Below are 57,671 nucleotides of genomic sequence, written 5' to 3'. Positions count from 1 at the left end.
CTGCGTGACTTCAGCAGCAATGGCCTCCGAAAGCCTGCTGTTTTCCAGTGCCAGACCCGTTTGAGCCGCCACGGTCCGCAGCAGGTTCCTGTCGCCGGTCGAGTACGGTTCTTCGGATTTCTTCGGCCCAAGGCTGATGAAGCCGAGCAATTCCTTCTTGGTGGCCAGCGGCAACAGGAGCTTCGTCCCAAGCTGCTGCAGTTCCCTTACGCTTTGATCCCCTTTCCGTCCGTCGACTGCAACGGGTTCGCGCGTGCGCTGCATCTCGACCACTGTCGCCGCATCCGATGGCAGGGCGATCTCAGGCAAGACATCATACCCGGCTGAATACGCCGGGCGGAAAATCAGTCCGTCCTGCAGCATCACCAGGATGCGCTCCACGTGCAGCGACTCCGCCAGTTTCCGCGTTACGGTTTCCATGAGTGCATTCTTGTCCAGGATGGTCCGGACCTGTTCACTCAAATCTCCCAGAATGCGCTCCGCGTCGTAGGCTTCGCGGAAAAACTTGCGGTCCACCCACCGCCGGAGACGCTCGGCCAGATCGCGAAGCCTCAGCACCAGCACGATGCTGAACCCGAGGAATCCCACTTTCTGCATTCTCGAGACGTGCGGGCCTTCCATCAGGCTGATCGAAATGATGATGATCGCAATGATCAGGCAGGCAGTGATGATCCGGATTCCGCCCCGCGCGAGCGCGTACTGCACGCCTTGCCGGATGACCACGCGTACATCGAGCGCACGCTGCACCACGATGACGTACGCCAGCGTAACCGGGAACAGGAACATGAATGCCAGCGCCAGGCCCAGCAAAGTGCCACCGGTATTTCCCGGCGACCGACGAAACACGACCGCGTCGATGATGAAAAGCACGAACATCGGGCTCATCGCCAGGCTGCAGCCAAAGTAGAGCACTCGGAGCCGCCGGCGCGCGTCTGGGGGCTGTGACGCATCCCGGTACTTGTCCCTGAGCCCGATGAAGAAGAACGACATCACTACCATCAGCACGACGAAGGAGATCGAATCCGGCAAGGTCACGGAGCCGAGCAGGTTGTCTGTCGCTGCGAAAGCCACTCCGTACCCGATCGTCGTGATCGAACTCCAAATCATGAGCGCGGCAGTCGAGGCAGTCAGCGTCCATTTCACCCACGGCCATCGCTGATCGAATCGCCAGCGATCGGGGAAGTACATGCCGAAAAGCATCATGCACAATGCCCACAGATAACTGGATATTTCGCTGAATGCTTCCGTTACCACACCCCAGGATCCCCAACCGAGCGGATCGAGCAGGTTGGAGTGCGCCAGTTGGCTCATGCCCACCAGAATCCCCATCACCATCCAGGCGCGTGCATCGCAAATCCGAACGGCGGCGACCCAGAATCCCACCGTCAGGCAAAACCACGGAAGTGCGATCCAGACCACGACGGCGTAGAGCAAGGCCAGATGCGAGCCCTCCTGCCCGATCGGTTTGAGTATTACCCGATGTTCCGAAACTTCCCCGGCGCGCTCCACGACTATGGTCAGCGCATCACCCGGTTTCTTGCTGCGAATTAATGTGGGCAAACCCTTCAAGCCCGAGGGCGCAAAGCCATCGATCGTCACCACCCGATCGCCCTTGCGCAATCCGGCATCGGAGGCTGATGGAGTAATCTCCGTGATTGTAGGCCAGGGGCGGCCGAGAGATATTGGGATTCGGGGATAATCGTTCGCCAGATCGCGGACTACGTCCACCGTGAATGTGACCTGCGCGAGCAGTGCGAGCGCAAATACAATCGCCAGGCAAAGGTAGAGCCCGAAGCCAGTCTTTTCGCGAGCCGGGTCGTCACGCATGTTTCCCTCATCCTGATCACAGTCCAGTGACTACCTAGACCGCGCCGCCAATCGGTTCATGTGAAGACTATAACCCGATCGAGGTGGAGTATCGTATCTACAAAATACAAGATCGAACTGGGATTCTTCATTTTGCAGAAGCGGCACCCTGTCTCCGCGCGCCGGCCTGTGTGGCTACACAGGATGATCACCACGCTGCGCTGTACTCGTTTGGGATCACGCCTTGAGGATTTTCTTTTGCCGCACCACTACGAAGATCACAAAAGGTTTCAGTACAATCGGGACAACAAAACCGGTCACTGTCGCTGATGGCATAACTCGTGCGAAGTTCAGCTGTTTCCGTAGTCCCACCGGAATGCCGGAATAGTTTCAACCAAGCGAATGCAGTCTACGAAGTCGAAAACGGTTCAAGCTTCCTCGGAAAGCCGTACGAGCCGAACGCCGTCATCAAGAACGACATCGAATATATTCTGATGGAGCGAAAGCCGGGAGGGTACCGAACGCCGAGTGTTGAAACGCGCATATTAAGCGTGATATCGACCGAAAACTATCAGGTGTGGTTCCGACAAATATGGGACGGGCTCACCGGTGCTTCGCAAGAGGTACGGCCGGGCGCCGTTTGACGGGGAAGGAGCGTATCGGTATGGGGGCCGATGGTCGAGCCCGGGGATCCGCCTCAGCTCCGCGTCCGAGCATCAGTCTCTCGCTCTACTTCTGGCTCACCTACCTCTTGTTGCAGGGCAGATTAGCATCCCCGGTCAGTCATTTGAGCACACGCACACCTATTTGCAGACCCTCAACTTGCAGAGCCTGCTGCATGGCTTGAGCAAAAGCTGAGTCCAGCCACGCTCCCCACCGTGGTTGTTCAAAGCAGTAGTCATCTACTTAATCAGCGGGTTTACCACCACGATGCCATCGTATTCGTGGCCGGAGATCAGGTCTTCGCTCCATACCGCTTTCGCCTTGGCCTTCCTTGCCGCGGCAAGAATCAAAGCATCCCAATGAGACAGGTTCCACTTCTCCTTCCACCGGAGCCCTTCGATGAAGAGGAAACGGTCGTTGTCGATCACACCCCACTCGAGGTAGTTGGTCACCGTCTCACGGGCAACTGGTGCGGCAATCTTCTTCCGGATGAGATTCACATAGAATTCCTGCAGAACCTGGACGCTGATGCTCGGTAGGAGATCACGGTGCCAAAGGGCGGATATCTTGTCCCTGGCGATTTGGTGTTTCTCGCCGGCGTCGATGTCGTATGCGTACACGAGGATGTTGGTGTCGACAAAGATCTGATCAACGCCCATGGGCATCTTCCCTCGATAGAGGCGTGCCGCCCAGATGCAAGCCCTTGCGCATTCGAAGGAGAGCGCTGGCCCGGGCACTCTGATTGCGATCCGTTTCGGAGGTGGCGCGGGTGACAAGACCTGCCACCCATTCCGACAGGGACTGGTCCTGTTCGACCGCGGCGTGTCTTGCCTTGCGCAAGACAGCATCATCCAGGCGCAATGTGACGTTCTTGCTCATGAGATCCTCCCTTGCACATAAAAAGTATAGCACAATAATTGTGCACTCGGCAGGTCGCCGCCGAATGCCCTATGGCGCCCGGCGGGCAAGGAAACTTCAGGCTTCATCCGGCGGCCGGGGCCTGCTGGAAGCGTTGGCTTGAACACCCTTTTTCCCCAGGTTTTGGTGTCCCAGACCATAGCCGTGTTGTTGGTCCCTCCGCAGGCAACAAGTTTGCCGTCGGTCGAAAAACGGATGGACATGATGGTGATGTAATTGCCTCCGGGGACCGCCGGCTTCCCTATCGTTGCGCCGCGGCCTCCGGGCCATTCCGCCGAGTTTCCCAACAGGACCTTGATCCTTTTGCCCGTCTTGACATCCCACACGATCAAGCCGTCATCAGCCCCGCTGATGAGAATCGAGCCGTCGGGCGAGAAGGAGATGCTGCGTACCGGACCCTGATGCCCGTCAAGCGTTCTTACGCTCTTTCGGTTTTTCACATCCCATAAAGTGATTTTCGAGTCATCCCCGCCACTCGCAAGGAGCGCATTCGGGCCCGCCGCGAAGGTCACTGCATTTACCTTCTTCTTGCGCGCCTCCAAGGATTGCACCGAGGCGCCTGTACCCACGCTCCATAAATTCACCGTCATGTCATTTGCGCTGCTTGCCAACATCGTGCCATCGCGGGAAAACGCCAGTGAGCGCACCGCCCCGCCGTGGCCCTTCCATTGCCGGACTACCGCACGTTTTGTCACATCCCAGATGACGATCGTCCCATCCGTTTCGCCGAACGCCAGCATTTCTCCGCCCGGTGACGCCGCGAGGGCGCCTGCCCGACGATCGAGGCCCGTCGATGGAATCCTTCTCAGGCTGCCGTTATCCTCCAAAGCAAAAACCGAATTCCCATCCCCTCCGGCCACGGCGACAGTCCGGCCGTTCTCCGATATGGCTATACAGTCTTCGAAAGACGCAAACCGGTCCCTTCGCAGCTCATTTCCCGTTGCCATGTTCCAGAAATAGGCTACGCCGTCATCGTTGACGCCCATAAGCACGCCGGGCTCGCCGGGGAAGAATGACACGGCCAGGATTCTATGTATGCTGAACGACTGCCGAGCCTTTTGCATTTCCTGGTTCAGCAGTGCAGCGCCGGCCGGAAGGCACTGGGGACCCGCAGCCGCGATGCTGGCCTTGACTTCGGCAGACTGCAGGTCCCGAAATGACCACGTGCCGCCGGCCATTGAGGCCAGAGCATTTTGTTTCGGGAGGAGCAGGTTTACGGTAGTGTCGCTCGGGAGATCCATTCTCTGCTCGACTTTCCCGTTCGCCGGGTTCCAGATCGTAACAGCGCGGAGGGCCTGCATTCCCTGCGCTGGCATAGCGGACGGAAAGTCGCTCAACTGCATCCGTGCCTGCGATGGAATCGAGGGAATCGCCGCAAGCCTTCCATTGGCCAGAAACACGAGGGACATCCCGTTAGCTGGGAAGTTTTGGATTCTTCGCACATCCTTCCTCTTGGCAAGGTCGTAAATCCCAATTACATCGGCACCGATCCCGCGACCAGCACGACCAAATTGACTGGCGCAATATGCTAACATCCTTCCGTCGTCGGAAAATGCCAGAGCTGCGATGCTGAAGGGAGAGCCCCAATAGTCTGCCAAACCTGCAATCTTGTGAGCGACGGAAGGGGCGGCGGTAGAATACATCCAGATCTCATCCTTGCGTCCATTGCCAAGCGACAAGACGAAAGCTTCGCCGTCGGGAGTGAACTCGGCGAGGCGATACATGACCGTTGGCGCCTGGTCTCCGGTCAACAGGGGAGTCAGTTTGCCGGCAACCACATCCCAGAGAAACAATCCGTCGAGTTGGGGAAGATAGTACCGCCCGGCCAGAACGGGGTCAGTGTTTGTTACCACTGCAAACAACGTTCCCGCGGACGTGAACGCCATTTCCATGACGTTTGTGACTCTGACGTCTGGGACTTTTTTCTTTACGGCGCCAGTGCGCACATCAACGATCTGAATCTCAACAGACCGAGAGGGCTCGCCGATCGGTGAATTGGCATTGGCATCTTTCGCAGCGATTGCCAGTTCGGCACCGTCGTGGGTGAAGGCGAGTGCGGTGACCCCCTCTGCGTGAATCAAGCACTTCTCCCGCCAATTCTCAAGATCCAATACTGTAACCCCATGTCTGTAAACCAGAGCTCCCAACTTGCCGTCTCGCGAAAACGTGATCTTTGAGACCAAAGGCGAATTGTCAGACCAAGGGCGTGCGCCGGGGGGAGCAAATTGGGACTTGGCGGCCTGGGGCGTTGCAGCCAGCGCCCAAATCAACATGGCCAACGTCAACGATCTGCCGACTTTCGACCTTGACAGATGCGCCATTGGCGGTCTTCGTTCCGAGCGGCGCCAGGTCAGGCCTGGGGACACAGTACTCATCACATTTGCCTGATGGATGAATAGTCAAAATAGCTTGCCGAGTCGGTGACCTCCGGCTTTCCTGGGTGCTCACTTTCAGGTTCCGATACGTGGGCCATGTTAACTTCGGGGCTTCGGCCCCAGCTAAGCAGCATTTTATAGCCAACCTGTGTTCCCGGATCCAGTTTTCTTGCTCACCTACCTCTTGTTGCAGCAGCGCCTTGTTGGGCCACCTGCATGATCAAGCCGCGGTGCGAATGGCAACGCTCAAGGCCATCGCCACGTTCCCGGACGCATGCATCAGCCACGGTCCAATGATCGAACCGGACTTGATCCGCACCCAGCCAAAAAAGCATAACGGCGAACACGAGGGGCAGCGGCCCCCACATTTCCGGCGCTACAAGCAGTATCAAGCAGTGTGGGAGAAAAAAGATAACCGCCTGCCAAAAGTTCGCCCATGCGATCGGAAGCCGCCGCGAGAGGCGCCCGGCGATCAACCCGCGAAACAGGATTTCCTCGGTCAAGCCCGTCTGCACGGCTCCGTATAGGATCGCCGCCACGATGGCGCGCATGGTGAGGCCGAGTCCCGCAAACTCGCGATACATTGACCCTCGACGCGTCAATGGCTCCGGCGGCGGTGGCCAGCTCACGCCAATGATGACTCCCACCACTGCGAACGCAATGCTATAGGCTAGATATCGGCCGGGGCAACGTTGCAGGCCGGCTCTTTTCAGAGTGTCGGAGAACGAACGATAGTATTGCCGCCTCTGGTAAATGAAATATCCGAGGAATGGCAGACCAGCCAGTATTATGAACTGGATCACCGCCGTTGTCGCGGAATCGACGATTAATTTGGAGTTCATAGTCCTTTGTGCCCATGCCGATTCACTAATTGGCCCAACGCCAACGCTCAGCGGTCCGCACTTTTTGCGGATCCGCTGGAGCGTTTGGTTAGAGGTCGCGAGTAACGTTCCGCATAAGCATCGAGAAGTCGACGAATCATCCTTTGGTATTGCGTGTTGTATTTCCTCGCCTCACTCTTAAAGAAATCGACGCTTCGTTTGCTTAAGGAGATTGTAACCTTGATTCCTTCATCCCGCATGACCAAATCCTCAGGGCGAGGAAGGAAGTCAGGAATCACTTTCAAATCTCCCAAAGGTTCATTCGTGTACCTGATTTTCTCGTTCATAGATCACCTTCCCCTTCCGCCAATACCCGGCTCCGAAAATCCGGATTATGTCGCCACGATGCGTAAACCGGACCGTCAGAATCCCGCCTCGAACCCAGCCAAAGCAGTAGTATCGTTTCTCACTTGAACTATGGGACAGATCTTCTGCGATTACACGGTGCGGATCGGTAAAGGCAAACTGGGCACTGGCAAAAGAGATGCCATGCTTTTTCTGATTCTCCCGATCCTTCTTCGGATTCCACTCGAACTTGGTCTTTGGCACTTGATTAGACTAGCACGGATCGGGGTAAAAAGCCATACGTTAATATGGCTCTTTCTACCAGGTGACGAAGGGGGCTTAGACCTCTAACGCTCGCAGTGAGCAGCCGCGGCGAGCGCATGCGAGAGCCGGCGGTCTGCTCCAGCGCGCTGTTAGACCGTCTGTCTTGCGAGCAGGCGGCAAACAACCTGCATGACATGACGCGCGTCCTCTTCGAGGATCGAGTATGGTGGCTCGTTGAGTGTTACCGACCGATACTCCATGGTGTCACCGCTCAGCGGCTGGCGGAAGTGTGCCTCCGGGTTGCGGAGGGCCCTCGCATTCTCGAGGTTCTTGAACTCAGCTTCGCTGAGCCATCCGAGCTTTACCGCCTCGCGGAGAAGCACTGAGATGTTTGCCCGTTCTAAGTCGGATCGCCCGGCACCGTAGAGCAGCGCCGCAAGCGTGTGCTCGACGTAGGCCATGCCGAGCACGATCGCTGCAAGAAACTGACCGTACACGAAGCTGTACCGACCTTCCTCGAACAGATGCTTCGCCATCCAGCCGCCTGGGAAGGTGAGATAGTTGCCCTCCTGCATCAAACCGGCGAGCCAGTCGAGCCGCGAAAGACGATCCTCACGGCCCTCCCGGTCTTCGTTCTCCAACCAGGTCCTAGCCTCAGAACTGTGCATGCTCTCCTTCGTCAATCGGTCTAACGTCTGCGCATCAGCTGCACGCGAGGCGGTGCGCGGGTTGCCCCGCAAGCCGCGTGACGCCGCAGCGCGTCAGCTGCATGCGCTTGTTAGGCGCCACGCCGATCCCGTAAGATCCCATGGATTCGGTCGATATGATGGAACACATGGTCCGCCTGCATCTTGATCACAAACCCCACTGGAACTCGCTCGATCTCCCCGTCTCGCGTACGTACAGCCACAGAACGATTCCACGCGTCTGGCACGTTTCCCAGCAGTTGCAGGATATGGTTCCTGATGGCCTTGAACAAAGACAACGAAGCATCAACTGATCGCTGGCTGTACGCCCAACGATCTCCCCATATTTCCTGTGGTTGCGCCGAGTACCATCCCAATGAAAACTCACTCTGTTCATTGCCGATCGCCATTTTGATGCACATCTTCCAAATGTCATCCCCATCGACAACATGATGAACGGACTGTCGAATCGTCCAGCCGCCTTCCGATGGCATCGCATCCAAATCGGCGTCCCCCAAACCCCTCACAGCACGTTCGAGTAATGTCGGCCCTTCTCGATATCGGGATATCGTGCCGTCACGGTCTTCTGGTGCGTGCAAGTCGACGTTCTTCATAATAGTCCCCTGAGCGTGGCGCCTAACGTAATGGTCAGCTGCGACTGGCGCGGTCACCCATGCATTCGGACCCTACACCATCATTCTTGCGCCGGTCGTCGGCTGCACCTGATGTTACCGTTTCGAGCTTTAAGTGGTGTAACTCTTCCCCTGATCCAGTCTCGCACTCAGCACTCACTCATGCCGCAGAATCTCCATGGGATCGATTCTCGTGGCGCGGCGCGCAGGAAGGTAGGTTGCCGTCAAAGCGAGAACGGCAAGGAGCACGGCCACAAAAAGAAATGTGAGCGGATCGTAAGGCGTCACGCCGTAGAGCTGGCGCGTTAGAAGGCGCGAGAGGGCCAGGGCAGCCGGCAATCCCAAGGCCAATGAGATGGCGCACAAGAAAACGCCTTCACGCAGAATCATGCGCAGAATATCCCGGCGGCCGGCGCCAAGCGCCAACCGGAGGCCGATGTCGCGGGTGCGGGCGGCGACGCGGTAGGTAAACACACCGTAGATCCCGATCGCCGCGAGCAGAAGCGCCAGAGCCGACATCGCGCTCAGAAGCACGGTGCCCAGGCGCGCACGCCAGGTCGCGGAAGCCAGGCGCTCGCCCATCGTCATGGCATCGTAGATGGGCAGTTCGGGATCCAAAGCGCGCACGTGCGCGCGCAGCGCGGGCACAAGCGCAAGCGGGTCGCCGGTGGTTCTCACCGCCAGCATCCCGCCCTCGGCGCTCTGCATCATCGAGAGATAGACATCTGCCATCACCGGTTTTTCCGGAACATCATACTTGACGTCGCCGACCACCCCGATGATCTCCGCCTGGTGCAGGATCATTTGCGGGTAGGCGATATGCCGGCCGATGGGATTATCGATCGGAAAGAACTGTCGGGCAGCCGTCTCATTGAGGAGCACAACCAGAGGGCTGCCGGCGCGATCCTGGTCGGTAAACGACCTTCCCTTCAGGAGCGGAATGCGAAAGAGCGTAAAGAATTCGGGTGAAACCGAATGGATCCCAGCTTCAAAGTCACCACGCACACCCGGGATCCTAATACCAGTCACTGAGAAGCCGCTATCGTTTAGAGGAATGCTGTTCGATATTGCCGCGGCCTCAGCCCTGGGAAGCGCGGCAGCGCGCCGCCTTAGCTCCTCATAAAAGGCGAGACTCTCTGCCTGCCGATAGCGTCGCGGGGTCGCGACCCGGATCGTAACGATGCCGCGGGTCTCGGCGCCCACGTCCGTCGCCAGCCGCGCCGCCAGATTCCGGGTCATCAGGCCCGCGCCGGTCAGCATGACAAGCGTGATCACGGTTTGGGCGATCACAAGCACGTTTCGCATCCGCAGGTGAGGCGGGTTCCCCGTGGTCGCGCCTCCGCTCTTGAGTACATCATTCACGTCCCAATGCACGGCGCGCCACGCAGGCAGGAATCCAAACAGAAGTCCTGTGATCAGCGAAACAAGCGTGAACAGCACTATCAGCGGCAGTTCGAAGCCGAGGGTCTCCGGACGAATCGCGCGCATGGTAGTGAACCAGACGGAAGACTCCGTTGCCGGCAGCGTACGCCCGAGCCATGACGCTCCCCAGCGCGCAAACAGCAGGCCGGCCGCGCCTCCCAGGACCGCGAGCATGACCGGTTCCACCAGCAACTGCCTCATCAAAGCGCGCCGGCTCACTCCCAGCGCCAGCCGGATCGCGATCTCGCGGCGGCGCGCCACGCTGCGGCCCAGCAGCAGGCCGGCAAGATTCAGGCACGCGATCAACAGAAGCGCCGCGGTCGCAGCCTGCAGAATCCAGAGTGCGTTCCGGACCAGCGGATCGACCAGCGCGTCCGTCATAGTCCGCGCCCCACCAGACCATGTGGTGTCGTCCATGACGCTCGGGTGCTCACGTTCCATCCGGGCCACGAGCCGACGCACCTCTTCATTTGCCTGTTGCGGGCTTACACCCGCCTTGAGACGACCGATTGCGTTCAGGTTGTGAGCATTGCGTGCAGTGGGCGCCTGCGGATAACGCATCAGATAAGCTGCCATAGGCACCCAGACATCCGTGACGCCGCTCTCGCCGAGGAATCCCGCCGGCAGCACACCCACGATCGTAAAGGGCGTTTCGTCCAGACGCACGGTGCGCCCCACCGCTCCTGGGTCCCCGCCGAAGTCGCGGTGCCAGAGTCCGTCGGATATGAGCATTACGGGGCGCTGCCATTTGAGGGTGTCCTCGTCGTCCGAAAAAAGCCGTCCACGGGCAGCATCCGCGCCAATGATCCGGAAGTAGCGCGCCGAGACAATGGCTCCCGTCAACCGTTCCGGACGCTCGATCCCGCCGAGGGTCATGTCCCGCGACTGCCAGGCGGCTACGGATTCGAAGCTCTGAGTCCACTGGCGCAGTTCTTCGAGCTTCGGATAAGACCAAGACATCGGGATTGTGCCGCGCCGCTGTTCAGTCATGATCAGGTGAATGTCCATCAGACGGTCGGGGTCGCGGTAGCGGACAGGGCGCAAAACCACGTGGTAAACCATCGTGAAGATGGCCATATTTGCGCCGAGTCCCAAGGCCAGAGTCAGGACCGTTACGACTGCAAACAGCGGGCCGCGGTGCATGAGCCGCAGCGCAAAAGACACATCACGTCCCAGCGCTTCGATCCAGGACCAGCGCCACACCTGCCGGCTGGTTTCCTTCAGAAGCGCAGCATTTCCGAACCGGCGCACGGCGGCCTGTCGGGCGTCTTCAGCATCCATGCCGTCCTCGCGATTTTCCGCGGCCTGCAGCTCGACGTGGAAGCGCATTTCCTCCTCGAGCTCGCGATCAAACCTCTCCAGGTGCAACAGGACCGACATCCTCCGCAAGAATTCGCGCAGCCTTTCCATGAGCGGCTCCTCTCAGGCGGGTTCGATCACACGCACGATGGCCTGCAGCACCCGCGTGAAGTCGGAAATCTCGGCGGCCAGCTGTTTGCGGCCCGCCGCGGTAAGGCGATACACACGCGCCCGGCGCTTCGGCCCCGCCGCCACCCACTCAGCCGTGACCCACCCTTTCAGGAGCATCCGCTGCAGGGCCGGGTAGAGCGAGCCTTCCTCGACCTTGAGCACGTCCGCGGACGTGCATTTGATATGCTGGGCGATCGCGTATCCGTGCAGCGGACCGCGCGCCAGAGTCTTGAGGATCAGCATGTAAAGCGTGCCGGGATGGATTTCGGTCCGGGCTGACTTTGATTCTCTTTGCATAGCCATACTATGTATATTAGAAGCAGAACACTTCGAATGTCAACAAAGAAGTGGCAGGTCAGCTGCCGTCCGCGCTGAAGGATAGGTAAAATTGGCTGCCTTTTGCGGCGGTTCCTTCGCGGGTTGCGCCGCTTCAGTCCACTTGTCCAGCTTCCGATAAAAGACAATTGAACTTCGGGGCTTCGGCCCCAGCTAAGCAGCATTTTATAGCCAACCTGTGTTCCCGGATCCAGTTTTCTGGCTCACCTACCTCTTGGTGCAGGGCAGATTAGCATCCCCGGTCAGTCATTTGAGCACACGCACACCTATTTGCAGATCAAAACGGCAGTAGAATTAGCTGTTCTATAATCGCAGTGATCGAAATCTGGAGCCTTGTGTGATTGACCTGCTGATCCAACTTTTTTGGGAAATACTGCCACGACTGATCAGAGGCCTGTTCAGGAAGGTCCGATCCGTGTATCGGTCATCAATGGGAAAGGAGCCAATGCCTCCTCCGAAGTCGACGATGAAGCCACACTCCCGCTCGCACTGAGTTGGCGTTCCGCATTGTTCATGAAACGGATTTGGACTCTGATGAAAAGCGCAGGGTAGGACGCCGAAGAACGCCGGCTCCCGCACACTGACAAATGCTCTTTCTGCCGCGTCCGAAGGCAGCGTTCTTCCGCGTCCGCCAAAATAATGAAGCAATGTCCGCTACCGATGTTTGGATTTTCCTACTGACGCTTGAGAAGGTGCGATTTTACCGCGTCAAATTCCGGTGAATTCATTAGATAGGGGAGCTTGTCAGGAAGGCTTTGCTGCCCCACCATTGCTGACCGGAGGCGATCCTGAATTTTCAACTGCAGCGGTGGCAGCTTCTGCGGCGCCAGCTTCTCGAGTACCGTGATGTACGCAGCGGGATCATAGCCGGTGTTCCAGAGATACTGGATCGCCAGCTGATCGGCCTCTTTTTCGTGCGTTGATTTGATCCCCTCCAATTCGAGATTTATCCCCGGCAATTCGAGATTTCGCTGGCGTTCCAGCCTGGACCAGTGCCATGCCGTTGCTACCCCCGGGATTGCCGGGAGTTGAAGTATCTGTGCCTCTGACAGCTCTCGCATCACATGGCGTGCGGCGACGTGAGCGATTGCGTTCGATAGTACGGCGGCAAGCTCGGCCTCGTGGGAGGCCCCAACAATCAGGCCGGTGTTCACAAAAATGTGTCCTGCCGGAAGGACTGTAAAGTCGGCCTGCTCGGAATCGATAATTTTGAATTCGACGGCGGATTTTGCGTCCGAGTGCTGAACGAGTTTGCCGCCAAGGCGAGTCACGTAATCGGCGACAAGTGTGTCGTTGAGCAACTTTACTGTTGTTTCGAATTGCTTTGACAGTTCCGCTCCCAAGGCATTCTCACGCTCCGAACTGACAGGGAACACTCCCCAAATATTCGGGGTGAGATCGCGCTTGCCGATGTTCTGGATATCGGGGTGATATCGTTTTATCTGAGCCACGGTCGAAGATGCAAAAAGCAGAAAGCCGAGCAAATACACTCTATGGCGGCGCTCAGGGCGAATTCGCATAGTCTTCTCCTCGAACGTTTAGAAATGTCTCATGTTTTGAGATGCATCTCCTCAGAACATGGTTCATCCGGGGTGGTTAAACGCTTTCTCAGACATGTGGATTCTGGTGCCCTATCCTTGCCTTCGAATTCGGATGCGGGTCAAGGTTAAGCGCATCGCTGAAGTGTTGAATGAAGGCGACGGCGCCGCAGCGAGCCTGACGGTTCGAGGCAGACATGCCCGCCCTGCGGCGGATCGAGGCAAAGATGGTGCGTACAAAAATCTGCAATACGTCTCTCATCAGGGATGAGTCGTAAGCGAGACGATAGCGCAGGGCAAACGGGAGAGAAAGCACCCACTGCCCGACCGGCACTTCGGGAAAAACGTGATCCACCAGATGCGCCGCCGCATCTGCCATGCGTCGCCCCCCACACGATGGACAAAAGCCCCTGCGCTTGCAGGAATAAGGGACAATCCGATCCAGTCTGCAGGCATCGCAGTGAACCCGCAAAAAACCTCGGGCCAAAATACCGCAGTCAAGAAATGCGCGCAGTTACTGTTCCACGAAGCGCGGCACCACCCGGTCGCGCTGCCCTTGCCGGGCCAGAAAGGTTTCCAGATGGCCCGAAACAACGCCGTAAAGAACCGTCGCTTCGGGATTGCGGGGGACATAGGTTTCAAGATTCTCGCAGACGGTGAATGCCGCTTCAGCGATCATGAAAGGGCAATTCCCCGGCAGATTTTTCTCCGGGGGATGGACGACAGAAAATGGAATGGGTAGACTACTCCCATGAATCAGGCTCCTGCGACCGGCAGGCCGCTACCTATCCAACTATCCGGCACATGATTTGAGCGGAAATTTCAATGTGCGCTCGCCGATGCCGATCGTTTTGGCGCTGAAGCTTGGCCCGGTCCGGCATCTTTGTGGACACCAATTCGGACCAGTCACAACAGCGTGATTCAGAGGTTGCGCTGCAAAGTGATGGATACCATATGGACACCACGGGCGGAATCATGGTATCCTACGGTTCCGCTAACTCTTTGAAAACAAACTATGTGCGCCCATAGCTCAGATGGATAGAGCATCTGCCTTCTAAGCAGAGGGTCGCAGGTTCGAGTCCTGCTGGGCGTACCAATATTTTCAATAACTTAGGCGGGTCCAAATCCCCTCAAGGCATGCTCCATGACCAATCCCATATCCGACAGTTCCTCCGTGGCCACCATAGCCCAGGAACATGCTAAGGCTCCGCAATGGGAGAGCGTCTTGCTGACGAGGAGCAACGGTTCCGCTGGTGCGGTTCAAGCGTGCTTACTTCTTTCCGGCGGGGACGAGGCGCTTGAGTTCCTCGAACCAGTTGAGGACCAGCTTCAGATGTGTCGTCGGTGGGATTTCCGGATTCTGGATCAGCACCAGCCGGCCATCCGGCATGACGTCATAGGCTAGCTCGTATGGGCCGTCGGTGATCATTTGCGGCTTCCCGGGAATGATTGTCGAGCCGATCTCCAGAGGCACCGCCATGACTTTGTTGCCCTGCCGGTAAAACAGCTCGCGACCGTCGCGCGACCAGCGCGGGTAGGTTCCGCCGCCGGTGGATATCTGCACCCTTCCCCCCTTGTTGGGGAAGGCCGTCACATAGATCTCGGATCTCCCCGGTTTATTTTCATCCGATTCATAAGCCAGCCATGGGCCGGCCGGCGAAAATCGTGCATTAGTTTCGTCTGCGGGGGTTTTCAAGAAAGCAACCGGATTGGGATCACCGCCAACCGTAAGGTACACAACATCAGTGCGTGTCCCTATGCTCCACTTATCGAACGCTACATGCCTGCCATCTCTTGACCAGGAAGGTAAGCGGATCATGCCAGCCGCAGACTGATCCTTGAGCGCAGCAGTAAATAACCTGGCTTCCTTGCCGCTGAAGTCTGCCGCCACAGAGATCAAGCCCGGGGGAAGGACGGTGGCAAACGTGACCCATGCATTGTCGGGAGTCCAAGCGGGCTGAAGAGCATCGCCGAAAACGTTACTCAACTTAGTCGGCATCTTGCGGCGGATATCATAGAGCCAGATAGCCTCATTTGCATTGGCCATTTCAAGCGCAAGTCTGGTTCCGTCGGAGCTGGCGCTGACGAAATTCGGATGTTCGTTTGATTCGTAAAGCGTTTCGACATTGCCCCGGCGATCCACCAGAACGATCCTGGAGGGAAGGGGATCCTTAATTGCCGGCACATAGACCAGTGATCCATTGGATGAGAAGTCGAAGTGTGCAGCGCCGACACCGGATGACATGGAAACGTCATTCACAATCACGACGGATTCACCCGTAACCTTGAGGCTGCCAAGGTCGAATGGCGCAGCCCAAATGGAACCAAACCGCGCGTAGACAAGGTGGCCCGTCGGCGCATATCGCGGGCATCGGCCGCCTCGGAGTACTACCTTCCATTGCCTCGTTTTAAGTGAGAGCACTGCGATCAGTGCATCGTCGTGCGACGTGACGTCGCCTGGAAGAATGGTGAAGAGTATCTCCTTGCCCCCTGGCAGCATCGCCGGAAACCTGTGGCTCTTCTCTTTCTGCTCGGTGTTTGGCTGGGTCAGCATTTCCCATGCGCCGGGAATGGCAGAAGCCTGAGCGAGACCCGTGAAGAACAATGGAGGAAAGATGATGGTATCATCGACTGTCCAGAGCGCACTGCGCAGTTGCTGCACAGCTGTGATCGCCTGGGATGCATTGCTGCTGAGGTCCATTTTCCGAATCATGCCTCCGGCCCAGAATCCAAGCCAACGGTTGTCAGGTGAAAAGAATGGGCATTTCCCTCCCTCGGTGCCTGGGATCGGCCTGGGCGTTTCTTCGTCGACACCCCTTATAAAGAGTTGCTCTGTGCCTGCGTGGAGGCCCTCGAAAACGATCTTGGTGCCATCGGGAGAGATGGCAACTAAGGGGTAATTCCCGGGTTTAGCAACTGCGTCCCCAGGGGCGAGATTTATCGCCGCGCGCACGATATGATCCGGCGCCCGCGCGGCTGCGCCTGTGAACAGCTGCATCACCAGGATCGCGCCCAACGCGCCCAATACCAGCAAAGCAGCACCCATCGACACCTTGCGCAACCAAGCCGGCTTTGGCGGCAATTCAACCACATCCGCCTGGCCTCTGGTTTCCTTGATCCACTTGAGCTCCACAGCCAAGTCGTGCGCCGATTGGCGGCGCTGGTCAGGAGATTTGGCGAGGCACTGATGAATCAGGCGGTCGAGCGCCGCAGGCGCCGTCGGCTGAAGCGACATGACCGGCGCCGGATCGTGCTCCAGAATGGCGGCGATCAGGCTCGCCTGGCTCTTTCCCTCAAAAGCCCGTTTGCCCGTGACCATCTCGTAAAGCATCGCACCGAGCGCGAAGATGTCGGTGCGGGCGTCGGTCTCGCCGGCTTCCAGCTGTTCCGGCGCCATGTACTGGAATGTTCCCAGCACCGTCCCTTCCGCCGTGATCGGCGCCTCGGCCGTCGGCAGCATCGTTGCCGCCGTCCCACCGGCCGCCGGGGCCGCCTTGGCAAGCCCGAAATCAAGGAGCTTGGCGCCCGCCTTCGTCAGCATGACGTTGCCCGGCTTGAGATCGCGATGCACGATGCCCTTCCGGTGAGCTGCGTCGAGTGCCTCGGCGATCTCGATGGCATGCCGGAGCGCCTGATCGAGCGGCAGTGGCCCGCGCTTCAGGCGCTCGGCCAGGGTCTCCCCCTCCAGGTACTGCATGACGAGGAAGTGGACGCCTTCGTGTTCGCCTACGTCGTGCAGCGCACAGATGTGCGGGTGGTCGAGGCTGGAGATGACCTTGGCCTCTCGGTCGAAACGTTCTCGGAATTTCCGATCGCCGGCCAGGTCCGGCGCAAGCAGTTTGATGGCAACTTCGCGGTTGAGCCGCGTGTCGAGGGCGCGGTAGACCACGCCCATGCCTCCTTCGCCCAGTTTCTGGAGAATCCTGTAATGCGAAACGGTCTGGCCGATCTCGGGCATGTGGGCCTCAGGTACGGCACGTCAGGTGTGATACTTCGGGTGGGGTCATTATAAGGGATTGTGCTCCTGCGCGAAAGGGAGATGGCAGCCCCTCGTCTGCGGTCACATGCGCGGCGTCGGTGTGTGAGATCCCATGTCGAACAGTCCAGCCAAAGGCGCATGAGGATTCAGGAATTGAGGTGCGCGTCGCCGTTCAAGGTAGCGGTGTCGAATTGTCGTATCACGTGGCGTGGCGAACCGGAAGCATGTTTGCCTCCTCTAGTGTGACCCCAAAAAATAAAAAAATTATGGGAATCGCCCCAGCTACCCAACAGAAGCGGAGGCCGCCAGTACCGACTGCCAGAAGTGTGCCAAAATCCTGCGTCCTGGGCATCGTCATGAGTTATGATGACGTCAAGGGATCCGAGAGACGGTGGAAGTTGATATAATCACCCCCTCTCGCAAGCTGAGCCATCCCTCGGAGCCGAAAGCCCAAGCATAAAAATCCAGCTAACTTCGGCTATCCCCAACGGGCCATGAAGAAAGTCGCGAGAGGCACAGCAAGACTACGCCTGAGCGCTCGCCACCTTGGCCGCTGGTTTCTGATGTAGTACTGCCCACGCCAGGGCAATCGGGATCAGTATCAGCGTGAGGAAGTAAAAGTCGCTACCGGGCAAAATCAGTTTCGGCGCGAAGATGCCGACGAGCGCCGAAATCGTAACGGGCAAAAACCCCACGATGACCCCAGCCAGCATCATGTTGAGGCCGTAGTCGAAGCGCTCCTGCGAGGTGGCCTTCGCGTAAGTTTGAATCATGGCGATCGTTGCCCAGCCGAAGTACACCACAATAAAGAGCCCCACCAAGATGTTGCTGACCTGGTTCAGGCCGCTCGTCGCCCGCGGCTGGACGATGATGAGGAGCAACAAATAGAGTGCGATAAGAACAGCGGGTCCGTAAATGATCTTGAGAGCGTGCTTCTTGTTGAGGAACGCCTTTGGCTTCGGGAAGTCCAGCATGAAGTGGAGGAGAAAACCAAAGCCGAGAACGACAAGCACAATCTGAATCGAACCCGCCAGCGTCCGCACGAAGTAGAAGGTCAAACAGTGATCCAATCGCAATCGCCGCCTTGATTGCACTGATGGTCGTGGGCATCCTGATTGGAGGGATTTCACCATCCTCGCGGTCGAGCAGAGTCGGTGATCTCCGCAAAGCCGGAGGCTTGATGCGCGAACCGCTCAGACGGTTATTGCGATCCTGTTGGCCAAATCAAAGTTCGCCTCGGGTCTGACACCCAGGAGCCAGACGCGCACGATTGAAGTTTTTGGAGACCGGATCACGTACACCTCGAAGGGACTCGATGCTGCAGGAAAACCAACTCTCTCTCAGTTCTCCGCCAACCTCGATGGAAAAGGCTACCCCCTTACAGGCGGTGCTGACTCTGACACGATCTCACTGAAGCGGATCGACCGTTTCACCCAGGAGAGCATACAAAAGAAGGCAGGCAAGGTGGTCTGGAGAAACAGACGTGTCGTATCCGCCGATGGAAAAGCGCCGCTCGTACCACCCCAGGATTGACGGCTTGCGTTCCTTCTAAGCAGAGGGTCGCAGGTTCGAGTCCTGCTGGGCGTACCACTACTCTCCCACAATTTCTCCAGCGCGCATGCCAATCAGGGCCGTGATGGGTGTCGGTTTTCAATCCCAGTTCACCCTACCTAGGAAGATTTTCTTAAAATACTGGGGATCATCCGAGTTCCGCTTCAGCGCCTAAAGCAATACTCTCGGGGCTGCATTCAACACGATGGGGCCGTTCATCAAAGAGGTGAGGGGGGATGAGCGGCCCTTATCGATAAACCGCAGACACAACCACGCAGGCCGCGGCTTCAAATCCTGCCGCATCTATTACTCCTTGCTTTATGATCTCTTGACATTCGCGGAGGGCGAGTCCAGACTTGCCCAAAAATTGGGTGAGAGGCAGCTCCTGTGACGATGCCCTGGGAGCCTTTCCAGCTCATGCCTGAGGCTGGGCGTTGCAGGGCGGCGACGGGGCTTCATCCGATTACCACACACGAGGAGGAACCATGGAGTCGTACCATCGTTGGCGTCGGAACCTGTTATTGGGTTTGCTTGGCATCGTGCTGTTGTGGAGCGCGCCGGGATCCGCGCAGCGGGGATTCCCAGGCGCCGGGGGTGGCACGCCGGAGGGCTTGCGCTTCCGCTTCATGGGACCGGCGGTAGGAAATCGCATTGCCGCAGCCTCGGGCGTTCCGGGAGACCTGAACACCTATTACGCCGGCGCGGCTTCGGGGGGCATCTGGAAATCCACGGACGGGGCCAGGACCTGGACACCCATTTTCGATGATCAGCCGGTCGCCGCGATCGGTGCCTTGGCGGTATCCTCGTCCGATCACAATGTCGTCTGGGCCGGAACGGGAGAAGCCTGGGCCATTCGCGACAGCGACATGATGGGAGACGGGGTCTATAAGTCCACCGATGCCGGAAAGACCTGGACGCACATGGGTCTCGATGAGACCGGGCGCATCGGCCGCATCATCATCCACCCCACCAATCCCGACATCGTCTTTGTCGCCGCGCTCGGCCGTGTCACCGGCCCGCAGCAGGAACGCGGCGTCTATCGCACCACCGACGGCGGCAAGAACTGGCAGCGGGTGCTCTTCGCCGATCCGAACACCGGCTGCTCCGGCCTCGCTATGGATCCCAACAATCCCCAGGTGCTGGTCGCCGGGATGTGGCAGGTGGAGATGCATACCTACGCCATGTTCAGCGGCGGCCCGGGCAGCGGCGTCTACATCTCGCGCGACGGCGGTTCCAAATGGAGCCGCATCGAGGGTCACGGCCTGCCCAAGCCTCCGGTCGGCAAGATCGACGTGGCGATCGCGGCCAAGGACTCCAGGCGCATGTATGCGCTGATTCAGACCGCCGACCAGGGTTCCCTCTGGCGCTCCGATGACGGGGGCGAGAACTGGGCCGTCGGCAGCTGGCAGCGCGCGCTGATCGGGCGCGCCGGCTACTACATCCGCATCGCGGTTTCTCCTGCCAATCCGGATGAAGTGCTGATCTCCAACAGCAGTTTCTGGCTTTCAACGGACGGCGGCAAATCCTTCGGATCGGGGCGCGGCATCGGCGGCGGCGACAACCATGACATCTGGATCGACCCCACCAATGCCGACCGCATCATCGTCACCCACGACGGCGGCATGAACGTCACCAACGATCACGGCAAGACCAGCACGCGTGTAAGCCTTCCGATCGGGCAGATGTATCACGTAGCCGTGGACAACGACGTTCCCTACCGGATTTACAGCAACATGCAGGATGACGGCACCATGCGCGGCCTCAGCACAACGCCGGAAGCCGCTCCGACTCCGCCGGGCGGCGCGGGGGGAGGCGGCGGTGGTGGAGGAATGGGCGGTGGCGGCGGCCGCGGCGGCGCCGGCGGTGGAGTCTGGGATCACGGCCTCGGTGGTTGCGAATCCGGCTTCACGCTTCCGGACCTTACCAACACCAACATCATCTGGGCTTCCTGCTACGGCAACGAAGTGACCATCTATGATTACCGGACCAAACTGGCCCGTTCCGTGAGCCCATGGATGCACACGCTCGATTCGGAGCCGAATAAGCTCAAGTATCGCGCGCACTGGACTCCGCCTCTGGCCATCGATCCGTTCGACCACAACACGGTCTACTTCGGCGCCCAGGTCATCTTCAAGACCTCCAATCAAGGCACAACCTGGTCCGTCATCAGCCCGGATCTCTCCACCCAGAACCCCAAGTACATCGTCTCCTCGGGAGGAATCGTGGGAGACAATCTCGGCCAGTTCTACGGCGAGGTCGTGTTCGCGATCGCGCCTTCGCAGATCCAGAAGGGGTTGATCTGGGCCGGCACCAACGACGGCAAAGTCTGGAACACGAGGGATGGCGGCGGGCGGTGGAATGACGTCACGCAAAACATCAAAGGCCTGCCCCCCATGGGCACGATCTCCAAGATCGAACCGTCGCACTTTGACGCCGCCACGGCCTACATCGCGGTCGATTTTCACCTGATGGACAATCGCGATCCCTGGCTCTACAAGACAACCGACTTCGGCCAGACCTGGACAAAGGTCACCGGCAATCTTCCCAAGGGACACCCGCTCGACTATGCCCGCGTGATCGCCGAGAATCCCAACCGCAAAGGGATGCTGTTCGCCGGCACCGGTCACGCGCTCTACTATTCACTGGATGACGGCGCCAATTGGAAACAGTTCAAGGAGGGGCTGCCGCCGGCTTCGGTCTCCTGGATCGTGGTGCAGAAACAGGCCCACGATCTCGTGGTTTCCACCTACGGCCGCGGACTCTACATTCTGGAAGACATCACACCGCTCGAGCAGGGGGCGATGGAGGGGGCCGTCTCCGCGCCGGCCGTGCAGTTCGTCGCTCCTCGTCCTGCCTACCGGCAGGGGCGCGGTGGTCGCGCGCAACTCAGTTACGTGTTGAAGGCCGCGCCGGGCAATGCGCCGCAGCTCGAAATCCTCGATGCGGCTGGAAATGTCATCCGCAGGATCCCGCAGGCCGCGGGGCGCCCGGGGCTGAACCGCGTGTTCTGGGATCTGCGCTACGAAGAGGGTGCGCGGTTGATTGCGCTCAGGACGACGCCTCCGGAAAACCCGCACATCTGGGAAGAGCCGCGGTTCCAGGGTGCGCAGACACGGCCGATCACGCACTGGGGCGTGGGCCAGGTTCCGGGTCCGACCGCCGCTCCGGGGAAATACAGCGTGCGCCTGACCGTGGACGGCCAGTCCTACACCCAGCCTCTCCAGATTCTGCTGCCGCCTGACGCCCACGGCACGGAAGCCGAAGTTCAGGAGGCGGTCAAGCTGCAGCTGCGCGTTCGCGACGACATCAGCGCGGTCGCCGACATGACCAACACCATCGAGTGGCTGCGCCGGCAGATCGAGAACGCGCGCAAGTCGCTCGCGGGCCAGAGCGGAAAGGACGCTCTGATCAAAAACCTGGACGCGTTCGACAAGAAGATGCAGGACATCGAGTACACGCATTTTATTTCGAGGTCGGAAGCGCTCAGCGACGACAAGTACTACGTCGAGCAGTACAAGCTCTACCTCAACCTGATCTGGACCTATCAGGTGATCGGCCCCGGCGGCGGCGATGTCGCCGGCATCGCGGACTACGGCCCGACGGACCAGGCCAAGGCGCTGGTGACCGACTTCGAAAAGCAGATTCAGACTGCGAAGGGACTGTATACCGCCCTGATCGAGAAGGAGCTGCCTGCTTTCAACAAGTCGATTGAAGGAAGCGGAATCCCGCAGCTTCAGACGACGGGAGCCCCCCCGCCGACCCCCACGGGCCGCGGCCGGGGTGGAAATCCGCCGATGCAGATTGCCGGCGTTCCCCCAACCTCGATCCGGACCGGCCGGTGACAATTCGAGCCCGGAACGCCTCAGCCAAGCACTGATTTCCATCGGGGTTTGCGCGCGGCGATCGGTGTGTTGTTGAGTCGGCGGGATACCAAAATTAGGCTGCGGGCAGGGCGCAGAAAATGTTATGATTTCGGCTGATTGCGCACCCGGTTTCGCAGCCACTGTCCGGGTGTGCAAGGGGTTGTTTTAGAGTTCAGCGGATTTTCTGGTGAGCGTAGCTCAGCTGGTAGAGCTCTGGATTGTGGCTCCAGCGGCCGGGGGTTCGAATCCCCTCGCTCACCCCATACATTCGCACCCGTAGCTCAGTTGGATAGAGCGTCGGACTTCGAATCCTTCAATCAAATCCCTGCAAACTCAATAAATAATTGAGATTGCAGGGACTTTCTATTTTTCGCTACGTTGGTTATTGTTTGTTAAACAGGGCTGTTTCTGGTATCGGCAGGCACAGTCACGGGCACAGTCAGGCGGGGGGGGGTGGGTGCGACCCTTGGCCATGGTGGGGGTCGAAATATGGGACCCGATGCCTCCCGCCGTTTCTGCACGAAAAATTGGCCCTATTCCCCGCTTGTGATGGAAGCGGAATCCCAAATAGCCATTCGACTGTCAGTCTTCATTGCTGAAACGCCCATTGATCCAACCGCGAACCTCGGCGTCCAGCCACCCGACCGCCACGTCGCCAATCCGCCGACTCCTCGGGAACTTACCATGACGCTGTAGACGCCAGAGGGTGGATCGGCTGAGACCCGTCAGCTCGATCACCTTTTTCGCCCGAAGGATGCATCCCTCGGGTCCAGGAGTTTGGTTTCGCGGCATGTGATGGGATCGGTCCTCGGTGCTATGCGGCTGGCTTCTCACGGTCTTGACAAGAACAACGACGGGTTCGACCTCCTCCCATTCGGCGAGCCTGACCCACAGTCGAGCCTTCAGGGTTTCAAGCTCTCCGAGCAGCACTGGAATCTCCGATTTCGGGATGCGTGCCACTTGCCGGGTCGAACCGAGAACATCAATCAGCTTCATCGGAATCCTCGTGTCATACGGCGCGAACACCTACCAATCCGGCGCCCGCGGTTTTGCATCGCTGAGAGCCACTTCTGGCTTACAACCGGGCAGGTTCTGAAAGTAATCCAGGGCAGGTTCTGAAAGTAATCCAGGGTACGTCCTCGCACTCCAGGACGACCCAGGCTAACTCCTTTTCCTGCGTCGAGGTTCCGTATATTCTTCCCGGCATGGAGCACGCTGCAACCTATAGATGACAACGCACCTCTAGCTAAAATTCCCAGAATTTTTCGCCGGCTAATTTGCCGGCGAGAGTGTATAGTATCCCGTTATGGAAGGAATACTGCCAATGCAGGACTTTCCACTCCGCGGTAATACTGATGAAAGGCGGCTGCGCGAGGCCGGTTTTCGGTGGGGCGAAAAAGGCACGCACACCAGCCGGACGATCATGCTCGACGAGCTTCGGGCGGTGCTTGTCAATTGCCCGCCCAACGCCGCGCGTGACGAATATCTCTCGGCGATCCACGAAAACAACTGTCTGGGCAAGCGCACCGCAGCGACGCGGAAGCTCTCCAGTCAGCGGCTCTCTGAGCTGTATGCCCTCGACCCGAAGGTGCCGCTGTTCCGGGTCTTGCGACGATGCTGGTATGCGGACCGTGATGGGCAATCAGTCCTCGCGTTGCTGCTGGCCCTCGCACGCGACCCGTTGTTGAGGATCAGTGCACCACCTGTGCTGCGGATGCGGCCCGGCGAAGAACTTGCAAGACAGCAGATCACCGACGCACTCAGCCGAGCTGTCGGCAACCGCTTCAAGGAGAGCACCCTCGACAAGGTCGTACGGAACGCCGCCTCTTCCTGGACGCAATCGGGACACCTCAGAGGGCGCAGCCGCAAAGTTCGGCAAAGCGTCACCCCAACGGCAATAACGACGGCATATGCCCTCCTGCTGGGCTACCTCACGGGCACGCGCGGCGTAGCACTCTTTGAGTCACTATGGGCTCAGGTGCTCGACGCTCCAGTCGGCGAACTAATAAACCACGCCACAGACGCCCGAAGACTGGGTTTCCTGGACATGAGCCAGTCGGGCGGTGTGATCGAAGTATCTTTCTCGCGGCTCCTGGTGCAAGACGAAAGGCGGTAGACCCATGGGAAGGATCGACGAACTGGCGACTAGATATCGCAGCCACATCGCCGCACCGTGGCAAAGAAACCTCGCCGGCGACCAGAAGACGATCTTCGTGGTCTATCCCAAAACCGATGAGCGGAAGCTGCGGGCGCGGATGGAACTTTTCGAGATGGCCACTACCTCAGCCGGGCACCGATGGCGGCTGCTTGACTTGACCGACACCTTCGCGCGGTGGATGGCGAACACCGACTATCGCGATGTTTACTTCGAGGAACCGGAAACGCTGGTGATGAAGCTCCGGAGCGACTTCGTGCAGTACGCGGCCGGCCGGCTCCGAGAAGTGCTCATGGCCGAAGGAGCGGACGAAGACACCGTGGTCGCCGTCCAGGGCGTCGCGTGCCTGTTCGGCTTCACCCGTGTTTCGCTGGTGCTCAAGGAAGTGGTCAAAGACATCCATGGCCGGCTGGTGGTCTTCTTCCCCGGCGAGTATGAAGACAACAACTACAGACTCTTGGACGCAAGGGATGGCTGGAACTATCTGGCCGTGCCGATCACGCTCCATAACGGGGTAAACGACTAATGAAAAACCGAGAACTCTTCCAACGTGATCCCGCTGTATCCAAGCTGCTGAACGACGGTGTGGCTGCCGTGCGCGAGGCCGCAAGCGACAAGGAAATTGAGACCCTCCGGTATGAGCTTGAGCACTTCGTATGCGAGGGCCAGTATGAGGACGGCTTGATCCGCATTCTGGAGTCCTTCCTCGGCAACGTCAACTCGACGACGCAGCCGGCGGCATGGGTGAGCGGCTTCTACGGCAGCGGTAAATCACATCTGCTGAAGATGTTTCGCCATCTATGGGTGGATACACCTTTCACGGACGGTGCGACCACCCGCGGCCTTGCCCGGCTTCCGGAGGCGGTGCAAGACCTTTTGCGCGAACTTGATACGCTGGGTAAACGCAGCGGCGGCCTGCACGCCGCGGCTGGAACACTGCCTTCGGGCGGCGGAGAGAGCGTCCGCCTGGCCGTGTTGAGCATCATCCTCACGTCCAAGGGACTGCCCGAGGCGCTGCCGCAGGCGCAGTTCTGTATGTGGCTCCAGAAGAACGCCATCCTCGACCGGGTGAAGGCCGCGGTTGAAGCGGCAGGTAAGGAGTTCTTCGACGAACTCCACGACCTGTACGTCAGCCCCATCCTCGCCAAGGCCGTCCTCGACGCCGATCCCGACTTCGCCTCCGATCTCAAGCAAGCCCGCGCTGCGCTGCGGGCGCAGTTCCCCGTGGTCGAAGACATCTCCACCAATGAGTTCATCCGCCTTGTTCGCGAGGTGCTGTCGGTCGATGGGCAAATCCCCTGTACCGTGATCGTGCTGGACGAAATCCAGCTTTTCATCGGTAATGATCCCGGCCGCTCGACCGACGTGCAGGAAGTTGCCGAGGCCCTCTGCAAGCAGCTTGACAGTCGCGCGCTGCTAATCGGCGCGGGCCAGACGGCACTGGCCGGCAATATCCCGCAGCTCCAGCGCCTCACCGGTCGGTTCACCATTCCAGTGGAACTCTCCGACTCCGACGTGGAGACGGTCACCCGCCGCGTTGTGCTGGCCAAGAAGGCTGATAAGCGCAAGGTCATTGAAGGCACCCTCGACACCCATGCCGGCGAGATCGACCGCCAGCTTGCGGGTTCGCGCATCGCCGCGTGCGCGGAAGACCGCAACATCATCGTGGACGACTACCCGCTGCTACCGGTCCGTCGGCGTTTCTGGGAGCATACACTCCGCGCGGTGGACGTACCTGGCACGGCCAGCCAGCTTCGCACGCAACTCAAGATCGTGCACGAGGCCGTCCGCCAGACGGCTGAGGCTGCGCTCGGCACCGTGGTCCCAGCGGACTTCATCTTCAGCCAGCTTCACCCTGACCTGCTCCGCAGCGGCATCCTGCTCCGCGAAATCGACGAGACGATACGCGGCCTCGACGACAAGACCGACGACGGCCGGCTCGCCCAGCGGCTTTGTGGCCTGATTTTCCTGACCCGCAAGCTCCCGCGCGAGGCCGTGGCCGATATCGGCGTCCGAGCAACACCGGAGATGCTGGCCGACCTGCTGGTGTCCGACCTGTCTAGCGACGGCACGCAGCTTCGCAAGGATATCCCGCGCATCCTCAAGAAGCTGGTGGACGCTGGAACCCTCATCAAACTGGATGAGGAATACAGCCTGCAGACGCGCGAGAGCAGTGAGTGGGAGCGCGAGTACCGCAACCGCCAGACCCGCCTCAATAGCGACCTGACCATGCTGTCCGGCAAGCGCGGTTCGCTCATCAGCGCCGCGTGCGGCGAAGCTCTCAAGGGCATCAAGCTAACACAGGGCAAGTGCAAGGAGCCGCGGAAACTGCTGGTCCATTTCGGCACTGAAGCCCCGCCGCCCGGTGGCAGCGACATACCCATCTGGGTTCGCGATGGTTGGGGTGAAAAGGAAAGCACTGTAATCAACGATGCGCGTGCGGCCGGGTGTGACAGTGGAATCATCTACGTTTACATCCCAAAGGCCAGCGCCGACGATTTACAGAAAACCATGGTCGAGTACGAGGCCGCCAAGTCCACGCTGGACTCCAAGGGCACGCCCACCACGCCCGAAGGCCGCGAAGCCCGCGACGCCATGGCCACACGGATGGCCACTGCCGAAACTGCCCGCAACCAAATTATTCAGGATGTGATCGATCGCGCGAAGGTCCTCCAGGGCGGAGGCGGGGAGCGGTTTGAACTGAAGCTCGTGGCCAAGGTCGAAGCTGCGGCGCAGATATCGCTCGATCGGCTGTTCCCCAGTTTCAAGAATGCCGACGACAACCGTTGGGCCAACGTCATCAACCGCGCCAAGAATGGCGACGAAGCGGCCTTAACCGCCGTGGACTGGACCGACTCGCCCGAAAAGCATCCAGTCTGTGCAGCCGTTCTCTCCGAGGTCGCCTCGGGCAAGCGCGGCAAGGAAGTCCGTGATGCCTTCGAGGCCAGCCCCTATGGCTGGTCGCGCGATGCCGTGGACGCGGCGCTTATCACGTTACACACCACCAGCCACCTCCGCGCTACCCACAAGGGCATGACGCTCTCACAGGGCCAGCTTGACCAGGCGAAGATTTCTGTGACCGACTTCCGCACTGAGACAGCCACGCTCAACGCTCGCGAGAAGATGAAGCTCCGCAAGCTCTTCCACGACGCCGGCGTGGACTGCAAGCCCAACGAGGAGACCGCCAAGGCCCACGTCTTTCTAGCACACCTGGCTGAACTGGCCGATCACGCTGGCGGCGAGCCACCCATGCCGGCTCGGCCTGCCACGGCCCACATCGACACGCTCCTCGGCTTCGGTGGAGCTGAACAACTGGCCGAAATCCTCAAGCAGCACGACGCGCTTGCCCAGCAGGCAAAGGACTGGGGCAAACTGGCCGAACTCGCCGGCAAGCGCAAGCCGGCCTGGGAGACGCTCTACACTCTGCTCAAGCACGCCGATGCCATGCCCGGAGCCGACGAACTCCGCAAACAGGCCGACGCGGTAAATTCCGAGCGCCGGCTGCTCGACGCGAGCGACCCAGTGCCTGACATCCGCAAGGCGGCGGTCGATGCGCTCCGCGCCGCCGTCACTGCGGCTCATGCTGAGTACAAAAAGACCTACAACGAGGAGATGACCGACCTGACCATCAGCGACAACTGGAAGAAGCTCAGGGCCGACCAGCATAAACAGATACTCGCCGACGAAGGCATCGATAGCTCGCCGGTCCTGGCCGTCGGCTCCGAGGCCGACCTGACCCGCACAATGGAGCAGACCGCGCTACCGGCGTGGAAGACGCGGACCGACGCGCTGCCCCAGCAGTTTGCCCGCGCTGCGATGGCCGCGGCTAAGTTACTGGAACCCAAGATTCAGCGCGTTCATCTGTCCAGCGGAACACTCAAGACCGAGCAGGAAGTCAAGGGATGGCTGGCCGGCGCAGAGGAAGACCTCCTGGCCAAGCTCAAGAACGGTCCGATCGTGATTTCCTAAACGATTCAAGGAGATAGAACCATGGGCGGCTTCGGCAACTTTGGTCTCGGACAACACCCTTTTGGTCTTCGCCCTTTGGCGACGACGAAACCCAAAGTGTTCGTGAGCTACCACCATCAGCGTGATCAGGGATACTACGACCTGTTCACGAGGCTCTTCGCGGACGGCTACGACATAATTACCGACACGTCGATCGAGCGGCGTTTCGGCAGCGATGACGTGAACTACCAACAGCAGGTCATTCGCGAGCAGCACATCACCGGCAGCTCGGTTACGATTGTCCTGTGTGGGGCGGAGACGTGGAAACGTCGGTGGGTTGATTGGGAAATCCACATGACACTTAACAAGCAGCACGCACTCCTTGGCATCTCTCTTCCGACAAATCCGAGGGACATCAACGGCAAAGTGACCGTGCCTGACCGCCTGCACGCGAACATCGTGACCGACTATGCCCATTTCATCGACTGGACAGAAGATCCAAACCTGATGCGAATCGCAATTGATGCGGCAAAGAACAAAGCACGTCAGATCCGAAACATCGACAACTCCGCGCCGCGGATGGAGAGGAGCCGATCATGACTTTTGTCATTGCTCAGGCCGCCACAACGGCACCGGTTACCACTACCCAATCAGCGGGTTCGCTCGTTGATCCCACCGAACTGAGCCTACTTCACTGGAAAGGCTGGGGCTTTGAGATACGAGTAGGCGTCCTCTGGCTGTTGCTGGCGGTCGTGGTTGTAGTAGCCGTCTGGTGGTTTATTCCGTGGATTCGGCGCAAATGGCTTAAGGGCTATCGGACCAGGGCAGTGAAGCTGACCTTCAAAGGAGTTGAGTGGGAAATCTGCCCCGACACCGAGACCCGGCGCATCGCCTATCAAGCATGGGTGGAGATCAAAAGCCGCAAGGTCGGTCTGCCCTTTGAAGAGGAACTCGATGTAATCGTCGAGATCTATGACTCCTGGTATCAGCTATTCGGCGTTCTGCGCGATCTAGCGAAGGGCATCCCCGCGGACCAACTTCTGGAGTGTGAAGACACCCGCAACGTGGTGACATTGCTGATGAAAGCACTCAACGAGGGTCTCAGGCCACATCTCACGAGATGGCAGGCCAGGTTGCGCCGCTGGTATGACGCCGAACTTGCGAAGGACGAGAACAGAGGCGTGTCTCCACAGGACATCCAGCGGCGGTATCCCCAATACGATGAACTGGTGGCGGATCTTCGCAAGGTGAATGAGGATTTTGTCAGGTTCGCCGATTCATTGGAAAAGGTTGTGAAGGATGGGAAGTGATGATTCTGATGCGGCATACAGGAGAGGGCTGAGGAACAATGGCTACGTTATCCACCGATCTGCGCAATAAGCTGGAGCGCGCGGTCATCGAGGCCCGTGACGCAGCCGAGTTCGGCGCTCGCGCCGCGCTGGAAAACCTCGCCGTCCAGCACCACGAGCCGTATGCGCACATGAAGCCAGCGCAGCGCGAGCTGCGCAACCACCTCCGTGCGCGGGCGCGGCAGCTCGGGGACCTGCAGGACGCGTCTGGCCGGCTCGCTATCGAGCACTTGGCCGGCGAGTGTGCTTACGAGCACTGGCATCGGATGCTCTTCGCCCGGTTCCTAGCAGAGAACGGCTTGCTAATCGAGCCGGAGGTAAACATGGCCATCAGCTTGGCCGAGGCCGAGGAACTTGCAAAAGAAGATAGTGTGGACACATGGGTCTTCGCATCCCGCTGCGCCCAACGGATGCTTCCGCAAATCTTCCGGCCGGACGACCCGCTGCTTCAGGTGTCCTTCGCAACCGAGCACATGCTCAAGCTCGAAAAGCTGCTGACCTCGTTGCCGCAGGCGGTATTTACAGCACCCGATGCTCTGGGGTGGGTCTACCAGTTCTGGCAGAGCAAGAAGAAGGATGAGATCAACCGCTCTGGGGTCAAGATTGGCGCGGATGAGATATCGGCGGTAACGCAACTCTTTACCGAACCGTATATGGTCGAGTTCCTGCTTCACAACACTCTTGGCGCGTGGTGGGCCGGAAAGAATCTCACCGCAGCAGACGCGGAAGCCGCGGAGACAGAAAAAGACCTATGCAGGAAGTTGGCACTGCCGGGCATTGGCTGGGAATACTTGCGCTTCGTTCGTGGCCCGGATGGTGGAGGGGGGACGTGGTGTCCTGCCGCAGGCACTTTCGACGGCTGGCCAAGGACCGCGGCGGAACTGAAGGTGCTCGACCCTTGTTGCGGGTCCGGGCATTTTCTAGTTGCTGGCTTGCATCACCTCGTGCCGATTCGCATGGCTGAAGAGGGCTTTTCGGCCGCCCAAGCTGTCGATGCGGTACTCCGCGACAACCTGCACGGCCTGGAAATCGACGAACGCTGTTGCCAGATCGCCGCATTCGCACTGGCGTTTGCCGCTTGGACTTGGCCTGGGGCAGGCGGATATAGACTTTTGCCTGACTTGCACATTGCCTGCACGGGAATCGGGCCACAGGCATCCAAACTACAGTGGCTGGAGCTTGCCGAAAAAGCTGCGGCTAAAGGAAACATGCCAGCTAGACGTGACCTCTTCAGCAAAGAGGAATCATTATTATCGCGAACTGTCGCAAACACTCTGGAGTCGCTTTATGACCTGTTCTCTCAGGCTCCGACGCTGGGATCGCTGATAGACCCGAGGCGCCTCTCAAGAGATCTATACACGGCCGGCTATGAGGCGATTGTCCCGTTGCTTGCGGAGGTATTCAAAGCCGAAACGGATAACGAAACCCGCGAGCGAGCCATCGCCGCTGCCGGCATTATCAAGGCTGCCGAGCTGTTGGCCGGTGAGTATACGCTCGTCATTACGAACGTGCCATACTTAGCCCGTGGCAAACAGTGCGAGCTTCTCAGGAAGTTCTGTAGCTCCTACTATGGGTTAGGCGAAACTGACTTGGCCACCGTGTTCTTCAAACGCCTCCGAAGTTTCCTCAGCCTTCATGGCGTTCATGCGTCAGTGACGCCACTAAACTGGGTCTTCATCAGGTCGTATCGTGAGCTGAGGCGCGATCTGCTCGTCAGTTCGAGGATTCGACTGATCGCCAAGGTGGGTTCGGCCGTTCAAGCCAAGGCAAGCTGGGACGTGCTACGTGCGCTGGCAGTGATTTCAAACGAACGATCGAATCCTGTCGACAGAGTAACCAGTGTCGAAGCGCCATCCGCGGAGGAGGCGTCACGAGCGGTCGAAATGACCGTTAACCCCCCCCAGTCATCGGATACCAGCCGGCTGTTGTCTGTCCCTGATTATCGTTTAGTGTTTGGCTATGAACCGAAGGCACTTAAGCTTGGGGATGTGGCAGACTCTTTCCAAGGCATAGCAACAGCAGATTACTCGCGTTTCGGTCGGAAGTTCTGGGAGTTGGTCATACCGAGTGCTGATTGGGAGTATCAGCAAAGCACCGTTAGCCGTTCGGAGCTGTACGCCGGGCGCGAAAACATCCTTTGGTGGGAGCAGGGATCTGGGGCTTTGACTGCGAGTTCGGCTGCCAGAATCCAAGGACTTGGTGCACTAGGAAAGCAAGGCGTCGCGATAACGCAAACTCGAAGTTTGCAATCAACGCTGTTCACTGGACATCTCTATGACAACAATGTGGCGGCACTGGTTGTCAAGAACTTAGATGAACTGGCCAGTGTATGGTGTTACGCTTCATCCTCGGGATTCGTCGATGAGGTTCGAAAATACGACGAAAAACTCGGTGTAACCAATGCTACCTTCCTGAATGTCCCATACGACCGTGCAAAATGGATGCAGACCGCGGCGGACAGTTTCCCGAATGGCCTGCCCGAACCGGAGAGCGAGAACCCGACGCAGTGGCTTTTCCACGGCTGGCCGGAGGAATCGACGACCCCCCTTCAAGTAGCGGTCGCACGGCTGCTGGGTTACCGCTGGCCGGCAGAACTCGACGACAAGATGCGCCTGAGCAAGCGGACGCGGGCGCTGGTCGAGCGGTGCGAGGAACTGGCCAAGTTCGCGGACGACGACGGGATCGTCTGCGTGCCGTCGGTACGCGGCGAGGAACCCGCGGCTGAGCGGCTACTGGCGTTGCTGACCGTGGCGGGCGTCAAACCGGAGAAAGTGCGCGAACTGGCCGGCAAGGCCGACCTCGACGATTGGCTCCGCGACGGCTTCTTCGCCGAACACTGCAAGCTGTTCCAAGATCGGCCGTTCGTGTGGCACATCTGGGACGGCCGCAAGCGCGACGGCTTCCATGCCCTGGTGAACTATCACAAGCTCTGCGAAGGCGGCGGCAAGGGGCGGAAGCTGCTCGAATCGATGACCTACTCCTATCTCGGCGAGTGGATCACCCGTCAGAAGGACGGCGTCAAACGCGGCGAAGGCGGCGCGGAAGACCGCCTAGCCGCAGCACTGGAAATCCAGAAGCGGCTGGAAGCGATCCTTGCAGGCGAGCCGCCATTCGATATCTTCGTCCGCTGGAAGCCGCTGGCCGATCAACCCATCGGCTGGGAGCCTGACATCAACGACGGGGTGCGGGTGAACATCCGCCCCTTCCTGGCATCTGACCTGCCCGCTGGCCGGACCGGCGCAGGCGTGCTCCGCTGGAAGCCCAACATCAAATGGACCAAGGACCGTGGCAAGGAGCCTGAACGCCCCAAGGCCGAGTACCCGTGGTTCTGGGGCTGGGACGAGAAGACCGATGACTTCATGGGCAGCAAGACCTTCGACGGCAACCGCTGGAATGATTGCCACTACACGAACAAAACCAAACAGCAAGCCCGGGAGAAGCTCGCCGCAGAGGGTGCGGAGAACAGGAGATCTAGAACGCCATGAGCACCATCAGATACGCACGGTTCTGGAAATGTGCGCTGCAACTCAATCCCTGGGACTATGCAGCGAAATTCCGTGGCAAAGCCCACGGATTGAATGAATCCGCCTACAATGCAGAGGTGTTGCAGGTGTGTCAGTCGGAGGACATCCGCGTGGTAGGTATTGCCGACCATGGGTGCGTGGATGCACTGGGTGCGCTCCGGCGAGTTTTGGCCAGCAGCGGCATCACGGTGTTTCCCGGATTTGAGATCGCCTCTTCAGAGAAGGCTCATTTCGTATGCCTGTTTCCAGAAGACACTACTGTTCAACAACTCGAACGGTATTTGGGGAACTTGAAGCTTCTGGACCCGAAGGAGGGTGTGCGGCCGTCCTCGCTAAGTGCCGAGCAACTCTTGGAGGAGGTCCATAAGCTGGGAGGTTTAGCCTACGCCGCACACTGCACGGACGACAGCGGGATTTTGCGCCTTAAGCTGAACCATGTCTGGCAGAATCCACACCTCCAGGCCGCTCAGATTCCTGGCACCCTCGACGAGCTGAAGACCGACGAAGGGAATTCTCACCGTCAGATTCTTCTCAATAAGGATCCCAATTATCGGCGTGATCGCCCACTCGGAATTATCAACGCGCGGGATGTCGCTGAGCCCAGCGATCTTCGTATGCCGCAGACATGCTGCCTTGTGCGCATGACCCAGCCGGGCTTCGAGGCCTTTAAGCAGGCCTTCCTTGACCCCGAATCACGTGTACGACTGTTGAGTGATCGGGAAGAACGGTTCTTTTCCCGGCTGGAGGGTGTCCGGTTCACCGGTGGTTATTTATCCGGTGTAGATATCCAATGGTCGGGGCATCTGGACACCATCATTGGCGGGCGCGGAACAGGCAAGACGACGCTTCTGGAATGCATTCGCTATGCGCTGGAGCTAGAACCCATCAGTGACCGAGCGAAACGGACACACCGAGAGATTGTGAAGCAGAACCTCGGCCCCGGACGTGTCGAGATCGACATCCGCTCCTTCGCAATGCAAGGGCGCAAGTTCACCATCTCACGTCGCTATGGCGAGGCCGCGATTGTATGCGACGAATCAGGAAATACCTCTACATTCAGGCCATTGGACCTGCTTCCGAGACTGGAGATCTTCGGGCAGAACGAGATCTTTGACATTGCTCAAGACGAGGGCGGGCTGACGCTCCTTCTGCGGCGCTTTCTTTCCAGCGGGGATGCAACCGACCAGCGACCGACCGAGATACGGAACAAGTTGCGGGATAATGCGAAGCACTTAATGGACGCTCGGGGCAAACTCGCTGAGATCGAGGACCAGGTTGAACGTCTGCCAAAGTTGGAGGAGCAGGCCAAGCAGTTCCGGGACATTGGTCTCGGGGAGAAACTGGCGCTTGTTCCGAAGTTGGAGAAAGAGAAACAGCTGGCATTGCGCGTTAGGGAAGAGCAACGCAACTTGGAGGAAGCCCTCACCGGCCTGCAAGATGCCTTGCCCGATACGACTTTTCTCGGGGACGAAGCCACAAAGAGCTTGCCGCACGCTGAAGAACTCAGGGGAATTCGAGAGCTCCTCACAGCGCTACGCACCGAATTCGAAAGCCTGATTGCCGATGTCAGGCAGAAAATTAACTCCTCCAATACTGCAGTCAATGAGAGGCTGGCTGTTTTGAGCAAGGCGATTGCCGGGGATGAAGCTGCCCTGGAGAAGCAGTTTGCCGAGATTCCGGCACTTGAGGGCCGTTCCGGTCGAGAGATCGGCTCAGCGTACCAGCAAGTGCTTAAAGACATCGAACGGATTAGGCCGTTGAAGTCCGGTCGTGACACCCGACAGAAGCTGGTCGGCGCGCTGCGCAGGGAACGCGAAAACCTTTTAGCTGACCTCTCAAAGGCAGTTGCCGACATGGCCGCGGAGATTGACGTTGAACTGAAGTCGCTGCGCAAGAAGTTGGTGGGCAAACTCAAGCCGCATGTCGATCACGCTGCCAACCGCAGAGCACTGAAGGACTTCCTCTTGGCATGTGATCTGGAAGGCGTGGGTGAAAAGAGATTGCTGTGGCTTGATGAGGCGGATGATTTTTCGCCCATCAAGCTCGCGCAGACGATCCGACAAGGGCCGGAAGCACTAAAGAGCGCGGGCTGGGGGATCACGCCCGGCGTTGCAGAGGCGCTGGCGAAACTGCCGGAATCCAAGCTGCTGGAACTCGAAGCTTTGGAGTTGCCGGACATCATCCGGCTGGATCTGAACATTTCACATGGCGACAAAGAGGACTACCGCCCGATTGGGAAGCTCTCGACCGGTCAACAATGCACGGCTGTGCTTCACTTGCTCCTGCTCGACAATCGAGACCCCCTGATCGTCGATCAGCCCGAAGACAATCTGGACAACGCGTTCATTGCAGAACGCATCGTCAGTGAACTCCGAACCACAAAACTTGGCCGGCAGTTCATCTTCGCGACACACAATGCGAACATCCCGGTGTTCGGCGATGCCGAGTGGATTGGCGTACTGCAAGCGGGCGAAGACCAGGCCAGCATGCCAGATGACTTCCAGGGTGCGGTGGACGTTCCTGAGATCCGAGGGCAGGCCGCATCCATCCTGGAGGGAGGACGCGAGGCGTTCATTCAGCGCAAAGAGAAATACGGTTTCTAAAGCGGAGGTGACAGATGCTCAAAGCCGAACTCCTGGAAATCATAGCGTCGGGCGAGAGCTCAGGCGTCGAGTTTAAGCGGGACGACGTGCGCCCCGAACAGATCGGGAAAGAGGTTGTTGCGATGGCCAACTTCAAGGGGGGGCGACTTCTGCTTGGCGTCGAGGACGACGGGACGATCAGTGGGATTCAGCGCCCGGACACCGAGGAATGGGTGATGAACATCTTCGCTTCCAAAATCCACCCTATGCTGCTGCCCTTCTACGAAGAGGTGGCGATGGACGATGGAAAGCGCGTGGCCGTGGTGACCTTTGCTGAGGGACCAAGTAAACCTTACGTTCTCAGGCATGAGGGACGAGAAGAGATCTACATTCGGGTGGGCACCACCTCTCGTCGGGCAACCCGCGAACAACAGGCGCGCTTGCATGAAATCGGCGGCATGTTGCACACCGAATTGCTACCGGTCTCTGGCGCTGGACTGGACGCGCTTGACCGACAACGTCTTTCCGATTTCCTGCAACACATCACGCGAGATCCCTCGCTGCCGCAGTCAGACGCCGAATGGTGCCGCCGTCTGTCCGCTCTCGGCTTCTTGGCCGATAGCCCCGGAGGCGTACCCGTCTGTACGATTGCGGGGATGCTGCTCTTTGGTCAGTCCCCACGACGGTTTCTGCGTCAGGCCGGCATTCGAATGATGATCTTTGAGGGGAAAGAGAAGTCTTATGACGCGCGCTATGACAGGGTTCTTGACGGTCCAATTCTTCCTCTATGGACTACGTCCGGCGAAAACAGGCGTGTCCGCGCGGGTGACGGACTTCTCGACATGGCTGATTCAATCCTGATGCCCTTTGTTACGAACCAGAGCGGTGAAATCGGCGAGGGCTTTCGCAGAGAGGCAGCGCCCCGTTTTTCTCCTGAAGTCATCAGAGAGGTCCTGCTGAATGCAGTCGCCCACCGGGACTGGACGCGATTTGCCGATATTGAGTTCGTCGTCTATTCCGACAGGTTTGAAGTGACCAGCCCTGGGCCATTGCCCAACATGATGACGATTGAGAAGATGATCGCAGGGCAGCGGTCACCACGAAATCCTCATCTTGTGGATATCCTCCGGGACTATGGATACGTCGAGGCGCGAGGGATGGGCATTCGTAGTAAGGTAATCCCACTCGTTCGTGCAATGACCGGTCGCGACCCAATCTTCGAAGAGACAGACGACTACCTGAGGACCATCGTGCCTGCAGCCGGAGCCATCATATGAAGGATAAAACGGTACTCCTTGAGGCGGTTCGCGCCTCCCTCTCCCACGCCGCCCGATACAACCCCGGCGACGTGGTTGCTCCAGTGGCGGTGCTATGGACGGACGCAGATGGTCAGTGGCGGCTGGTTGTGGAGCAACTGCGCGGGCTTATGCCCGAACTGCTGACGCTGGGAGACTTCGAGCCGGCGACGCGGACCGGACCGGCAATTTGGCTGCGGTGTGTAATCGAGCCAGCAGTGCGGGCGGACAAGTTTCCCAACCTCGTCTGGCCTGACACCGTGCCGGTAATCTACATGCCGGGCGTCAGCCGCCAGACGCTCCGAGCGGTCGAGGAATGTCGCGATGCGTTCAAGCCGCTGGTCGAGCTTCAGTACCGCGGGACGGTCTGGACGCAGAAGAACGGCAAGGACTGGACGGTCCGCGCATTCCTTGTGAATGACGAGGATGGTCTGGGGCTGGACGTGGCCGAAGACAAGCTCACCCTTCAGGCGATGAAGGGCGCTCTTTCGCACTTGGCGGTGACGCCGGTTGCGCGGCTGCAGGACCGACGGCTGGAGGCGGACGATTTCGACAAGCTGATGATCGGCGACACGCCGCGTGATCTGCTCCTTTGGCTAGGTGACCCGGAAGGCATGCGCGGGCAGTGGGACGAGGCGAAGTGGTTGGCGTTCCGCAGCCGCTGTTCGCAGGATTACAACTTCAATCCCGAGGAGGACGGCGAGATCGGTGGCGGCGAAAAGCTCGGGGAGCGTTTGGACGCGTGGTACGGCGTGTGGCAACGGTTTACCGAGTCGCCAGCATTGTATCCGGGAATACCGGATCTGCTACGGCGGGCGAAACCGAAGGGACAGTTGATCTTCGATAAGGACCCTTGGCCCGATGAAAACGACGCGATGGAGAATGCGCTGCGGGCGGCACTGGTAGAAGTAGGCTCGATGAAGCCGGCCGACGCACGGCAGCGCCTGCAGCAGTTGGAAACCGAGCACAGCTCACGCCGCAGCTGGGTATGGGCGCGGCTGGGCATGTGCCCTCTGGCGAACGCGCTGGGGCACCTGGCGGTGCTGGCCAAGCGTACCGCAGCAACGCTAGGCGGCGAGTCGGCCGAAGCAATGGCCATGCTGTACACCGAGGGAGGGCATCTTGCCGATGATGGGGCGATTAGGGCGCTGGCGTGCATTAAGAGGGCGGAAGACGCCGCAGCCGTCCAAGCGGCCGTGCGATCCGTCTATCTGCCATGGCTGGAAGACACTGCCCGTCACTTCCAGCAATGCCTAGCGATGAAAGCCTTGCCCACGGTGGCGCAGCAAAAAGGCGTCGTGGGCGAAACGGGTGAGTGCATCCTTTTCGTGGACGGGCTGCGGTTCGATATCGGCCAGCGGCTCATGGTGATGGCTACTGAAGCAAAGCTGGAGGTGTCCGCAGGTTGGCGCTGGGCGGCGCTGCCCACGGTCACGGCGACGGCCAAACCGGCGGCATCGCCAGTTGCGGAGAAAACGCACGGCGGGCACCTGGGGACCGATTTCTGCCCGAAACTAACCGACAACGACGAGGGGCTGACCGCTGACCGTTTCCGCAAGCTCCTTTCAGCAGCGGGCTACCAGGTACTCGGCTCGGCTGAGTCAGGCAATCCGATGGCGAAGGACGCCCGTGGCTGGACGGAGTACGGCGAGTTCGACAAGCTCGGACACGATTTTCAGGCGAAACTGGCAACGCGAGTCAACGATCATTTGGAGCTTCTGCTCGAACGGGTACAAGGACTGCTGGAAGCCGGCTGGAAGCGAGTGCGCGTTGTGACCGATCACGGATGGTTGCTAGTACCCGGCGGAATGCCGAAAGTGCAACTGCCGAAGTACCTGGCCGAGAGCCGCTGGTCGCGATGTGCGTCGATCAAGGATGGTTCTCACGTCGAGGTGCCTGTCGCCGGCTGGTCATGGAATCCGCAGGAGCAGTTTGCCTACGCGCCAGGGGTGCACTGTTTCGTGGCCGGGCAGGAATACGCCCACGGCGGCGTGAGCCTGCAGGAGTGCCTGGTTCCCGTCCTGACGTTTGCATCGACGGGCGCTCCGGCCGGCGTGGCTGTTACGATGAGCGAAGTCCAGTGGGTAGGTCTGCGGTGCCGGGTAAGTGTTGAACCTGCGGCGGAAGGACTAGTCGCCGACCTGCGAACGAAGCCCAACGTTTCCAGTTCAAGCATCACCAATCCCAAAGCCCTGGATGCCAACGGGAAGGCGGCACTGCTGGTTGCTGACGATTCTCTCGATGGGACGATGGCTAGCCTGGTGATTATCGATGCGTTCGGGCGCGTGGTCTGTAAACAAGCCACCACCGTTGGAGGTAACAAATAACATGGAACTCGACCATCTGGATCGACTTGCTGCTTCGGCCTTCGATGGCTTCCTCGTTCGCAAGGACCTGGTGCGGCGGTACAGCCGGCAGTATCCGGTGCCTACGTACGTCGTGGAATTTCTGCTCGGGCGATACTGCGCAACGGTTGACGAGCAGGAGATCGAAGAAGGGCTAAAGATCGTCGAGCGGCAGTTACAGGATCGCACGGTCCGCACAACCGATCAGGAGCTCTTCAAGGCAAAGGCTCGCGATAAAGGTTCTGTGAAGTTGATCGACATCGTCAAGGCTCGGCTGGACGCGAAGACCGATTCATTCCTGGTGGAACTGCCGAGCCTGGGATTGCGGGACGTGCGGATTGCAGATACGCTCGTTCAGGAGCACGAGCGGATGCTGAGCGACGGCTTCTATGCAGAGGTGACGCTGACTTACGATGCTGCGATTGCGGAGGAGACACATGGCCGACCGTTCGCCATCCAGAGCCTGCGGGCAATCCAGCTATCGAAGTTGGATGTGCTGGAAAGGCTCAGGAAGGGCCGCGGACAGTTTACCACGGCCGAGTGGAAGGACTTCCTGCTTCGCTCGATCGGCCTGGAGCCCGCGGCAATGACGGACCGCGCGAAGATGGTCGTGCTGCTGCGAATGGTTCCTTTCGTGGAGCGGAACTGCAACCTCGTCGAACTCGGCCCGCGCGGGACCGGCAAGAGCCACCTATTCCAGCAGATTTCGCCCTATTCTCACCTGATATCAGGCGGCAAGGCGACAGTTGCCAAAATGTTCGTGAACATGTCCAACGGGCAGCGCGGTCTGGTGTGCCTGTATGATGTGGTGTGCTTCGATGAGGTGTCAGGCATTTCGTTCGACCAGAAGGACGGCGTGAACATCATGAAAGGTTATATGGCCGCCGGCGAGTTCTCCCGCGGCAAGGACAGCATCCGGGCTTCCGGCAGCATCGTCATGGTGGGTAACTTTGATGTGGACGTGGCGCAACAGCAGCGGATCGGCCACTTGCTCAGCACCTTGCCGCCTGAAATGCGCAACGACACGGCCTTCATGGACCGCATTCACGCCTATGCACCCGGCTGGGACTTCCCGAAGCTCAAGGCCGACGACCACCTCACCGACCACTTCGGATTGGTGACCGATTTCCTGTCCGAATGTTGGACGAACCTACGCGAGGGCACTCGGATATCGGCATTGCAAAACCGGGTGCACTGGGGTGGGGCGCTGAGCGGTCGCGACATTGAAGCGGTGAACAAGACCATGAGCGGTTTGCTCAAGCTGTTGTTCCCAGATCCTGACGCCGCGATTCCCGACGAGGAGCTGGAGGCGGTCGTACGGATCGCCCTTGAGGCGCGGCGGCGGGTGAAAGAACAGCAGAAGCGGTGCTTGAAGACTGAATTTCGCAACACTCATTTCAGCTACTTCTTGGGCGTAGACGGCGTGGAACAATTTGTTTCGACGCCAGAGTTGCACAGCGACGAAACCATTGAAGCCGACCCGCTGCCTCCCGGACAGGTGTGGGCAATCAGCCCAGGCGGCAGGGAGGCACCTGCTTCCCTCTACCGCATCGAATCTACCTGCGGGCCGGGCAGCGGTGTCAAGATCCTAAACGCGCCCGTGCCGCCGGCCTTTCGCGAGAGTGTCCGGTACGGCGAGCAAAACCTCTATTCACAGGCCAAGGAACTGGTCGGAGACCGCGACCCACGCGGCCACGAGTTTTCGGTGCAGTTGCGGGCGATGGATGCGGACCGGTCCGGGCATGGCCTGGGCTTGCCCGCACTGTTGGCGCTATGCGGAAGCCTGATGGAGCGAAGCACGAAAGGCGGCCTGATCGTTGTGGGTTCGCTCAACTTGGGCGGTTCGGTAGAGATGATCCCTAACCCGGTCGCCGTGGCCGAGTTAGCGGTCGAGAAAGGCGCTGCCCAGCTTCTAATGCCAATATCAGCAAGAAGGCAACTCCTAGACCTGCCGGACGAAATGGCGACCAAGGTGAACATCGTGTTCTATGCGGACCCGGCGGACGCCTTCATGAAAGCAATCCTCGAATAAGGTGCTAACAGGGAAGGTGACATCGGGCTGATCGTATCACCTGCAGGCTTTACGTCAGAAGCGGAGTGCGAGATCCGGTCATCGAACAAGCACATCGAGATAATGGACCTTGAGCGGGTGATCACGCTCTGGCAGGAACATTACGATAAGCTGAGTCAGGCGGGAAAGATGCTCTTGCCCCTTGTCAAGGTGTTCTTCCTAGCACCGGCGGAAGAATGACACGATAGACCAGTCCCTGGCAAGCGGGGTGCGCCAGAACCTGGATGATCTCGGACATCCAAGCATGTGGAGTGCCGAGTGCAAACCGGAGGGAATAGTCTATGCCTGACATTCGATTTGATACCGAGAAAGAACTCATTGCTGAGCTAATGCAGAGCAAGGCGTATACGGAATTCAAGCAGAAGCATTTGCAGCCAAAAATCGATCGTGAAAAACGAGCGTGGATGCTTCTTGAAGAGCATAAGGGGCATCACACCAGGGACACCTTGAACAAGATTTTCGATACCGTTGACCTTGACGACAACAACAAGCGCTGGTTCGGAATGCTTCTGGCGACCCCCAATCGAAACCTGATCCTGGCCACCGAGCCAGAGACTATCAATCAGTGGTTGGGGAATCTCCTGTTTGCAGGTGCCGGGCCAGAAGCAGCCTTGGACTCTTGTTTGAAAAGGATGAAGATCAAAGGTGCCAGCAAGGGTTTGGCTACGCTGTTGCTCTATCTGTCTGACCCGCACAAGTTCAGCATTTGGGTCAACGCAACGCAAGAAGGTTTGAACGTCTTGAGCCGCATCGGTGAGTTCAAAGGGAATGATTGGGGTAAGAATTACACTCAGTTTAACAAGGCGGCTATTGATTTCAGGACGCAGTACAGTTTCCAACCGCAGGAAGTGGACTGGGTGCTTACCTACATCGGCACATATCTCGATGCTGAGGATAACCACTTCCTTATTAGCGAGGACGCCCTGGACACGAAAGATGTGGCGCTTACTGTCGATGATGAGTCGGACCTTGATGATGTTGTCGGCCAGCCAATGGAACTTCAAGTTATGCGCTGGACGCCGACGAACGAGATGGGAGTAGTTGCCCTGTTCATTGAGTTTCGCAGAGAGCTCGGTTTCCCTCTCGTTGAGGTCATCAGAACCAGATTCCCAGATGCGGCTGTATTTGAGGATGCATCCAAGGGCTACGTGCGCAGGTATATCGAGTTCGAGTTCAAATCCAGTGGTTTCAAGGCCCATCTGAAATCCAAGCGCCAGTGCCACTATGTGATCTGCTGGGAGCACGACTGGAAAGACTGTCCCATTCCCGTTATCGAGCTGAGGCTGTTGATCCCTGCCATACTGTCAAAAAAGCAACGTGGGGGATAGGGCCCTCACAATTCTCGCATCTAAGTTGCGGCGCTTCGCCAATTGGAACGCGGCGTACAGTTACCAATTGATCTCCCGCATGACGGCGCGATCCGCCCCGCCCACGTTCTGATCATAAGTCCAAATTCAACGTGCGGATGGCCGTGGGCAATGCACGTCATTGACCCCGGCATCAAAGGGTATCGAGATGGGCTCCAGGCAATCCCATGCTGCGGTGCAAACTTCCAGCCGCTCATGCTTGCCAGGGATTCCAGTCCTACGGTAGACCTGCGAAACCGGTAAGAAACAGTCGAGTCCGCGCTAAAACCAGGGTGCGGGGAAAAACAGGCATGCAGGGCAAGACACGGTTCCTTGTTGACCAAGAGCGCGAATCGTGGATAATATCAGATAGCATCAGGAGTGGTCCGAGAGTTGTCGGACCCGGCAACCGGTCAGGAGACGCACGGTGCCTTGAGCGCTGAAGCGCTCGATGCGCGGAAGAAGTTCCGAACAAAGTCTCCCCCGAAAAATGAGCCGCGCTGATGCGCGGCTTTTCTATTTTCGGCTCCTGGTGCATGTGACCTCGACCAAAAGGAGCATGCATCATCATGAATGATCGTCAGAATCCACAGCAACTATCTGCAACATCCTACCGAATCCCCCGACAACGACTATCTCTGATTCGTGATGGCTCTCTCCAGAGTACCTGGAAGCGCTTCAGCGGCTCTCACGAAGTATTTACCTTCGCACAGGAGAAACTTTACGCCGATGCCGATCGCGAGCAATTTCACGTCCTCACACCTATGTCGTGGACGACATAGTAGGTACTATGTCTCCTTCCGGACTATGTCGCGCGATTCGAGAGCCCATTGGCAGTCAGGGCCAGACACAAGCAGTACTCGATGTGAAGGCGCCCGATCGCACGACATAGTCTGGTAAGGACTAGAGGCTGTTAAGAAAGTGAAGGAGCGCATCGTCGGGTCGAAATCGGCTTACCCTGCCATCCGGCGGCGCCGTCTTGGCGAGCGCCTTCTCCTTCATGGCCAGTGTTGCCTCCACGTAGATTTGGGTTGTTTCCACGGATTCGTGACCGAGCCAGAGAGCGATCACAGCCAGATCCACGCCTTCTTGAAGAAGATCCATGGCAACGGTGTGTCGGAATACATGGACGGTTACGCGTTTCTGTATTAGCGACGGGCACACCTTCGCGGCCGCCGCACAATGCTTGGATAACATGTACTGAACACCGTGGACGGTGAGACGTTCGCCCCTGGCATTGGGAAACAGCAACTGCTGGCTGCCTCTTTGCGGTTCTCGCATCCAGGCTTTCAGCACTGACACTGTCGGTTTCGCCAATGGTGTGCATCGTTCCTTGCGGCCTTTTCCGATCACCCGGACATGAGCTCCAGCTTCCAGCAAAAGATCCGGGCGTTTGAGTCCGGTCATTTCCGAGAGCCGTAGACCCGTTTGTGCCGCCATGAGGATAAATGCGTGATCGCGGCGCCCACGCCAAGTTCTCTGGTCGGGAACTGCGAGCAGAGCGTCCACTTCCGGCCTCGATAGAAAGCGGACCAAGGTCCGGGTGAATCGTTTGCTGGGAATGGCAAGCACGCGCTGGATCTGCGCGGAATGATGCGGCGCTTCAAGGGCTGCGTAACGAAAGAACGAGTGAATCGCAGTCAGCCGCAAATTCCGACTCCGCACGCTCAGCCCCTGATTCTTCTCCAGGTGATCGAGGAATGTTGCAATCAAGGGGGCATCGAGTTGTTCGAACATCAGGTTTGATGGCGCCTTATGAAGTCGCTGTTCGGTGAACTTGAGCAATTGACGAAAGGTGTCGCGATAAGAACTGATCGTGTGGGGACTTGCCTGACGCTGTTGCGTCAAACGCTGGGTGAAGAAGTGTTCCAAAAGCGGCGCAAGACTGGAAGGAGTCGTCATGGTTTTTCCTCCCATCGGTGCTCGAGGCGGGCCATCGCCTCATGCATCAGTTCAGGCCAACTCTGTAGATACCAATAGGTCTCGTTCAGGTGCACATGGCCGAGATAGGTGGATAAGACGGGTAAAAGCCGCTCGGCATCCTCTCCCCTGCGGTACCAGTTCAGCAAGATCAGCAGAGCAAATCGGTGACGGAAATCATGAAAGCGCGGGCCCTTGCTATCTGACGGGCCGCGCAATCCAGCCTGCCGGGATAGCGCGATAAATGTTACATGAACCGTCCTGTCATTTAATCGGGTGCCGAGACGGGATAAGAACAGATGAGGCGATGTTGATCTTCCCGCCGCAAAACGGTCGCGCCGCGCGATGTAATCAGCAAGTGCTTCGCAAGTTGAAGCGTGCAAAGGCACGAGCCGAGACTTGCCAAACTTACCGCTGCGAATCGTTAGCACAGCCGCGTCGAGGTCGACGTCTTGAAGTTCAAGGTTGAGGGTTTCCCCAACACGCATGCCTGAAACGCTCAGCAGACCTATCAGGCAATAGTAGGTCCACGGCTGCAATGGCGTCAGGGGACGCATCTTGAGCGCGGCATTGAGCAAGGCCTGGATTTCAGCATCCGAATAGATATACGGCCGGATGCGCGTGGACGGCTGCGGCAACAGCCCATTGGGTGGAATCTGTGTTCGAGGGTCGGTCGCGCTCCGGTGACGCGCGAAGACCCGGACAAAACCCAGCCTCCGCGCCCACTCGGTAGGTAGAGCGGTGGGGGCCTGCGCCCAACTGAGAGCTAATTCGTGGGTAATGTAGGACGCATTGCGTTGCTCCATGAACGTAACAAAGTCCAACAGCCTTGCGCCATCCTCGCGCAGTTTGAATCCCAGGCTGCGGCGCAGGCTCAAATACTGCTGCAGGGCCTCTCGAAGTGTGTTCATTGCACACCTCCTGGCCAGGACAACGCGAGCTTGCGTAATGCATCGATATCCACCTTGGCGTAGATCTTCGTGACTTCAATACTCCGATGGCCCAGCAGTTCGCCGATTTCTTTTAGAGAGCTGCCATGATGGAGCATCTGAGAAGCGAGGCCGTGGCGGAACTGATGAGATCCCCGGGTCGGCGCCTCGACGCCTGCGCGTTTAATGGCATAGTGGACTATGCCGCCAATGGCCGGCGAACCTCGAAAACCGCGAAAAGGAGCCATGCACCGCAAAAACAAACGTCGGCTTGTCGAGGGCGGTCGCCCGTGACGCAGGTATGCGACAATCGCCTCGCCCACGTCTTGCGGCAATGGGTACAGGGCTTCCCGTCCTTTGCCGCGCACCTTGAGTGATCCGGAAATCCAGTCAATGTCTTCAATCTCGAGGGATGCGATTTCGCCCGATCGCAACCCTAGTCTTGCAAGCAGGAGCAGGATCGCATAATTGCGAAGGCCTTTGCCATGTCCTCGCTCGATGCTGGATAGCAACTTGCGGGTCTGATCCTCGGAGATCGCCCTTGGAATGCCGCTCATCGACCAGCTGGCGACCTTCGGGACAGAGGCAGCCAGGTCCGCGGTAATCGCACCACGGTAGTGAGCAAACCGAAAGAACGATCGCAGCGATATTGCGATAGCCTTGGGTCGCACGAAATGGGTAGGCGACGATTCTTGCTGTATAAATCCGGTAACATCATCGGCCCGCAGGTCTGTCAGTACTATCGGATCGTCACCGAAACATTTTCTCAGAAACAAACGGACGTACAACGTGTATTGCGATACCGTGGTCACGGCCAGTCCACGTTGATCTTGCAGATAAGTCTCGAACTCCCGCAGGCACTGCTCGACCGGCGTGGTAGGTTCCGGATTCGGTTGATCTACGGCGATGATTCCTTGGTGTCTCAAAAACTCCATAAACTGCTTCAGAGAGGGGCTGTCGCCACCGTGGATCGGCCTTTGACGCCAGAGATGTCGCAGGTATTCCGCCGGATGTTCCGAGCTGACCTCTGTGACGCTGACATCTTTCCGCTGAAGCCATTGACTAAAGTCCGCCGCCAGGGCAACTCGGCGGCGCACGCTATGCCGCTCATATCCTTGATCAAACGCCCATGCGCAAAACGGCTGGACGTAAGCGGCAAGCGGACCTCTTGGTGGCTGGATTATGAATACTGGTTCGTTGGGGATGTATCTGTATTTCATGGTTGGCTCCTTTCGCCTGGAATTGAACTGGTTTAAGGAGCCAAGACTATATCGAGTCGAGCTACGGAGTCTGCAAGCTCAGTCAGGCTGCAACAAATGTTGAAGACATAGTCTGGAAGGAGACATAGTTATGCTTGACAGCAAAAACAGACTCATCGGCATCAACCTCGTGAGTCAGGGCTCTCTCAGCAGTTCGGTGGTATGCCCACGCGAGGTTTACAAAGCAGCGATACTCGCCAACAGCGCCGCCGTAATCTTCACGCACAACCATCCTTCGGGGTGTCCTGAGCCGAGCCATGAAGATCGCAACTGCACGTCGAGGCTCTGTGAGGCTGGGAAGGTTTTGGGCATCCGAGTTCTGGACCACGTTGTTGTTGGCCAGGAGGCATTCTTCTCATTCGCGGACAGTGGGCTCTTGGGAGGCTGATCATGGATAACCAGGATCTCGATGATCGAACTCTTGCGTCAGGGCAGGGCATAGGCGGCAACGCACGCAATGGTTTATCCGAGCCTGATGCACAACGCCTGCCGGGGACATTGTTGGTCTTTAAACGACCAGGTCCAACTGACGAACATGCCATCCTGCAACTCAACCGCCTCGGGCCGCCGCCTTGTGCTGTCGCCAGGCGGAAGGTGCCGCAGCTCATTAGTAAACATGCGCCACGAAATTGGCGTCCCAGGGTTGGCACTCGGGTAGCAGGCCTCTCAGAGGGCCGAATCATCCAGGGAGTCGTCCTGGGAGTAAAGGCCAAACCGTGGCAAGCTGCCACATTTTGTCGACACAACTTCTACGGGTGCTGGCTTCTGCTCGATTCTGGAAAGAAAATAGTTGCCAATGAACTGCGGCCAATCCTCGAAGTTCGAACCGGTTCATGACAGGAGCAAAGAATGTCAGACGACAACAAAGGTCCAGAGGATAAAAGCGAGATACGGCTTCAAGAAATGTTCCAGGTCTTCGGCAGGAAGCAGGAATCAGACAAACCGCCGCTTGAGTCTCTGTCGCCTTCCAGACGGCTTGTCCCTAACTCGCCCCTGACCAAGGAAGAATCGAACGTGGTGTTTTGGGGCGGACTGCCGGTTTTATGGGATCAAGCCCGTGCCACCGGACGATCCGATCTACCAACAGGGCTGGTCGATCAACTTCGTGCCGCGCTCCAAACAGAAATCCCGGCCGTCACCACAGGAATCGCAGCCCGGCACGGAACCAGACGATCCGAAAGGAGGGATATCCTCATGAACCAACCTGGGAATTTCGATGGGTTTATAACACCGGACGGCGAGCTGGTCTCGATTGAGGACGTGGACCAAATGCTCTCGGATTTATCTCAGCGCACGGAAAACACGGACGAGATCGTGCAAGCGCTTTGGGGCCTCGCCGGGGAGTGCGCCGCTGTGGGCCGGTTCGCCGCTGCCTACGGTTATTACCAGAAGATTCTCGTCTTGGTGGATACCACTGGTGAAAAGGCCGAGTGCCTGTTGGCCATGGGGCAGGCTCGTGAGCAATCAGGTGACCACAAAGCTGCGTTGGACGTGTATTCCAGGGCGGCTGAATTGCCCCAGGAACCGGACCTTGTCTGGTATTTCCTGCATAACAACTATGCATACTGCCTCAATCTGGAAAGCCGGTATCAGGAAGCTGAGGCGCACTGCCGTGCTGCAATCGAGATCGATTCCGAGCGTCATAACGCGCACAAGAACCTCGGTATTGCTCTCCAGGGCCTGGGAAGATACTGCGATGCTGCGAGGAGTTTCATTACTGCGATGGTGGCGTGTCCAGAAGATCATCGCGCCCTTGGGCATCTGGAGGATCTTGTCGCTGCTCACGGGGAAATTCTGGAGCAGGAGCCGGGCCTATTGGACCTGCGGCGGGGATGCCATGAGGTAGCCGGATCTACAAGAGGAAAACCCAGCCTTCAGTAGCCTTGACTGGGCTCAAACGACCGGGGTTACGAGGGCTTGGGATTAATCGCAACAAGTGAACATATTACCACGTATCGGAAGCTGCCTGCCTTCGGAAGGGGGGTGGCATCGGGTTGATTTTGCAGCTCATTTCTATCTGCTGCAGGTAGCAGACGAATTTGAAAATTTCCTATCCGGCAATATCGTTTGGGAGTAAGATCCCGTTTGTGATCGAACTTGGGCTCTGGAGCAGTTGCAGAAGACTGGCGAGGTTGTCATAACGCCCCATACCGAAAGCTGAGCCAGCCCTCACCGATGGACTCCAACTAGACTCCAATCCCCAAAGTCGCAACTCATTTGGACTATCCGTAGGAGTTAATCAATGAGCGAGTCCTCACAGTCAACGGGCACTCAGAGTAACCCATGGGTCGGACTCGATCCATTGCCTCCTGACGTGCACCGATCCTTCTGGAGCATTCTCGCCTGGCCCTTCGGCTGGTTCCACTCCACGTCCGAACGACGACTTGTGTTCTACCGCGGCGCTACGGCTCAGGTGCGTCCAGTGGGCAGATTTCTTCTTCCACTCTCGGAGGCACTAGCACGGCCTCAATCGACACGAAGACGACCCATCTTTCGAATCGGCTGGGTAGCGATGACGCCTTCTGTGCGGGAACTCCCAGTGGCCTCCATCTGGTCCCTGGATGGCATCGAGTTCACGGCCACGTTCTCCTTCGTTCTCACCCCGCTAGATAAGACCGCGGCAATTGCTCGGCTCGCCTGCGGCGGTTCAGAAGAAGAGAAACGCGTAGTAAACATTCTGCAAAAGGCCACTCAGAGCGTTCTCGTTGAAATGGATGCAGACATGGCCTTGGCTTCCCTCTCCGATGTGTTCACCCGCATCCAACACGCAGTCGAAGAGAGCCTCAGCGCAGTCGATCTTCCGTTTAGTGTTTTGGAGCCTCGTGTTGAATCATGTCGCCCGACCGATCCGGAAGTCGCCATGACCTCCCTTGAACGGCAGCGCCTGCGCTCCGAAGCCCTACTGGAAGCCGAGCGTAGCAAGCAGGCTTTTGAACGCGCGGAACGCGAAGCCCTCGCAAGGGCTCGCCAACTTGAAAACGAACGAAAGGAGAAAGAGGCCGAGCTGCAACGAGCCGACATGCAACGCGTTTTCGAGCTTAGGAAAATGATCTCTGAGGCCGAAGCAGCGATCGAGCGTGATCAGCTCAAGGCGACTGCCGCGCCAAAGATCCTGGAACTCACCGCAACTGCCGAGGCTGGACGCGATCGGATCAAAACGGCGGCTGCCGTTGACGCTGAGGGGCTCATTGAGGAGCAGCGGGTCAAGATTGCCAAACTGAAGGCCGAACTCGCTCGCACACCCGAGGGCCTCCGAGTTCTCTATCCTCAGCAGTCCTTTGACCTAGAGAAGGAGAGAGTGCGATATGCAACTACCATAATGACCGAACTTCGCGCCCTCTACGCAAATGGTGCGTTCCTCGGCGGGCAGTACACTGCTATGAAGCAGATCCTAGAGAAGACCATGAACGTTCAACTCCGAGAGTTTAACCTGCCCTCTCCCACGGAACCCCTCCTTGATCCGCTGTCCGACGGGCCTAAGGTTCAAGGGGACGCGCCAAACAAAGACGCTCCCACAACGGCACCGGGTCAGGGTCAACAGACGAATTCCAATAAGGAAGTGCGGAACGAGGAAACGCCGGCATAACACTCAGGGAACATTTGCCAACTGCCCGATAGGCGAGCGTGGAGTTTACACTCGATCCTGGCCTCTTTATTAAGCCGCTTATATTGCCCTGGAGCCTGCAGAGAGACCACCTGATGTCAGCGGAGGTGTTTATGACAAGGTTACTGACTCCTCAGGTGCGCCCACCTATGCATCCACCGTCCCTATCCTATCGCAGGATGCAAGGGATATTGGATAAAGGAATCTCAATTTCATAAGCCTCGATGGTGCCTTCAAAATCAATGACCTGCCTGCAGGTAACTATCTGATCTACGCCTGGCGGCAAGATGACTGGTTCCTGAATTGAGAGAGAATCCCAATCAGATCGATATTCACAAGGACAGAGTGCGAGGTCCAATCCGCTTGCGCTTGGTTGAGGCGACCAGCAAATAGACCAGCCCAATCTGTGTTCTCTACGCTCAGCCTCCGATCCGAGCTGGGCGCTCTTGAGTACCCCGCTTTGATAACGCCTCCGCTGCCAGGGCGAAGATGAAGGGCTTCCCAGTCCTGATTCTGATCCTGACGCTCGTGCGGCTTGTGCAAGCCTTCCAATCCGTATACAGCGCGAGACAATTCCAACAGGTTATACGATGGCCTGGATAGCTGTGGCCCGGCGATAACCGGGGACCAGTCGAAATCCACCCCGGCTTGCGCCTGGAGCAGCGTATCGCCAAAGCGGAGACCGAGGGGGCATCAGAGAAATCCACGGGGGCGTCCGGTGGCAGCGGCCTGTCCCCGGTTATGTATACCTTTGATAGCATTGCCGCCGACAAGGTCGCTGCCGCCATCATTCCCCCTGCGAAAGCATGATGCCCCTGGTTATACGGGCCCTGCCGCGCAATCCCTTGCCGCCGCCCGGTCAAGCTGAGCAGTATCAATCCAGAGAAGCTGCCCTACCTGACGCTGCACGCCGATCAGTCGAACCATCACCTTTGAACGCAGCAACCAAGCCTACTTTGTACAACCCGTTGGACGATAGCATTGCACCTTCCTGGGGTGGGTGTTTCCACGAGCGGCATCCATCATCCTGCACCGCAGGACAGGAATAATCCAGGGGGCCAGAACAGGAAAACGAGAATGATCCGCATCCCCCCGAGCCGGGGGGGGTTGACTCGATCATGATATCCTGGTTTTGCGGGGTGTCAGACAGCATAACGCCGCATGCCCTGGGCGCAACCAAGTGCAAGGAAAGAAGCCGCAGGGCTGGGAGGAAACATGAGCAGGAGGGTTACCATACGGCTTGGCGATGAAGACTATGCGAAGCTCCAGAACCGGTGTCAGGCTATGAACCTCGATACCAGCTTCGTGGTTAAGGAGGCACTGGGCAGGTACTTCTCGGACAGCGGCACCACGTCCCAAGAGGCCAAGCCCGCCAGCACCAGTCAGGTCATGCCTGCCGAGGGATTCGAGCGCCTGGGACCCTACAGGGCCTGGAGCGGGGATCTCAGGGCGGAGCTGAGGAAACGGCTTCTGGAGATGCTTGCCCTCTCGTATGCCACGGCGGAGCAATTTCCTCGGACCAAGGGTGTCCGCGAAGTCTACATCGCTGTCCTTGATGCTTACTATCTGCTCAATGGTGTCGGACATGAACGATAATCGAATCTTTAATGGCAATTCGGCGGTCCAGCCAAGTGTGGACGGGGATGGACGTGGATGCCCTGGTATTCCCCGCCCGCTGGTGGAGGAGTGCATTTCAATTTCCCTGGCCGACCTGCGGCGATTGTATGGCCGCAAAGAGCTGTTTAAGGCCGCAGAGGATGCGCGGCCTGTTAGTTTCCAGATCCAACGAAATGCCTTCTCGGTTTACCTACTGGCGGAACCGCATCGGCTTCCCAGGCAGAACCGGGGTGTGTCCGACAGGGAAGTTACCCGGCTTTGGCTCGTCTGCATGGGGTGCCGCCGCAAGGTACGGAAGCTGTATACCTACCACAAATTCCCAGGATCGAGCGTCCTTCTGATGGCTCAATGCCGTAGCTGCCATGGCCTCACCTACATGAGCCAGAATTGCGGAGGCAACCGGTGGTGGCGCGAGATCGCCAGACCGCTCAAGCGATTAGTTCGGCGGCGAGAACGACTCATTGCCAGAAACCCGAGCGCGAAAATCGCGGCACAGATGAACCTGCTGGATCAATCAATTAACCTCCTTCGCCAACGTGCGCGACCGAAAACCCGTTCAAAACACCGGAATGCCGACGTGGACCCCGGCCACGCCTTGCGCGTTAAGCGGCCCTACCGTGAAATCAGCTTGCTAGAATCGCGGTAAATCATTCTTTTTGGCCCGGCGAACGCATAATTTCATCATTCCGGGGCCTACGACCGACCGCCCCCCCCGATTCACCTCACCCGAATTTTCCTGCATCGTCGTCTGTCGGTCCCCCCCAATAGCATGAAGGCAATGCTGCACCTTCAGAGGCGGTTGTCCGATTAGTAGGGATGGGGTTGGATCAAAGGGGGCCCGAACCGCTCTAAGTACTAGGGACTTGTGGTTCTCAAGACAGGATTCCACGAGAGAAAAAAGTGACTGACGAGGCTACGCGGGGCATGATTGCCTCAAGAAAACTGGAAGACATTCTTCAAACCAATCTCAATGAGTTTGCGGGCGATCAGCATCGATGGATGCTTGCAGCGCTCTCGATCTTTGGAAAAGCGGCGGTTTCTCTTCTCGACTCCCTGGAAAAATCAGACCGCGGCGTCTTTTGGGGCGGTGCATTTGTTACCTACAGACATCTAGTGGATTGGAACCGGCAGTCAGGAAACGGAGAAACGCAATGCACCGGTCTTGAAGTCTCCGAATCGGACATCCTTGACAGAACAACACTTTTGCAGAGATCAGATCAATACATTATCCGTCAGGCAAACCGGACCATACTTGAATTGTTGTCGCAGTCGAATGAGTACTGGATCGGCTTTCCAGCCAAATGTGGAGGCAACAATCTTAATGCCCGCATGAGGTCAGGCTCGAAACGGACGAGTGAATCTCTAGTTCACGATAGCGGCGACCCCGTTCTCCGGTTTGTTGAGGATATCGGCATTCCACCAGTCTTCCTGTTGTATGACTGGGAATTGGGAAGCATAGGGGGCTTGGCTTTTCGTTTCCTCCCGCTGATCTTGGACAGCGTGGCGCTACGTGCCTACTTCCCCGTGGAAGTGGAAGTTGTTCCTTTCTTTGAAAAGCACGATATCATCGGTCAATTGCCACGCATCGCCGATCGATCTCGAAATGAGTGGGGAGAGGTTTTTTACCGGCTGGATTCATGGGCAGGTAAACAGTATGGTGCTGCCTCTCCCATTGACTCTCTTCTATCGGCCTTGAAGTATCAGCCTATAGAATCATTGAGTTCATCGGGAGCGATGCCAGTACTCATCGATCCGACGCAGCTCAAAGAGTTTGCGGACAGCCTTCAGGAACGATTCTTGGCGAGCATGCGGAAGGAGTTGATGATCGTGCTCAGTGGTCATAGAAGCATTTTGCAGGAAGGTGATGTGCAGCCGATACGCATCGGCAGATCGACCAACGACCTGGAAGAGGAAAACACCTTCAAAAACGTTGGCGACTACTGGGAAACCTCCTACCAAGGAAAGCGGACGCTGCTAAGGGACATCGCTGGAGCGCACTACATAGCCTTTCTTCTGGCATTTCCTGACCGCCCGTTTCCCATTTTTGAATTGGATGCCGCTGTACGGCACCACGAAATAGGCAACGCTAGTAATCTGGACGAGGCAAGCTCGCCGAATGACGAGATTCTGGACTTGCGGTCAAAGAGGGAGTACCAAGCTCGTCTGCAGGAACTTGCCCAGGAGCGTGCCAGCGCTGAAAGAGACTACGACAACGCCCGGCTTTCCGCCATAGACGAAGAAACTCTGCAAATCCAAGATGTGCTCGATGCGGCGACCAGACTGGGTGGCAGATCGCGCAGGGCCAATTCACAAACTGAGCGAGCAAGGGTCAACATAACGCGCCAGATCAAGTCTGCAATAAAGAAAATCGAAAAGGATAATCCCGCTCTCGGCTCGTACCTGGCCTCGACCATCAAGACCGGATACGCTTGCCAATACAGCCCTTTGCCAGGCACCTCAATTACCTGGAATCTCTAAATCCCTTCCATTTCTGCATGTTCAGTTAGAAGGAACATTGTTCAAGCCATCTTCACGCCTATCTCAGCAGAAGCACGTTTAGGGCTGAGAAACAGATTTGAATTTGGAAACTGGGAGGAAAGGCAATGGATGAGGTGAATAAAGATCAAAGCGAAAACGTCGTATCACTAGCAGATCCGTTCGATCCGGCAAGGCTGCGATTATCGCAGGACTTCTGCTCAATGGTTGGGGTGAAGAAAGCGCTAATAACGGTCCCCGTTCGCAAGCCCGACCGCCAATGGTTTGTGCGTGTTCACCCGGACACGGCGTGGCGGTTAGAAACCGCAGTAATCGAAGTAAAAGAAGATCGAGAAACCTACCTCGTTGATCCGTCACTCTGGCAATTGGTACAGGGCGAGATTGTCCCGAAGGTACTCTTTACGGCAGTAAATCGCCAAGGCGTTGTTTTTCTATGGCCGGTTCGACTGGCTGGGGCAGATGGCCGCCATGATGAATGGAGCCGCTCTTCAATGGAGGCGGCACAGGAGGCCATGAAGGAGTGGACCAGGGTCGCGGCAAATATGTCGCTCGGCGCCTATGAAGTGTTTTTATCAACCGCCGATTTGCCCGAACCGGTGTGGCCGGAAACTACCTTCAAGGGCCTGCTGGAGATCGCCTTTAAGGACCGCTTCATTCGCACACCTGAGCATCCTGTCATCCGAAGGCTGCAGGGGAAAATCTGATGTTTATTGGAACTATGGACTACCGGGAAGTCTGGATCGTGGATTTCGAGTTCGCGGCGCCCGCCGGAGAGCGGCCGGCCCCAATCTGCATGGTGGCCTGGGATATCGTTTCCGGCAGGAAGATACGGCTGTGGCAAGACGACCTTGAAAAGCTTGAGGCGCCGCCTTACCCGATCACTGGAGACTGTCTGATGGTTGCTTACTATGCCAGTGCAGAGATTGGATGCCACTTGGCGTTAGGTTGGGCTGCACCCATAAACATTTTGGACCTCTATGTTGAGTTTCGGTGCACGACCAACGGCCGCGAGACACCCCGCGGCCGCGGTCTGCTAGGTGCACTCGCCTGGTTCGGGCTTGACAGCATCGCTGCCGTAGAAAAGGAGAGCATGCGTCAGCTTGCACTTCGCGGCGGTCCCTGGACCCAAGCGGAACGTGACGCACTCCTGGACTATTGCGAGTCGGACGTCTCTGCCCTGTCGCAGCTCTTTACCCGTATGCTGCCTCTACTTGATGTCCCGCGCGCCCTCCTCCGCGGGCGCTATATGGTTGCGGCGGCGAAAATGGAGGATGTTGGCGTTCCCATTGACATGTCGGCGCTGGCGACTTTGCGGGATAACTGGACGGCAATACAGGCCGGTCTTATCGATCGGATCGACCGGGATTATCAAGTCTTTGAGGGCCAAACATTTAAGAGTGATCGGTGGGCAAGTTGGCTTTCCAGACAGAAGATTCCATGGCCACTTCTTACATCCGGAGCACTTGCGCTTGATGATGATACTTTCCGTGAAATGGCGCGCGTGTATCCGGCGGTCGCGCCAATGCGAGAGCTACGTGTCTCGTTGTCACAGATGCGGCTGTCTGATTTGACGGTTGGCAAGGATGGCCGGAATCGATGTCTATTGTCTGCCTTCAGCTCTCGCACAGGACGAAACCAGCCCAGCAATAGCAAATTCATCTTCGGACCTGCTGTGTGGCTAAGAGGATTGATCCGGCCGGAGCCGGGCCACGGGCTGGCGTACATAGACTGGGCACAGCAAGAATTCGGAATTGCTGCCGCGCTATCCGGCGACGATGCGATGATCGAAGCCTATTGTTCTGGTGACCCTTACCTGGCATTTGGGAAACAGGCCGGCGCTATTCCGACGGATGGGACAAAGCAGACTCACGGATCGTTGCGGGAGCAATTCAAGGCCTGCGTGCTTGCAGTCCAGTATGGGATGGGGGCTGAGTCACTAGCCGCACGGATCGCGCAGCCCCCCGTCGTTGCACGCGACCTCCTTCAGCTCCACCATAAAACGTACCGCAGATTCTGGCGATGGTCCGATGCCGCGGTCGACTACGCGATGCTCCAAAGTCGCATCTCAACCGCTTTTGGGTGGACGCTCCATATTGGGTCGGAGAGCAATTCACGTTCCCTGCGGAATTTTCCCATGCAGGCCAATGGGGCGGAAATGCTGCGCCTGGCCTGCAGCTATGCAATTGGGTGTGGAATTCAAATCTGTGCCCCCGTTCATGACGCCATCTTGATTGAGGCACCACTGGATACCCTGCAATCTGCCGTGGAAGTCGCTCAGAAATCAATGGCAGGAGCGAGTGCAGCCGTCCTGGGCGGATTTGAACTCCGATCAGAGGCAAAGCTGATTCACTTTCCCGATCGATATGAGGATGAGCGCGGTAAGCGGATGTGGGCAACCGTTTGGGAGGTTGTGGACGAACATAGTAAGGTGTACCCCATTGTCTAGACAGAAAATCGATCTTCTTAAGGTGCTTTCGCTACCGGGTGTTTTTGTCTTGACATCAGAAAAAGAAAGACCAGTAGGGCCTGTGGGAAATGTGGGAAAGTCTCGCTGCTTTTTGC

The 57,671-nt window shown here is 58.1% G+C and carries 40 protein-coding genes, 2 tRNA genes and 1 riboswitch (1 of these 43 running past the window's edge); of the genes, 22 read left to right on the top strand and 20 right to left on the bottom strand.

What is annotated here, in order from left to right; translation table 11 throughout:
- From LAP85_22485 to LAP85_22420, 14 genes are all read right to left on the bottom strand, one after another.
- Positions 1-1,827, bottom strand: the 5' portion of a protein-coding gene (locus LAP85_22485; GenBank protein MBZ5499175.1) for a SpoIIE family protein phosphatase. 750 nt of this gene lie to the left of the window's left edge; only the first 1,827 of its 2,577 coding nucleotides appear in the window; it begins with the start codon at positions 1,825-1,827; its stop codon lies off the left edge, out of view.
- Positions 1,828-2,708: 881 nt separating this feature from the next.
- Positions 2,709-3,128: a PIN domain-containing protein gene (locus LAP85_22480; GenBank protein MBZ5499174.1), complete on the bottom strand. Its 420-nt coding sequence runs from the start codon at positions 3,126-3,128 to the stop codon at positions 2,709-2,711.
- Positions 3,118-3,348: a DUF6364 family protein gene (locus tag LAP85_22475; protein ID MBZ5499173.1), complete on the bottom strand. Its 231-nt coding sequence runs from the start codon at positions 3,346-3,348 to the stop codon at positions 3,118-3,120. Before LAP85_22475 ends, LAP85_22480 begins: the two co-directional genes overlap by 11 nt.
- Positions 3,345-5,468, bottom strand: coding sequence for a WD40 repeat domain-containing protein (locus LAP85_22470; protein ID MBZ5499172.1), 2,124 nt, complete (start codon positions 5,466-5,468; stop codon positions 3,345-3,347). Before LAP85_22470 ends, LAP85_22475 begins: the two co-directional genes overlap by 4 nt.
- 467 nt (positions 5,469-5,935) lie before the next feature.
- Positions 5,936-6,604 carry a CPBP family intramembrane metalloprotease gene (locus tag LAP85_22465; protein MBZ5499171.1) on the bottom strand — a complete coding sequence of 223 codons (669 nt, stop codon included), beginning with the start codon at positions 6,602-6,604 and terminating at the stop codon, positions 5,936-5,938.
- A 47-nt stretch (positions 6,605-6,651) separates the two neighbouring features.
- Entirely contained in the window at positions 6,652-6,930 is a 279-nt protein-coding gene (locus LAP85_22460; GenBank protein MBZ5499170.1) for a CopG family transcriptional regulator, read from the bottom strand.
- The gene (locus LAP85_22455) at positions 6,902-7,192 is read right to left on the bottom strand and encodes a BrnT family toxin (GenBank protein ID MBZ5499169.1); all 291 of its coding nucleotides are present in this window, start codon (positions 7,190-7,192) and stop codon (positions 6,902-6,904) included. Before LAP85_22455 ends, LAP85_22460 begins: the two co-directional genes overlap by 29 nt.
- 149 nt (positions 7,193-7,341) lie before the next feature.
- Positions 7,342-7,860 carry a hypothetical protein gene (locus LAP85_22450; protein ID MBZ5499168.1) on the bottom strand — a complete coding sequence of 173 codons (519 nt, stop codon included), beginning with the start codon at positions 7,858-7,860 and terminating at the stop codon, positions 7,342-7,344.
- Between the two features lie 110 nt (positions 7,861-7,970).
- On the bottom strand, positions 7,971-8,492 hold the full coding sequence (locus LAP85_22445; GenBank protein MBZ5499167.1) for a DinB family protein: 522 nt from the start codon (positions 8,490-8,492) through the stop codon (positions 7,971-7,973).
- 174 nt (positions 8,493-8,666) lie between these two features.
- Positions 8,667-11,342 carry an ABC transporter permease gene (locus LAP85_22440; GenBank protein MBZ5499166.1) on the bottom strand — a complete coding sequence of 892 codons (2,676 nt, stop codon included), beginning with the start codon at positions 11,340-11,342 and terminating at the stop codon, positions 8,667-8,669.
- Between the two features lie 12 nt (positions 11,343-11,354).
- A complete protein-coding gene (locus LAP85_22435; GenBank protein ID MBZ5499165.1) occupies positions 11,355-11,699 on the bottom strand; it encodes a PadR family transcriptional regulator in 345 nt (114 codons plus the stop codon).
- Between the two features lie 713 nt (positions 11,700-12,412).
- Positions 12,413-13,258 carry a M48 family metalloprotease gene (locus LAP85_22430; protein ID MBZ5499164.1) on the bottom strand — a complete coding sequence of 282 codons (846 nt, stop codon included), beginning with the start codon at positions 13,256-13,258 and terminating at the stop codon, positions 12,413-12,415.
- An 88-nt stretch (positions 13,259-13,346) separates the two neighbouring features.
- Positions 13,347-13,763: a transposase zinc-binding domain-containing protein gene (locus LAP85_22425; protein MBZ5499163.1), complete on the bottom strand. Its 417-nt coding sequence runs from the start codon at positions 13,761-13,763 to the stop codon at positions 13,347-13,349.
- A gap of 27 nt (positions 13,764-13,790) precedes the next feature.
- Positions 13,791-13,955, bottom strand: coding sequence for a hypothetical protein (locus LAP85_22420; protein MBZ5499162.1), 165 nt, complete (start codon positions 13,953-13,955; stop codon positions 13,791-13,793).
- A 340-nt stretch (positions 13,956-14,295) separates the two neighbouring features.
- Between LAP85_22420 and LAP85_22415 the strand changes: the two genes are divergently transcribed.
- Positions 14,296-14,372 (top strand) — tRNA-Arg (locus LAP85_22415).
- Positions 14,373-14,546: 174 nt separating this feature from the next.
- On the opposite strand, the gene LAP85_22410 is transcribed toward LAP85_22415, so the two are convergent.
- Both LAP85_22410 and LAP85_22405 read right to left on the bottom strand, forming a co-directional pair.
- A complete protein-coding gene (locus tag LAP85_22410; protein MBZ5499161.1) occupies positions 14,547-17,234 on the bottom strand; it encodes a serine/threonine-protein kinase in 2,688 nt (895 codons plus the stop codon).
- A gap of 545 nt (positions 17,235-17,779) precedes the next feature.
- Positions 17,780-18,325, bottom strand: a complete 546-nt coding sequence (locus LAP85_22405; protein ID MBZ5499160.1) for a hypothetical protein — start codon at positions 18,323-18,325, stop codon at positions 17,780-17,782.
- A gap of 145 nt (positions 18,326-18,470) precedes the next feature.
- Between LAP85_22405 and LAP85_22400 the strand changes: the two genes are divergently transcribed.
- The 3 genes from LAP85_22400 (at position 18,471) to LAP85_22390 (ending at position 22,932) form a co-directional block, all read left to right on the top strand.
- Complete coding sequence (locus LAP85_22400; protein MBZ5499159.1) at positions 18,471-18,788, top strand: hypothetical protein; 318 nt, start codon at positions 18,471-18,473, stop codon at positions 18,786-18,788.
- 503 nt (positions 18,789-19,291) lie between these two features.
- Positions 19,292-22,648, top strand: coding sequence for a sialidase (locus tag LAP85_22395; GenBank protein ID MBZ5499158.1), 3,357 nt, complete (start codon positions 19,292-19,294; stop codon positions 22,646-22,648).
- 208 nt (positions 22,649-22,856) lie between these two features.
- A tRNA-His gene (locus LAP85_22390) sits at positions 22,857-22,932 on the top strand.
- A gap of 319 nt (positions 22,933-23,251) precedes the next feature.
- Here LAP85_22390 and LAP85_22385 read toward each other — a convergent pair.
- Positions 23,252-23,461, bottom strand: coding sequence for an AlpA family phage regulatory protein (locus tag LAP85_22385; protein ID MBZ5499157.1), 210 nt, complete (start codon positions 23,459-23,461; stop codon positions 23,252-23,254).
- Positions 23,462-23,975: 514 nt separating this feature from the next.
- On the opposite strand from LAP85_22385, the gene LAP85_22380 reads away from it, so the two are divergent.
- The 11 genes from LAP85_22380 (at position 23,976) to LAP85_22330 (ending at position 43,266) form a co-directional block, all read left to right on the top strand.
- Positions 23,976-24,785, top strand: a complete 810-nt coding sequence (locus LAP85_22380; protein ID MBZ5499156.1) for a hypothetical protein — start codon at positions 23,976-23,978, stop codon at positions 24,783-24,785.
- Between the two features lie 4 nt (positions 24,786-24,789).
- The gene (locus LAP85_22375) at positions 24,790-25,350 is read left to right on the top strand and encodes a DUF1788 domain-containing protein (GenBank protein MBZ5499155.1); all 561 of its coding nucleotides are present in this window, start codon (positions 24,790-24,792) and stop codon (positions 25,348-25,350) included.
- Positions 25,350-28,793, top strand: a complete 3,444-nt coding sequence (brxC, locus tag LAP85_22370) for a BREX system P-loop protein BrxC (GenBank protein ID MBZ5499154.1) — start codon at positions 25,350-25,352, stop codon at positions 28,791-28,793. Before LAP85_22375 ends, brxC begins: the two co-directional genes overlap by 1 nt.
- A 21-nt stretch (positions 28,794-28,814) precedes the next feature.
- On the top strand, positions 28,815-29,372 hold the full coding sequence (locus LAP85_22365) for a TIR domain-containing protein (protein MBZ5499153.1): 558 nt from the start codon (positions 28,815-28,817) through the stop codon (positions 29,370-29,372).
- Positions 29,369-30,082: a hypothetical protein gene (locus tag LAP85_22360; GenBank protein ID MBZ5499152.1), complete on the top strand. Its 714-nt coding sequence runs from the start codon at positions 29,369-29,371 to the stop codon at positions 30,080-30,082. Before LAP85_22365 ends, LAP85_22360 begins: the two co-directional genes overlap by 4 nt.
- A 38-nt stretch (positions 30,083-30,120) precedes the next feature.
- Positions 30,121-33,606 (top strand): SAM-dependent DNA methyltransferase, encoded by a 3,486-nt coding sequence (locus tag LAP85_22355; protein ID MBZ5499151.1) that lies wholly within the window; start codon positions 30,121-30,123, stop codon positions 33,604-33,606.
- Complete coding sequence (locus LAP85_22350; protein MBZ5499150.1) at positions 33,603-36,248, top strand: DNA repair protein; 2,646 nt, start codon at positions 33,603-33,605, stop codon at positions 36,246-36,248. The genes LAP85_22355 and LAP85_22350 overlap by 4 nt, the downstream gene beginning before the upstream one ends.
- 14 nt (positions 36,249-36,262) lie before the next feature.
- A complete protein-coding gene (locus LAP85_22345) occupies positions 36,263-37,504 on the top strand; it encodes a putative DNA binding domain-containing protein (protein MBZ5499149.1) in 1,242 nt (413 codons plus the stop codon).
- Entirely contained in the window at positions 37,501-39,849 is a 2,349-nt protein-coding gene (gene pglZ, locus LAP85_22340) for a BREX-1 system phosphatase PglZ type B (GenBank protein ID MBZ5499148.1), read from the top strand. The genes LAP85_22345 and pglZ overlap by 4 nt, the downstream gene beginning before the upstream one ends.
- A 1-nt stretch (position 39,850) precedes the next feature.
- Positions 39,851-41,899 carry a BREX system Lon protease-like protein BrxL gene (gene brxL, locus LAP85_22335; protein ID MBZ5499147.1) on the top strand — a complete coding sequence of 683 codons (2,049 nt, stop codon included), beginning with the start codon at positions 39,851-39,853 and terminating at the stop codon, positions 41,897-41,899.
- Positions 41,900-42,219: 320 nt separating this feature from the next.
- Positions 42,220-43,266 (top strand): hypothetical protein, encoded by a 1,047-nt coding sequence (locus LAP85_22330; protein ID MBZ5499146.1) that lies wholly within the window; start codon positions 42,220-42,222, stop codon positions 43,264-43,266.
- A 385-nt stretch (positions 43,267-43,651) separates the two neighbouring features.
- A riboswitch (SAM riboswitch) is annotated at positions 43,652-43,770 on the top strand.
- A 417-nt stretch (positions 43,771-44,187) separates the two neighbouring features.
- On the opposite strand, the gene LAP85_22325 is transcribed toward LAP85_22330, so the two are convergent.
- From LAP85_22325 to LAP85_22315, 3 genes are read right to left on the bottom strand one after another with little or no spacing between them, the layout of a single operon-like run.
- Positions 44,188-45,186, bottom strand: coding sequence for a site-specific integrase (locus LAP85_22325; GenBank protein MBZ5499145.1), 999 nt, complete (start codon positions 45,184-45,186; stop codon positions 44,188-44,190).
- Entirely contained in the window at positions 45,183-46,115 is a 933-nt protein-coding gene (locus LAP85_22320) for a tyrosine-type recombinase/integrase (GenBank protein ID MBZ5499144.1), read from the bottom strand. Before LAP85_22320 ends, LAP85_22325 begins: the two co-directional genes overlap by 4 nt.
- Positions 46,112-47,353 (bottom strand): site-specific integrase, encoded by a 1,242-nt coding sequence (locus tag LAP85_22315; protein ID MBZ5499143.1) that lies wholly within the window; start codon positions 47,351-47,353, stop codon positions 46,112-46,114. Before LAP85_22315 ends, LAP85_22320 begins: the two co-directional genes overlap by 4 nt.
- Before the next feature lie 130 nt (positions 47,354-47,483).
- On the opposite strand from LAP85_22315, the gene LAP85_22310 reads away from it, so the two are divergent.
- The 7 genes from LAP85_22310 (at position 47,484) to LAP85_22280 (ending at position 57,555) form a co-directional block, all read left to right on the top strand.
- Positions 47,484-47,780 (top strand): JAB domain-containing protein, encoded by a 297-nt coding sequence (locus LAP85_22310; GenBank protein MBZ5499142.1) that lies wholly within the window; start codon positions 47,484-47,486, stop codon positions 47,778-47,780.
- A gap of 461 nt (positions 47,781-48,241) precedes the next feature.
- A complete protein-coding gene (locus LAP85_22305; GenBank protein ID MBZ5499141.1) occupies positions 48,242-49,273 on the top strand; it encodes a tetratricopeptide repeat protein in 1,032 nt (343 codons plus the stop codon).
- 361 nt (positions 49,274-49,634) lie between these two features.
- Entirely contained in the window at positions 49,635-50,978 is a 1,344-nt protein-coding gene (locus LAP85_22300; GenBank protein ID MBZ5499140.1) for a hypothetical protein, read from the top strand.
- 1,233 nt (positions 50,979-52,211) lie between these two features.
- Positions 52,212-52,592: a hypothetical protein gene (locus LAP85_22295; protein ID MBZ5499139.1), complete on the top strand. Its 381-nt coding sequence runs from the start codon at positions 52,212-52,214 to the stop codon at positions 52,590-52,592.
- Between the two features lie 921 nt (positions 52,593-53,513).
- On the top strand, positions 53,514-55,091 hold the full coding sequence (locus LAP85_22290; protein ID MBZ5499138.1) for a hypothetical protein: 1,578 nt from the start codon (positions 53,514-53,516) through the stop codon (positions 55,089-55,091).
- Between the two features lie 125 nt (positions 55,092-55,216).
- Positions 55,217-55,813 carry a hypothetical protein gene (locus LAP85_22285; protein MBZ5499137.1) on the top strand — a complete coding sequence of 199 codons (597 nt, stop codon included), beginning with the start codon at positions 55,217-55,219 and terminating at the stop codon, positions 55,811-55,813.
- Positions 55,813-57,555 carry a DNA polymerase I gene (locus tag LAP85_22280; GenBank protein MBZ5499136.1) on the top strand — a complete coding sequence of 581 codons (1,743 nt, stop codon included), beginning with the start codon at positions 55,813-55,815 and terminating at the stop codon, positions 57,553-57,555. Before LAP85_22285 ends, LAP85_22280 begins: the two co-directional genes overlap by 1 nt.
- Positions 57,556-57,671 lie beyond the last annotated feature (116 nt).

Source organism: Terriglobia bacterium (assembly GCA_020072565.1).
Classification (GTDB): domain Bacteria; phylum Acidobacteriota; class UBA6911; order UBA6911; family UBA6911; genus JAFNAG01.
This window is presented reverse-complemented; position numbering and strand designations above follow the sequence as displayed.

Coding starts and splice junctions, on each gene's coding strand:
- LAP85_22305 (MBZ5499141.1), top strand. CDS start 48,242: ATGTCAGACGACAACAAAGGTCCAGAGGATAAAAGCGAGATACGGCTT.
- LAP85_22450 (MBZ5499168.1), bottom strand. CDS start 7,860: ATGCACAGTTCTGAGGCTAGGACCTGGTTGGAGAACGAAGACCGGGAG.
- LAP85_22420 (MBZ5499162.1), bottom strand. CDS start 13,955: ATGATCGCTGAAGCGGCATTCACCGTCTGCGAGAATCTTGAAACCTAT.
- LAP85_22480 (MBZ5499174.1), bottom strand. CDS start 3,128: ATGGGCGTTGATCAGATCTTTGTCGACACCAACATCCTCGTGTACGCA.
- LAP85_22345 (MBZ5499149.1), top strand. CDS start 36,263: ATGCTCAAAGCCGAACTCCTGGAAATCATAGCGTCGGGCGAGAGCTCA.
- LAP85_22445 (MBZ5499167.1), bottom strand. CDS start 8,492: ATGAAGAACGTCGACTTGCACGCACCAGAAGACCGTGACGGCACGATA.
- LAP85_22310 (MBZ5499142.1), top strand. CDS start 47,484: ATGCTTGACAGCAAAAACAGACTCATCGGCATCAACCTCGTGAGTCAG.
- LAP85_22430 (MBZ5499164.1), bottom strand. CDS start 13,258: ATGCGAATTCGCCCTGAGCGCCGCCATAGAGTGTATTTGCTCGGCTTT.
- LAP85_22360 (MBZ5499152.1), top strand. CDS start 29,369: ATGACTTTTGTCATTGCTCAGGCCGCCACAACGGCACCGGTTACCACT.
- LAP85_22295 (MBZ5499139.1), top strand. CDS start 52,212: ATGAGCAGGAGGGTTACCATACGGCTTGGCGATGAAGACTATGCGAAG.
- LAP85_22375 (MBZ5499155.1), top strand. CDS start 24,790: ATGGGAAGGATCGACGAACTGGCGACTAGATATCGCAGCCACATCGCC.
- LAP85_22300 (MBZ5499140.1), top strand. CDS start 49,635: ATGAGCGAGTCCTCACAGTCAACGGGCACTCAGAGTAACCCATGGGTC.
- LAP85_22435 (MBZ5499165.1), bottom strand. CDS start 11,699: ATGCAAAGAGAATCAAAGTCAGCCCGGACCGAAATCCATCCCGGCACG.
- LAP85_22440 (MBZ5499166.1), bottom strand. CDS start 11,342: ATGGAAAGGCTGCGCGAATTCTTGCGGAGGATGTCGGTCCTGTTGCAC.
- LAP85_22350 (MBZ5499150.1), top strand. CDS start 33,603: ATGAGCACCATCAGATACGCACGGTTCTGGAAATGTGCGCTGCAACTC.
- brxC (MBZ5499154.1), top strand. CDS start 25,350: ATGAAAAACCGAGAACTCTTCCAACGTGATCCCGCTGTATCCAAGCTG.
- LAP85_22410 (MBZ5499161.1), bottom strand. CDS start 17,234: ATGCCCGAGATCGGCCAGACCGTTTCGCATTACAGGATTCTCCAGAAA.
- LAP85_22355 (MBZ5499151.1), top strand. CDS start 30,121: ATGGCTACGTTATCCACCGATCTGCGCAATAAGCTGGAGCGCGCGGTC.
- LAP85_22380 (MBZ5499156.1), top strand. CDS start 23,976: ATGGAAGGAATACTGCCAATGCAGGACTTTCCACTCCGCGGTAATACT.
- LAP85_22475 (MBZ5499173.1), bottom strand. CDS start 3,348: ATGAGCAAGAACGTCACATTGCGCCTGGATGATGCTGTCTTGCGCAAG.
- LAP85_22365 (MBZ5499153.1), top strand. CDS start 28,815: ATGGGCGGCTTCGGCAACTTTGGTCTCGGACAACACCCTTTTGGTCTT.
- LAP85_22395 (MBZ5499158.1), top strand. CDS start 19,292: ATGGAGTCGTACCATCGTTGGCGTCGGAACCTGTTATTGGGTTTGCTT.
- LAP85_22315 (MBZ5499143.1), bottom strand. CDS start 47,353: ATGAAATACAGATACATCCCCAACGAACCAGTATTCATAATCCAGCCA.
- LAP85_22320 (MBZ5499144.1), bottom strand. CDS start 46,115: ATGAACACACTTCGAGAGGCCCTGCAGCAGTATTTGAGCCTGCGCCGC.
- LAP85_22325 (MBZ5499145.1), bottom strand. CDS start 45,186: ATGACGACTCCTTCCAGTCTTGCGCCGCTTTTGGAACACTTCTTCACC.
- brxL (MBZ5499147.1), top strand. CDS start 39,851: ATGGAACTCGACCATCTGGATCGACTTGCTGCTTCGGCCTTCGATGGC.
- LAP85_22330 (MBZ5499146.1), top strand. CDS start 42,220: ATGCCTGACATTCGATTTGATACCGAGAAAGAACTCATTGCTGAGCTA.
- LAP85_22280 (MBZ5499136.1), top strand. CDS start 55,813: ATGTTTATTGGAACTATGGACTACCGGGAAGTCTGGATCGTGGATTTC.
- LAP85_22465 (MBZ5499171.1), bottom strand. CDS start 6,604: ATGAACTCCAAATTAATCGTCGATTCCGCGACAACGGCGGTGATCCAG.
- LAP85_22385 (MBZ5499157.1), bottom strand. CDS start 23,461: ATGCCGCGAAACCAAACTCCTGGACCCGAGGGATGCATCCTTCGGGCG.
- pglZ (MBZ5499148.1), top strand. CDS start 37,501: ATGAAGGATAAAACGGTACTCCTTGAGGCGGTTCGCGCCTCCCTCTCC.
- LAP85_22460 (MBZ5499170.1), bottom strand. CDS start 6,930: ATGAACGAGAAAATCAGGTACACGAATGAACCTTTGGGAGATTTGAAA.
- LAP85_22285 (MBZ5499137.1), top strand. CDS start 55,217: ATGGATGAGGTGAATAAAGATCAAAGCGAAAACGTCGTATCACTAGCA.